Raw genomic sequence first — 57,671 nt, 5'->3', positions numbered from 1 at the left:
TTATAATTTTGAAGAAAATAGAGCTAATGATGCTTTGCTAAATTTATTAAAATCTAATTTTAATCTTGATGATTCGTTTGTCTTGGAGATGAAATCATTGATTAATGATCAGGATCCGGAAAAACAGGATATTCGCAAAGTTGCCAGAAAGCTAGGAGAGCATATAAAAATTGATACAATTGCCCTAGAAGATTTGCCTGAGCTTGTTTCGGGAGAGAAATTAAGAAGTCATTTAAAATCACCTTCATTAAAGTTACTTCCCGCAATTGCTTTGGGTATTGTCGAGAAATCAAAATCCAGCAGAGATGTTTTACATGAAATCGATGAGATAAAGGAAAGACATTTATTTAATGATACACTTAGAAGTTTCTTTTCCAGAAGAAAAGTAGAAGTTGATAAAGAAACCAATTCGAAAGAAGCTGTATATGTACCTTCTAATCTTAGTGAGTCACAATTAGATATTATTCAGGCCGTAAAATCAAATGATGTTACTGTAGTAATTGGTCCTCCAGGAACTGGTAAATCGTACACCATTGCTTCATTAGCTCTAGATCAAGTATATCATAATAAAAGTGTATTGATCTGTTCTAAATCCGATCAAGCAATAGATGTACTCCAAGATAAAATAATACAAGATTTAGGAGTAAAAGGTCTTTCTATTAGAGCAGGTTCTGGTAGAAGTCACCGTGCTACCTTAAGAAAGAAAATAGAATCAATTACTAGGTTTAGAAAATCTGGAGGAGATTTTTTTATTCCTAAAAAGCAAGCTGAAATTGATTATGCTAAAAATAAAATAAAGGAGATAAGCGAAGAAATACAAGAAAGAGAGGGTAGAGAAATTAAAAATGCTGAGCTGTTTTTGGATCACAAGCCTTCTTTTTTTAAAAGATTGAAGCGAAAATATGTTTCTAAAAAAGTATTAGAAGAATATCCTTTTTGGCAGCTAATAGAATTGTTGGATCATTATATTCACCAGAGAAATAAGCTGATTAAAGAAATCATTTCTTTAAAATACCAGGATAAGATTTCTAATTTATTACAAAAAGATCGAACTTTTTCTCAACTATTGAAGCTTGTAAAAACTAAGGATATTGTAGAAAGAGATCGCTTATTTCAGGATATTAATTTTATATCAGTATTACAATGCTTACCTATTTGGATTACAAAGTCAACAGATGTTAGTGATGTGTTTCCTTTAGAAAATGATATTTTTGATGTAGCCATTATAGATGAAGCTTCTCAATGTGATATTACGACAATGATTCCTGTATTGGCCAGAGCTAAAAAAGTGGTAGTCGTTGGTGATCCAAAACAACTAAGACATGTTTCTTTTTTATCTAGACAGGTAATGGAAAATACTGCCAATAATTACGGTCTAATAAAGGGAGAGGATGTAATGAATTACAGGGAAACGAGTTTCTTAGATTATGCCATGGAACGACTTCCTTCTAACAATAATATTCATTTTCTTGATGAACATTATCGCAGTGTCCCAAGTATTATCCGATATAGTAATCAGAAGTTCTATTTTGATAAACTAAAGGTAATGTCGGACTTACAAATACATCATAAATCTTCTGCCGTACATTGGGTGTTTTGTGAAGGAGAAAAACTAAAGGATGGTACTAACCTTAAAGAAGCAGAAAAGATATTAGAAGATGTACAAGAAGTAATTGATAATGAAATTAATGTTGCTGCAGGTGTAGCAACGACAATAGGTATTCTTTCTCCTTTTAGAGATCAGGTAAACCACTTAAAGGATAAGATAGAAGAATATGATCTTGCTGCAATAAAAAAGCATAAAATTGCTGTAGGAACTCCTTTCGAGTTTCAAGGAGAGGAACGGGATCAGATGTATATTACATTTACTATTGATAACAATATTAGTAGTTCAGTTTTTCAATATTTGGATAGGGAAGATGTATTTAATGTAAGTATAACTCGTGCTAAACAAAAACAGTTTTTGTATTATTCTTTTGATGCTAAGAATTTTAAGAATAAACATTTACTCATTGATTATTTATCAGAAACGAGAATACATCACCAGCATAATAAGACAGAAGAATATATTGATAATTTTGCCACAGAAGTACACGAAGAATTAATTCAATTAGGGATTGATGAACAAGATATTATGGTAAATTATTCATTGGCAGGATATATAATGGATATTTTAGTAACTTTTAATCAAAAAACCATCTGTATTGATTTAGTTGGATATCCTGGCACATTGGAAAAAACATTTTCTATAGAACAGTATAAAACACTCTTTAGGACGAAAATTCCAATTATTACAATACCTTATGCGTATTGGTTGCATAATAAAAACGAATGTCTTAATCATATTGCAAAGAAAGTTAGGATTAAAAAATGATCATAAAAAGGTATTTATTTAATTTCGAAAAGCCCGAAGAATTTAAGAGTATTTAAGATTGAAAAATTAAAAAGTGAAGATAATTAAATCATTATTTATCGGTGTCTTAATGATATTTATTACTACTGGATGCAATATAACTTCATTTAAAAAAGTAAATAAAATGACTTATTTTGAAAAGGCTCAAGTAATTAAGCAAAAGATTGAAAGAGGTGATTTGTTAATTGGATTGCTGCAGACTGAAGATATAGATTTAATGCTGAACTTATATGCTAAATCTGGAGAGTCAGGAAACCCAGCAGGATGGTATGAACTAGGAATGAGTTATTATTTAGGAGTAGGTGTAGAACAAAATGCTAAAAAAGCTTTATCTTATTTTAGATTGGCGGGAGAATCAGGATATGGGATTGATGCTTGGATTAAATATTTGAGAGTCGCATATTTTGCTAATGTTGAATCAATTCCTGCTGAAAAAATCATAAATCTGGTTGAGAAATTAAAGGAAGAAGATCCTAGTGGAGAAGTATATTTGTTAAAAGGATATATGTTGTATAGAGGATATGCATATACAGAAAATTTAAAATCTTCTTTAAATGCCCATTATGAATCTGCTAAAAAAGGTAATGCAAATGCTATGTTCGAGTTATGTGTTTATTTTGCTCAGGGAATCGGAGTAAAAGAAGATATAAAAAAATCGTTAGATTGGTGTGTCAAGGCTGCAGAAAAGGAAAATATAAGAGCAATTTATAACCTAGCCACCTATTATGCGGCGGGATATGAACATATTTCAAAGAATACAGATAAAGCAATTGAATATTACACGAAAGCAGCAAATCTGGGACATGGTAAAGCAGCAGCACAATTATCAGCAATGTACACTATTGGTGATGAAGTAGATAAAAATGAAGAATTGGCTAAGAAGTTTTATGAATTAGCTTTTGAACTTGATTTTCAGGTAGACATTTTTTTCGAAGATTTAGGTTTGGATGAAATAAAAATCGAAGATTAAGCAAAGAACGAAATGATCACAGAAAAAAACATATCTAAATCTTTAGGACGATCTATTAAATCACCTATTCGAGTTGGCAGTGTTGCTGATTTAAGAATAGATGTAAGTTCTTTTTTGCATTTTTTCAGACCATTTTTTTCTCAATTACAAGATGATGTATATTTGGTAAGAGGTAAACAAATTGCATTTTTAAAAACTACTTTTTCTTCAGATTCCGAAGCCATAGAAAAACTTCATAAACCTTACTTTGAAGGTACAAAGTCAATAGATGTTTTAGCATATTGGATACAGCAACTCGACGAGGATCAAAAACAAGAATTCGATCGGTTATCTACTATCACAAGACAGCGTAATATAGCTACTTTTTTAATTGAAATTTGGGATGATCAGTATTTTGTAGAAAGAATAGTGGAACAAGGTTTTGAACAAGATGTTGATGATTTTAGAGTATGGAAACGTGTTTTTAAACAGGCGGATAGGGATACGGTAGAAAACAAATTCTTTTTTGAATTACTAAAAAAAATGGCAGGTTTGGTGAAAAGGATACATCCAGAAACTAGGAAGATCCAAATTACCAGTCACTTTATGCGAACGATTTCTAAGGAAAAAATAAAAGGGGAAAACTCCCCAGAAGGTGTGCACGAGGATGGCGCGCAATATATCATGTCTGCTTTAGTAGTTAATAGACAAAATATAGTAGGAGCTGAGAGTCAGATTTATGAAAAAACAACTACAAAAGACAATGAGCTTATTTATAATAAGGTATTAGAACCTGGAGAATTTATTTTTCAAGCTGATACAGGTGAGGAGTTTACTTTTGGAAACGACCTCTGGCATTATGTAACGCCAATTGAACCAGAAGATATTTCAAAACCTGGCATACGCGATATCATTGGATTTGATATGGATATTTTAGAGTAATGTTTCTCCTGTTGTTTCAGTCAATTTTTTAGAAGCTAATTCAATTTGCTTTTTAATCAATTTAAAACTAGTTTTTTTATACAATCTACGTAATTCATCTTTTCCTTCTACATCAAATTTATATGCAAGTGTTTGAATACAGACAATACCTAAAGATCTAGATGTAGCACCATAATTAGTGCCTAATGTTACACCAAAAGATCGTTCTAGGATGGTTGTAATGAATTGGATGCATTTTAGATTTTTTCTATTACCCGCAATGGATACTAAACCTTTGATTATATCAATATTCTCTATATATACTTGTTCATAAGTACCATATATATCATCCTTAGAGTTATGCACTTTACTTCGTAATGTAACGCTTCTTAGTTTTAGATAAGCAGATTTACGAATGATATTATATAGAAAAACATCAAATTTATTTTCGTCTGTATTATCAATACATGTATTGATTTGTTGTAGTGTATTTTGATCAATTGTATGGCAAAGAATTTTTAGAATTTTAGAAAAATTATGTTGATACTTTTCATTCATGCCAGAAAGTAGTTTGTTTACATGTGTTCCGAATGAATCTGGTAATAATTGAAAAACATATGCAGTAGGAACTAAGCTTATTTTACTATTTTCTAGAATTATCCTATGAACAGTACTTTTAGCTTCCATATACTCTTTGATAGGTAAGTATTGTATGGATTTAGAACGTAAAAAAGAATGTAAACAAGTATTAAGTTCTGGACTTATTTTATGATCTGAAGAATATTTTTGTAGTTGACGTAATAAAGGACGTAAAGGATAATAGTAGGGATAAGTATTTTTCCATAGTTGAAAGAAATGTGTGAAATCTGTATTGTTCAATCTCATTTTGGAATTAAGAACAAGTTGACTGAGAGCGCGTTTAAAATTTTCGGGAATCTCTGATCTAGTTTCTATAAATCTTATGCGTTTTGATCGATCTTTTTGGGATATCTCTGGTGTGATAAAATAGAAAAACTGCTTTTTAATTTCTGGGTGTGACGTGATTAATTTTTTATAATGTTCTAATGAATTAAAACCTATTTTATAAAGATCATTATCCTCATAATTAGAGGTCATTTTAGCTTCTTCATAGATGTCAAACAATAATTCTTCAATTTGAGATATATCTGTGTTAATACTATCCAAATCTATAATTTCTACAATTCTTTTTTCGTCAGTTAGTGTGTCAGAGTTAATGTGTACTAGTTCTTCTTCTGTTATTTTTAAAGATTTTTTTAATCCAAAGAATGATAGTATTTTCTTGATTTTATTAGACATTAGTTGTAGCAAAACTGTTTTATATTAGACCTACTCCATTATGTTCTTCTAACATTTTTGAGTATTCTAATATTTCTTTCTTAATACCTTTATATGTAGTTTCTTGATATAGTCTTTTTAGTTCATCCTTCCCTTTTTGATCATATTGAAAAGCTAAGGTGTATATGCATAGTTTTCCCAAAGATTGAGAGGTTTCTCCTAACCTGAGAGCATTGGCATTGGAAAAAGAACGGGTTGTAATTTTCAGAAGGTGGGGGATTGCATTTTTTTTATTATTAAAAGTTGCGATTGATAAAATCATACTTTTTAAAATACTTATATTTTCTTTTTTTATGTATTGACAATTATATCGAATTTCTCTTCCGGTATTGTATGTTACTTTTTCAACTCTAAGATTGCTCATTTTAGGCTTGAAAATTGAGGCTTTTTTTATAAAGTTTATCACTTGTTTCTTATAGGTATCTTTTCCAATGATATCAATATATTTTTCAACTAAAACAAGTAACTTAAATGGGTTATAAAATTCTTTATTAGTCTCGAAAGTTTTGAATATTATACAATATGCATCTTGCTCTTTTTGATTACTATTTTTTAAAAATTTATTTATGTAATCAGCAAAAGGATCTGAGACTAACAAAAATAAAGGGTGGTTTTCGTCTTTATCAGTGGTATATGTATGTAATATTTTCTGTATTGTATTTCTAGCAGTTTTGTAATAAGAATAGAAGTGATTGTTAAACCTTGGACTTTTTAGAAATATTTTTAGATAATTATAAAACTCTTCACTGATATCATCCTTTTTAGATTTTGCTCGTAACCTAGAGGTTATAGAACCTATTGTAACATAAGTAGGATATTCTACCCAAAGGTTCATAAAATATTTAAAATCTTTTTCCTTAAAATGCAAGTTTGATCTTAATAAGAGGTTTAATATTTCATTTAGATATTGACTTTTTAATTTATGGACAGAGGCTTCAGGAGTTGTTTCTAACTTAATAATTTCATTAGATATCCAATAAAGAAAATCCCTTTTAAAAGAAACCTGCTGTTCCGATAAAAATTTATAAGATTTTAAGCTTGTAAATTTTGGTGCCCAATAGTTATATCTATTGATTTTAAATTTTTCTGTAGCTTCTTTAAAAATAGTATCTGATAAAGCAGAAAAGCTATCTTTAAAGAAAGGAGTAGTATCTACGTTAATAGTATTTTCTTCTTGCTTACTTTTTTTATTACTAGAGTTATTAGTTATATCTTCTAATTCTTTTTTAGTAATCTCAAACTTAGATTCCTTAATCCCAAAAAGAAAAGAAAGAATTTTACCCATAATTATTATTTAAACTATTCAATAAAGTTTGGATAAATTTTATGATAATACACAACTAATATCATCCAAAGAAGAACCATAATCAAAACTAAAATCTATATGGACCAAATCTCCTGCTTTTACTTCTTGAGTATTGGTGGTTTTTAATACCGTTGGAGGCATTAAACTATCAGTTCCTGTAAAATTAGAACCTTCCGTTACTTCTACATATGATTCTAAGTACAACGCATTTATAGTTCCGGAGAATAAAACTGGAACAGAAAAACTAAGTTTTACACCTTGTTTTTTTTCTTTTAATAATTCAATTTCGTTAACCAAAAACTGCTGAGTTAAAAACATAGGTTGATGTCTAGTAAAGTTAACCGGGTAATGATGCACATCCGAGTCGATCTCAGCTTCGCATAACCTTGCAAAATTTACAATTCGATTCGGAAACAATTTTCCTCCAGGTTTTAAGAAATCTCGCATATGCTGAAAAATCTGTACCTGAAATTCATTAGCACAGTAAATACTCATTAACTCACCAACAACAAAATCTACTTTTTCAGGTAAATCTACAGTTAGCGCATCAGCATAGATTACTTCTACTTTATCCGCCCAAGGATATTTGGCAATTTCTTTATTGATAAAAGGAATCAGATCAGGATTGTTTTCAATTAGATATGCTTTTTTTACAAAAGGCATGTATAGTTTAGTAAGTGGTAATGTTCCTACACCTATCTCGCAAACTATAGCGTCTTTAAAATTATTATTAAGCTGAAAAGCTTTATGAAAAGCATCTACTCGCTGTTTGTCAGTTTCCATAATCTTATAATAGATTTCTGGAAAACCAAAATGAGATTCATCAAAAGTTTGCGCTTTTAGTAAGCTATATTTTAACGCATCGTAATTATCAATTACCTCCTCAAATAATTTGTCTTTCATTCCTTTAATGATTGTTTTTAGTAAATATAGTAATTAGTGATCTAAAGATATGAATAGCTGGAAAACATAAAAATGAAAAAACTTTAAAAAAACTAAAAAATAGGGGTAGGGTGTTCTTCTATAGATTCGTTCTATTAATATGATCGAATTACTTAACGTAAAATTCATAATTCCGAATGCAAATAGAATACATTTATTGGGAATGAATATTTGTTTATAAACTGATCACCAATTAATAAATTTTGATTTAGATGAAAAGGGGACGTTTTTTCTAAAAAAATATATTGGTGATCAGTATTCGGATATTATATAGTTGATAGTAAAATAATGTTACTAACCGAATAAGAAAAATCATGCAAAGCTCATTGTACAATTTGTGTTAGGCTATTTTATTTGGGAAATAGTCTTCAATGAGCTGGAGCATGATATAAAAATGACGATTGCGTGAAATGTTCAGTGTTGTTTTTTAAAAAATGATAAAAATAAATTTTCTATTCACAGCCAAGATCTATTCTTGACACCACATCATTATTAGGAGAACAATTTCCGGAGTTTATTGTATCTGGTACATATCTAATTAGGTTTGGATCTCTAAGTCCATTCTCTATAAATAAAACCAAGTTATTTATTTGATTTTCTCTTAAACTCTGAACATTTGTAAATAATCTGTGTAGCCTCTCTTCAGGTACTTCAATGTTTTCTGGAACTCCCTTAAGCTTATACTCTACAATATCCCTAACGGAAGTAAAAGTTCCTCCATGGCCAAAAACGCCATTGTCTATGAGGTTGTATAGCGTAGGAGTTTTGAACTTATAATAATCTCTTGGTTTATTTGTAAACCCTCCTCTTCCTCTTTTTACATTAGGAAAATTAGTATCATCCTGTACCAAAGCACTATCAGTATCATCAAAATCCCCCATGCCAAGTGCATAAAAGTTTTTGTCATTTAGCGCTGGTCCGTTATGACATTTAAAACATTTTGCTTTTCCAAAGAACATTTTTGCACCTCTTTTTTCTTTATTTGTTAACGCGTTGTAATCTCCTTTAAGCCATTTTTGCCAAGGAGATTGATTAGGAAGTACGGTTCTTTCATATGCTGCAATAGCTAATCCAGCTGTTTCTCTTGTATAGCGTTCTTCTTTTAGGATTTCCGGAAATGCTTTGTTAAACATCTTTTTGTAATTGAAGTCTTTGGCAAATTTTTTATTCACTAACAATCTATGAACATCCTGTCCTTTTAAAGCTTGTACTTCTACACCTTGAAACCCCAAAGCATTCTCTGGTATACCGGTCCAATTAGCTTCGGTTCCTTCATTTGTTCCTGTCCCGCCAAACTGCCCATTCCAGAGCATTACATCTTGATAGGCTACATTTAGTATGGTAGGAGAACGTATGGGTTGTATATCGATATCATTGGTGGGAATAATCGAATTAAAGCTTCGATTTTCGCCCTTTGATCCAAATCCTACTCCTCCTTCTCCAATACCTTGTCTAACGCCCGCACTAAAACCTGCAGCAGCATGATGGCATGAAGCACAGGAATACGTGAATAAATTCGATGCTGTTTTTGGATTTCCACCTGTGGCAGTTTCATGAAATAGAAGTTTTCCTAAAGCGACCTTTTCCGAAGTAATAGGGTTTAAAGGGTCTTGTGGGATGTTTTCGTAATTGTCACTATCAGGGAGGATAAAAAAAGAAACTCCTTCGCCATCTGTTACACTATCTAGTTTAGTTAAAAGTTTTATATCTAGTTCAGAAGGACTGGTTGTTGTTTTAATGATAGATTCATTTATTGGGAAGTATTCATCTTTTTCACAAGAAAAGAAAATGAGGACAATTATAAAAAAAACTATTTTTTTCATTTGCAATGAGTTCAAATTATATTGTTAGTGATAAACGGATAATTATTAAGGATAATCATGATAAGCTCATTGATGTATGTTTTAAGCAATCTATTCGGGGAAATAGTTATCAATGAGCTGTAGCATGATGTAAAATAATATTATGTTTTGGTATTTAATTTTTTAAAGAAAATTTTCTAATCGCATCCAAGATCTACTCTCGAAGCTAAATCATTATTAGGGAAACAATTTCCAGAATTTATAGATTGAGGTACATATCTCGTAAGATTGGGATCTCTTAAGCTATTTTCAATGAATGATACGAGATTATCTATTTCAGTTTTATTTAGTTTGATATCACCAAATTGTGTTGCAAGATTCTCTGATGGGACTTCATTGCTTTGAGGGACACCATCAATTTTATACTCAACAACTTCCTTTATAGAGGTAAAAGTTCCTCCATGTCCGTAAATACCATTATCCGTTAGATTATATAAAGTAGGGGTTTTAAACTTATAGTTATCCGCAGCAACTTTTGTAAAACCACCTCTTCCTTTTTTAACATCTTCGAAATTTACATTTGCGAGAACAAACGCATCACTTGTATTATCAAAATCTCCCATACCAAAGGCATAGAAATTTTTATCATTTAGTGCTGGCCCAGTATGACATTGATAACATTTTCCATCACCAAAGAATGCCTTTGCACCTTTTTTCTCATCATTAGATAAAGCACTGTAGTTTCCTTTAAGCCACTCTTGCCAAGGAGATTGATTCGGTAATACGGTTCTTTCGTATGCGGCGATAGCCAGTGCTGCATTTGTAGTAGTATATCTTTCATTTACTGGAGAACCAGGGAAGGCATCATCAAACATTTGTTGATATCCAAAATTAGAAACAAAATTATCGTCTACTAATAATCGATGTACTCCTTGTCCTTTTATGGCTTGAACCTCAACACCTTCAAAACCAATAAAATTTTCAGGAATATTTGTCCAATTTGCTTCGGTACCAAGATTTGTTCCAGAACCTCCGAATTGCCCATTCCATAACATGATATCTTGATATGCAACATTTAATACAGTTGGTGACTTAATAGGTTGAATATCGGAATCACTTACTGCAATATTAGGATCAAAAGTTCTTCCTTCTCCACTAGTTCCAAAACCTATTCCTGCTTCTCCAATCCCTTGTCTAATACCAGCAGCAAAACCTGCGGCAGCATGATGACAAGATGCGCATGAATATGTAAATAAATTAGAAGCAGTTGTAGGATTTCCTCCAGTGGCGGTTTCATGAAATAGAAGCTTTCCTAAAGCTACTTTTTCAGGAGTTATTGGGTTTAATGGGTCTTGAGGAATATTATTAAATTGATTACTATCAGGAAGTATAAAATAAGCTGCTCCAATCCCACCAGAAATGATTTCTAATTGATCTAAGACTTGTTTGTCTAATCCAGTTGGCCCTAAAGGTGCTTTCGAAAATGATGTTTGATCTACTTCTTTGTCTAGTAATATATAATCATCCTTTTCACAGGAAAATAGTCCCAAAATAAGGATAAGTAAGTATATCTTTTTCATGAAAATAAGTTTAAATTAAAATGTTATATTTTTTCGTTTTATATCTTGAATAATCATTTTGAGAAATAATTTTCTAGTTGCAATAAAAATTTATTCTTGATATAAGAGCTTTAGTCAAGAAAGAGTATTTATTTTTTTATGGAGTAGAGATATCAATTGATACATTGATATCTCTTAAGCTATTTCCTTTAAATGGTACAAGATTGATTATTTCAGTTTTAGTTGGTTCTATATAATTAAAACGTTCTTCAAGATTTTCTGCTAGCATTTCAGTATTTTGAGATACATTATCAGTTTTGTACTCAATTATTTCTTTTTCTAGTAATATAAAATCATCTTTTTCACAAGAAATCAAGGTCATAAGGGCAATAAGTAGGGGTATTTTTTTCACGGGGTAAATTTTTATTAATAGGTTATTTTAAGATAAATTAATTGTATATGGGTTTACTCTGCTTTGTATACTAATCCTAGAGAGAAACCTGAAGCTCGATCGTAGTTTTTTCCACTCATATTAGTTGTGTATCCAGAAGATATCCCTATACTTTGTTTATATATTGGGACATAGAGGTTAAGATAAAAATTAGTGTAATCTACTTCTGTTTCTGGTAATGCAGCAGCTCCACCAGCAGCAGCAAACTCGGGCGTTCCTATATCTAATCCATCTAATGAATTCTGAGTTCCAACTTTTGCATGTGCATAAAACCATTTGTTATAGTATCCAAGTTTAGCACTAAAAAGAGTAGCGTTTGGAATTTCAAAATCTGAATTATTTCTTAAACTATATGCAGCCTGTAATTCGACAAAAAGATTGGAAGGGGTACTAAGTTGAATAAAACCACAACCATCTACAGCAGTCGCACCATTGCCTAAAGAAAGTATCCCAGCCTCTTCATACCCTCCTACAGGAACAGAAACGCCAGCAGCGCCTCCAATTGCTACTTTTGCAGCATCCAGATTTTTTTCTAGAACTTTTGCTTTTAAGAAAAGACTTAAATCTTGTATTCCATTTACCTCATCGGTTTGGGACACAGGATCTAAAACTCCTGTTTCATTTTGAGTAGAAATATAAGGTAGCGTTACCGTAGTAGATAACCAATTAAGTATGCCATATTCACCATATACACTTATAACAGTTGATGAGATTTCTCCCATATTCATCGGGTTTGAGTTGGTTTGATCACTACCACGAAAAAAATTGTCATAACTTTTATAGGAATAAGAGGAAGCTAAAGTAAAATCGTTTTTTTGTGGAAAAAATCCATTTATAATAGTTTGTGCAGATACCGATGAAAAAAACATTAAACAACATATTACTGTTGTCATTTTAAGGTTGGTAATGTTAATCATAATTAGGTGTATTTAGGTTTTAAAAGTGATTACATATTTGGTATAAAGTGATAGTATCTAAAACTCTTATCTTGTTCTAAAGATGAGTAAGTTGGATACTACCTAAAGTACTATATGAATATTGTTTTTGGCTAAAAAGGATAAAAATTTGATAAATTAAAGAGGCTAATTGTTGCTTGTTATTGGAGTCTTTTTGTCATTTTTATTAAGGCTCCAATCATAGGTAACATACTTTTTAGTTATTTGCTTATCAATAGTAATGGTTGAATATTCATTTATAAAATCAATTACATCCATATGATTACTGGCAAAATCATCTTCGTACCATTCGAATAATTGAGAGATTCTAACTGTTTTAGAATTAATTTGATTTCTCTGTGGATCATTGATAAATTCTCGGGTTCTTTCCTCTAAGGCATAATCTATATTACTACTAGTGTATGCTCTATTCCATAACCTTGGCGAAGACATAGATCCACAATTAAGTAAAAAATGAATTCTAGGATCTCCAAATTTTCTTAAGATACTATGTTCAATGTCATCTAAACTATATCGAACATCTTTTGATTTAAATGCTTTACGTTTCCATGGATTTTCTATTTGATTTATGGATGCTATAGGATATTCATCAATAATCATTTTCATAACAGTAGCATTGTACACATTGAGCCAGTAGGCTAATTTTTCTTCTTTACTCCAATGATCTTCTGGAGAAATGTTTTGTAGATATCTAAAGTATTTATAAAATACTAATACGTCATTTGTAACACCATCATAGTCAACCAAACCTTCGTCGGTCACGTTAAGAACCAGAATCTGATCCCATGCATTATGATCTACAATTTCTTGTGAATTAATGTTGAAAAATGACAATAAAATTAAAAAAAATAAAGGGGTTTTAAGAGCTTTCATCTTGAAGTTATTTTAGGGGTTTTTTTGTTAGTAGTTAGATAAGTTACCTAAAAATTGGGCTAAAAACAGGTTTTTAGTGTGAAAATTCGATGAAATACACGTAATTTCTTACAATTTATTGTAAGGTTGTAACTACATTACTGTAAAACCATTAACATAACTTTATAAAAATTTAACAATTTGTGTTTTTTTGAATTTTCCCCGGACATAATTTAGCCTTAATTTTGACTTATACACCAGTCCAAAATTTTAGCTATGTTTCTGGCATCATCAATTCCTCTATGATGGGTTCCTTCTAAAGAGATATTTAAGATCTCTAATGCTCCATTCATTCCAACTTTTTTTCGAAGGCCTCTAGTTTTAGTAAAAAGCTCTTTTACATTGATATGATTTTGAGATAATGGATATTCTATTTCTCTAAAACTACATTGTTTTTTCATCATATTTAAATCATATTGACCATAACTTGCCCAAGTATGTTGGTGTCCCTGATATTTATTTCTTACAATTTCACAAGCCTCAATAAATGATATACCTTCTTTATTTAATAGGTCCTGCGTAATCGTAGTTAATTCTGTGCAGAAAGGACTTACTTCGGATCGTTCTGGTTTGATGAGTATTCCATCATTTTTAGAAATCTCTCCAGTTTCTGTATTCAATAAACAGATACCTATCTCTATGATCTCAGGTACTTGTCCTTTTGGTATTGGGCCATTCCAGCATGTCGCTTCCAGGTCAATGATTATGATTGTATTTATTGTTTTCATTTTAGTCTTTATAATTATGGACCTCACAATCTGCTGTTACAGATGTAAGGTCCTGTTGTTTTTAATTTTTCGGAATTGTTACTAATTCTTCTCTATCTAAAGGGTCAATGTTTTGATCCAATAGTTTGATTGCTGATTGTACTGCCCAGCATTTGTCACTAGAATGAATATTAGAATATAGCCCAAGTAGATAAGAAGGTTCCACAATACTCCATCCTTTTGCCATACGATTAGGAATATTAGATTTTACAAAAAAGTCAATTGTGACTCTCACGGATTTTTCATCTTCTGTAAGTATAGTTTTTTCGTATCTTCTAAAATTCTCATCACTTGGTAATTGATCATATCGCGTCCATACCTTTTGGAAATTATTTTCCAGTAATATGTTCATTACCTCGGCAACATTTTTTGGATCAACAAAAAGATCAATATCCTTATGATCGTGTGCATGTTTATATTCTGTGTGGTCTAATGGCGATAGAAAATGCCAGGCCCAACCTCCAGATAATATCACTACATCTTTGAGAGATACTAATATTTCTAATGCATATTGGATTCTATAGCTAGGCCATAGTTCTCCATATCTTTTTTTGTTATGTGGAGCTCCCATATTTCTTTTTTATTTTTTGTCATCACGCTGTAGCCCAGGATCCATTGTTATTTGATAAGGTAATTCCTTATTTGGATTCCAACCTACTCGCGAATGACAGATGATTATTATTTCTTTTTCTTCTTCGCTTTTTTAGAAGATGTATTGGTCTTTTTACCTTTTTTTTTCTTCTTTTTGGGCATTTTGTCTTTTATCCTTTTTTCTTCACCTTCGATATCACTCATGAAATAATTGTTATAGGTATATTCTTTGGCAATTTCAAGAGAGACAAGTGCTTCTTTGTACATTTCTTGCTGTTCAAAAAGAATTCCTTTTTTAAGGTATAGAAGTGCCTTGTCTGTACCTTTTAAGGTTACCGCAAAGTCAATTAATTTTTCTGCTTCATTATAATCTTCATTCCAAAGCAATACATTGATATATTTAGGATATACATCTAATGCATACATATCTTCTGCCAGTGCTTGTTGGTAATACTCTTTTGCGGTTTCATAATTTTTAAGGTTTTCAGCATAAATCTGCCCCATTAAACAAAGCGCCATTGGATTTTTTTCATCATATGACAACGCATAGTTCAATGATTCTACAGCTTCTTCTAAGTTATATGGATATGCATCCAATGCCTGAAATAGATATTTGTCTAGTAAATTCCCCATGATCTTAATTTTTTAGTTCGTTGCGCAAATCTTTTTTTAATTGTTGTCGATTCGACGCATACGATTGTTTCTTATGTTTTTTCTTAAAATCAGTACCCTTAAATATTCTAATTGGGTTACCCCGCTGTATATTCAAGTGATTTTCCCATTGGTCGCTTAGCGACTGTTGTAATTTGGAAAGCTGACTTTGATGTACTTTTTCTTTTAATCGTTCTATAGCGGTTTTTTTATTTTGATGTTGCGATCTGCTATCCATGACTACTACTTGATCTCCTGTAGGATGATAGGTAGCACGTACTGCAGAATTTACTTTGTTTACATTTTGGCCGCCAGGACCTGAACTGCGCATTGCCTGAAAAGAAATGTCTTTTTCTTTAATAGCTATGGTTTGTTCCTGTTTTACTTCATACATCCCGATAAACCAATTTTTCCTTTTATGATGCTTCCGGAATTTAGAGGTCCCAATCCATTGAATGGTTCCTATCCACGACGCTATAAAAAGGTCTAGTTCTTTTCCTTTTACTTGTATTGTTGCAGATTGTAAGGTTCCATTTTCAAAACCTTTTTCTCTTTGTAGTATGCTGTATGTATATCCGTTATTTTTAATGTCTTCAAGAAATAGTTTTAATACTTGCGCTACTACCCAGCAACATTCTACGGGTCCTCGTCCAGCGGTTATTTGAATTATTTTAGTTTTCATTTTTATATTCTTTTTTAAGCATTGAGGAGTTTTTGATTCATTAAACTCCTCAATATCTTACTTATCCATTCGCACGATTTTTGGTGTAAATGTTCCAACTACCTCAACCAACTCTTGTTGATTCGCCATTACTTTAGTAATATCCTTGTACGCCATAGGTGCTTCATCAATTCCTCCACCAATTAATGTAACATCATTTGCTTTCAATTCTTTTTTGATATCACTCTTGGTAAATCTCTCTTTACACTTTCTTCTAGAATGTAATCTTCCAGCACCGTGTGATGCAGATTGCAAACTTTCTGGGTTCCCTAATCCTCTCACTATAAATCCTGGAGCTGTCATAGATCCCGGAATAATTCCTAGCTCACCTTTTGCAGCAGGAGTAGCTCCTTTTCTATGCACGATGCACTCCTCGCCATTTACTTCTTGTTTCCAAGCAAAATTGTGATGATTTTCAATTTTTGCAACAGGTCGTGATCCTAATAATTTTCCGATTCTGGCATGAATATCATCGTGACATGCTTGCGCATAATCTCCAGCAAGATTCATTGCTAACCAATATTCCTGACCATCATGCGTATTTAGATCTAGCCAAGCTAATTGTTGTACGTGTTTTGGCAATGGACATTGTTTGGTTGCTAAATAAGTATAGTGTTTTGCAATATTGGCTCCCAATCCTCTGGAACCACTATGTGATAGCACACCTATATATGTACCTACATCCAATCCCCATTCATTTTCTGTATCTGTAATAGCTACAGTTCCAAATTCTACAAAATGATTACCACCACCAGATGTTCCCAATTGTTTATATGCTTTGTCTTTCAATCTTTTTACTAGAGGTATGTTCTTAAACTCTTCTCTTTCAAAGATCTCATGATCATGCTTTATTTTATGGGTTTCATACATCCCGAATTTGGTATGCTCAGACAATATGTTTTCCAATTGATGCTTTTTCCCTTTTAAATAGGAGATAGCAATCGGATAAATTGTTAGACACATTCTACATCCGATATCTACTCCAACACCGTATGGAATCACGGCATTTTTTGTGGCAAGCACTCCGCCAATAGGCAAACCATATCCGCTATGTGCATCTGGCATTAAAGCTCCCGCAACTGCTACTGGTAACTTGAGTGCATCATACAATTGGTATTTTGCTTGCTCATCGATTTCATTTTCGCCATAAATCTGAAATGGTGATCTGGTAGTTTTTAAAGCGTGCTTTTTTACTTCCACTGGCTTTAGTAAACTCTCAGCAATCTTGCCCCATACGCCATCACCTTGATAGGCTTCTGGATTTAATAATACCTTTTTAGCTTCTATTAATATGTGTTCTTTTTTTACTCTTTTTTGATATCGATTAATCTGACCCAACGTCACATTAATACTATTGTTTTTTGGAAAGCCTAATTTGATTAAGTCTTTTCCGCTTAATTTCTTTCCCATGATATTTCTTCTTTTATAATTTCTTGGATCTTATGTTTTTTAAGACCCCTTAATTTGCTATTCGTTTTGAGCTTTTCTTTTCTTCCTTTTGAAATCTGCCAATAATCTTTCCAGTTGTATTGTTTTTGTACCTCCTCGAAGTATCCATTTTTTAACAACCTTTGGTCTAGTAATGCATCTTCACTTTCCAGTTTTGGATCTATTCGTTTGCTATGTGTTACATAAGCTTTCGTAAATTTGATCCTATATGTACCTTTCGGTAGATTGACATAAAACCGAAGTTTTAATCTCTTTTCCTTAGTATAATACCTGAAGGGAACACACATTCTTTGTGCACCATCACTAAGCTTATTAAAGGACCTACGACTTATGGTTGGCAATTCTTTGTTAATTAAATATTTTGAAGTTTCCTGAAGCCATTTTTTATCAGCTTCTTCTTTGGTTCTTCCCCAAAATGATTTTTCTAACTTTTTGTGTAATTCTTCAATGTATTTTTGATTTTTATATTTTTCTACATTTTTGGTAATTACAGATTCTTTAAACCAACCATGACGAATAGGTTTTTCTAATTTTATATACCCTAGATTTCGTTGTTCTTCCCAGATTTTACGCTGCCTTTTTTGAATACGACGAATCTCTTTTTGTCTTTGGCTTTTAATATGTGCCGGTTTCATTAGACATTTTTATTTAATTCATAATTGTCTTAATAATGATTCCAGCATACCTTTTGATATCTGAAATCCTAACTATTTTGGTTATAAAATTTCATTTGATTATTGTTTAGGTTAATGTTTGTTTATTTTGTTTTTCGGAAAGAATTATTCATAACAACACTTCAGTGGTACTGTATTAAACTCGTTGAAAGAGTCCAATCCAAGAATTGAATATGTTTTAAGTTATTGAAAGTAAAAAGTCCGAAACTTTTTCAGGCTTCGGACTTTAAATCAAACTGATAGGATCAGTTTATGAATTATAGAAATCTCGAAGCATACGCATAAAAGAACCTGGTTCTCTTAGTGTATATGTATATATGTTTTTAAATGTCATATTACTTCGGTTATTAATAGTTATTATTTTTGTTGCTGTATTGCGGTGCAAATATGAAATCTATTTTTTAAGTATGCAAATTATTTTTCAATTTAATTTATTGACTATCAGTAATTTGTGTTTATTTTTAGGCAAAAGTATTCCTGTTCGTTTAGTAACGAATATTGATCTATTTGCTAATTAACTGTAGTTCTTATGAGTATCGCTCAAACAACATTTTATTGAATGTTCATAGTTTCTAAAAAATAATACATAAAAAAAGCGTCCATTTTTTTTGGACGCCCTTTAGAATATATATTTCTCTAGTTTTTTATCTATGCTTTCGATTCGAAAACAGCTTTACAGCGTCCTTTTTTATGTGTACAAAATAGATTCATAGATATTTTAAACTTGTTTTTTTGTTCTTATTTATATTGCAAATATCAGTTTATTCTTAAATAAGTTCCAAATTTTAGGAATAATTCATTTTGATTCTGAATAAGATAAGTAAGATTTCTAGAAACCATATTTAATCCCAATTTGTGCTCTCCATCTAGAGTTTTGTAAATCTATGTTCCAAGGTTGCTCATCTGGATCGACATTAAATTGATATTGCGGTTGTTCATTTTCTATTCCAACAAAATTGAGTAAACTAAAACTTGAATTAACTACATTAGGTACAAATACTAAACGTCCCCAATCACGATTGATAAAGTTAAATACATTTAACATATCTAAAGATACTGTGATACTATGTCCATTTTTTAGTTGTTTTCCATATTGCAACTTCATATCTAATTCGTGATTCCAAGGAGTTTTGGCTCCATTTCTTTCTACATAATTACCTCTTCTGCTTCTTAAATAAGAATTGTTCTCGATATAGTTGTTTAATTGTTGCCATTGTTCATTTGCTGAGCTCGTAACAATGCCATTATTATCTACAATATCTACTAGTTGTATTTCTGATTGGTCTCTAGGTACATATATGAGATCATTTCTAGAGGAACCATCTCGATTAGGATCTCCTTGGTATACAAAGGAATAAGGGCTTCCAGAACGACCATTATATAAAAATGAAATAGATGCAGTATTGGTTTTTCCAAAATTAATATCGTAAGAATGTGTGGATACTATCTTATGTCTTAGATCAAAATTAGAAAAAGAAATAGCAGGTTCATTCCCGAAAATAGCCTGATTCCACTCGAAGTTGGCTGCAGGAGAACTTCTTACAGTACTTGAGATATCTTTACTTTTACCGTAGGTATATCCAACAGTTCCTCTATAATTTCCAATTCTTTTAGAAACATTAGCGGTTATATTGTAACGGTATCCTTTATCTGTATTGGTTAATAGGAATACATTGGTAAAATTTTGATTAATTTTTATATCCTCACCTGTTTGCAGAAAATAAGGACGATTGTCTGCACCAGCAAAATTCCCAAGTTCATTTCTGCGATTGATGGATTGAAAAAATAATCCATTTAATACTTCGGTATACGTTCCTTCGAGATTTACATTCCATTGATGAGGTAATTTTGCTTCAAAAGCTACATTAGTTTTCCATTCTCTAGGTAATGTAAAATCATTATCAATTAAATTAATTTCGGTAAGATTAGGTTGTACACTGCGCAAATCTGCCAGGTTCTCCGTAAGTGGAGTAGCATCTGTGGGACGTAAGTCGATGTTAAAATATTCTGTTCCAGATATATATTCTACATAAGCAAACCATAAATATGGGATTCTACCGGAAAATAGTCCAGTACCTCCACGTAATCTATATCTATTATTAGTATCTAATGAATAATTGAATCCTAATCGAGGATTAAATTGCGGTGCATTGGAAATTTTGTTATCAAACTGACTGAACTCTGGTGTGTTCAATACTTCTTGACTTATCGGTAAGTCACTTGGTAAGAATTGAGCGTCGAGTCGAATACCTGCGGTAACAGAAAATCGGTTAGAAATTCTGAATTGATCTTGTAGATAAAGCGCTGTTTCTATAACCGAAACGGTTGCGGATGGTCGGCTAGTTACAAAATCAAAATCATTATTGTTAATATTGTAGACGCCACGCACTCGACTAGGGCTATCATCTAAAAAATCTTGTACAGATCGGTACTCCCAACGCCCGTTCCAAGCAGATAAAAACCCATAATCTACATCATGAAACTGCGCTAATCCGCCTGCGGTAATTGTATGTTTTTGTGAAGTGTACGATATTTTATCGGCTAATTGCAGTGTAGAGAAATCAGTGCTATACACGGAAGCTTCTCTATAGGTTCCGGCAAATATGCGATTACTAGAATTAGAAGCTATCTGGATATGTGGAAATACACGTCCATCAAAATCTCTGTCTTCTTTTACCGTATTGTATCCTAATGTAAGTTGATTCGTAATTCCATTAGTAAGATTGGATTTTAACTCCAATGCTAAGCTATTGGCAATACTGTTATGTCGATATCCTTGATTCCCAAAGTTAAATATAGAAGAGCTCCATTCTAAATTATCAGCAAAACTGTTTACATAGTTATTACGTACTGTAATTTTATGCTGACCTGATAGATTATAATCTAATCGAGCAAATATTTTGGTACTTGCAGTTTTAATAGAAGCGTTGGTAAAAGAACCTGGATCATAATTGTATTCAGAAATTAGACGGTCAGCAATTAATTGTACATCTTCTGAAGAAATATTAGAGGTTGCACTACCAGGAGCATTTAATACAGGATTGTCAGAAAGTGCCTGTTCCACATTTACATAATAAAATAATTTATCTTTTATAATCGGTCCTCCGATTCCACCTCCAAACTGAACATCATAGAAGTTAGCACTTTCTTGCTTGATACCATCTGCATAGTTACCTAATAAAAGCTGATTGTTTCCGTATCCATATACTACTGCTTTTGTGGTATTTGTCCCATTTTTAGTTACTAAATTAATGCTAGCACCGCTAAAATTTCCGATACTTACATCAAACGGAGCTAGTTTTACGGAAAGTTCTTTTACTGCACCTAATCCAATTGGTTGGGTTCTAGAGAGACTTCCTGGGGTTCCGTTGGCAGAGGATCCTGCCGCTCCACTTGCAGGTTCCTGAAAACCGATCACATCATTATTGGCAATACCATCGATATTAAGATTGTTAAAACGATTACTAGCACCACCAAAAGAATTAAGGTTATTTTCTGTTAGATTTTTAGTAAGATCCTGAATACTTCTGTTGATAGTTGGAGTGGTTCTAAGTTCTCGTTTTCCTAGTAAGGTTTTATTACCGTTTTTTTGACTTTTAGAAGAACCTGTTACTACAACAGTTTCTAAGGATACACTATCCTCAGACATCACAAAGTTTTTAATAGTGGTATTTCCCAATTGAATCCTAACATTTTCTTCTATGACGGTCTGAAAGCCAACATATGAAATTTGTAACTTATAAGTGTTAGATGGAGATAGGTTGGTGATATTATAAAAACCATTTTCTTCTGAAATAGTTCCGTATTTGTAATTGGTAGAAACATCAATACATTGAATAGTTGCAAATGGTATTGGGTTATTTTCGGTATCGGTAAGTGTTCCCTGAAGTGTTCCTGTGGTTTCTTGAGAAATGATTAGATAAGGTGTAAAAAAAATAAAAATGACTTTAAGAAAGAGTTTCATGTATTATAATATAATTGAGCGTATCATTAACCACATAGTAAGACGTTTATCGAAACGTTTAAGATTACTTAGACGCATCAATACACGATATCATCCATAGGTTGATTAGTGTTTTTTTAATAAAATAAGAGGATATGATGTCTAAAAAAACATCTTTTTTACATATTAGTAGATAAGATGCGGAGACCCTTTATTATAATATATTTTTAATGAAATATGTAATAGGAGTATTTGTCCGGAAGAAGTTGTTTTTTCCCTTTTTTGAAATATTCTTTGTAATACACTTCGTAATTTTTTTAACAGAAATGGAAGTGTTTTATATATGTTTGTAATATCGGAAAAATGATCCAGATCATATAGAAAATCTAATTGAGAAAAAGACCTATTATAAGACTGTAGATATGCATAAAGTTCATTTCTTACATTAGAAGTGTTCCAAGAAAATTGAGCAAATTCTTTTTTATGAAAAGTCTCTTTATGAATTCCTAAAAGATAGAAACCTCCATCATAAGAAGGACCAATCGCAGAGTGTCCTTTTTGTATAGCCTCAACTGCTTTTAGAAGATGGGTCTTACTAAGATTAGGTGTGTCATTTCCCAATGTAATTACCGCATGATACCCTTTTTTATAAATATCACTGATTGCATTCGAAAAGCGTTCTCCAAAACCAGTACCGGATTGTTGTTGTTCGTTATATACAAAATAATCTAATCCTGTTTTTTTGACTAAAGTAATCGTTCTAGAAGTAAGATCTGATTGTAATGAACTATTCTTTAGAAAAGGTTTTCTTTTAATTTCCTCTTCTTGCGAAAGTGCAAAAACTAGAATTGCAATATTTTTTTTATTACAGATCAAAAAGGTGCTTTAAGGTATTAATTGTCATACTCAGTCAAGATAAAGAAATAAAACTTACAAAAGAATGTGGATTATTTTTTTAATGTATTTCTTTTATGAGTTACCTAAATCGTAAAAGTAATTCCCTAAATGAAAAGGTCATCTCACTCGATATGTATTGAGAATCGTCATTCAACTAGATACTTTTGAAAAAAAACAATCATGAAGGTATACTCAATTATTTTATCCGTTTTTAGTATTTGTATTCTATTTTTTGGTTTCAAAAAGGGCGAAGTTTCTGATGACCAGAAGATTACTGATGATCCAAGTAATGAACAGATTACAGAAGAAATTAAAATTAAGGAAGGAATACGTTTTCAGAATCTTACGTTATTTATGATTACAGGTGAAGAAAAAATATCTGGTGATATTTATAAAACCTTATCTGAAGGAATGAATACAAGGGAAGTGACGGTAAAAGAAACAGGAAATGTAAATCAATTGCTATTGGATAATAATAGCGATGATTATATATTTATTCATTCTGGAGATATTGTAAAAGGAGGAAAACAGGATAGAACAATAAGTTATGATGTAATTATTCCTCCAAAAGCGAAGAATGTAGAATTACAAAGTTTTTGTGTAGAACAAGGTAGATGGAGACAACGTGGTAATGAAACTCTTTCTTCTTTTGCGTCTAATACCAAAATGTTATCATCTAGAGAATTAAAACTTGCTGCAAGACACGAAAAAAATCAGAGTAAGGTTTGGGGAAAAGTAGCGGAACAGAAGGATCGTTTAAATGATAATCTTTCCAGAAAAAATGGAAAAATGGTAAATGTAGCCAATAACGCATCCAATACGAGCTTGCAATTAGCGCTAGAGAGTGACGAATTGGATAGTGCAAAAAAAGAATATTACAATAAGTTTAAGGATTTACTAACAACGGACAATACGATTGGATATGCATACGCAATCAACGGTAAAGTTTATGCAGTAGAGATCTATAATAATCAACGTCTTTTTAAGAATTTGTGGGATAAAATATTAGAATCGATTATTGTCGAAGCTATTAGCGAACAAAATGATAAGGATTATGAGGCTTGTACAGTAAAAGATGTAACGAAGTTTATGGATGAAATTAAAACTGAAAATAAAGGTGAGGTTAAAAACGTTAATAAAACAACCAATTTCAGAACCGTTCAGAATAACAAAGGGAATATAATTTTTACTACGGAAGATACTGATAAGAAAAGGTGGATCCATAAAAGTTATATGAAAAATGAAAAGACAAATGCTGTTCAATCTAAAGAAGATTTTCCTTACAGAAGAATACAACAGCGCAATCGTTAGGTGTTTAGTTGTATTGAAGTTTGGATTGAAAAATAGCAATAGCTTTTATAAAAATTTTGTATAATTCACCGCAACCATTAGGTAAGAGTTTCATCTATGAAATAACATATAACTTTAATCATGAAAAATATACTTGTCCTTCTTTTAATCGGAGTTACAATTTTGAGCTGTTCGAATGATGATGATGTTGCAAACCCAACTAATTGTGATTTTACAACTTTGGTAGATGCTTCAGAATATGCGGATGCGCCTTCAGATCAAGTAACCATTAATAGTGTAGCAATAGCTGATAATTGTTTAAAAGTCAATTTTGGTGCATCGGGTTGTGATGGAAATACTTGGGAACTAAAATTAATTGATTCCGAGAGTGTATTTGAATCCAATCCGCCACAAAGAAATTTAAGATTGTCATTGAAAAATGAAGAAGCTTGTCAAGCTTTTATTACCCAAGAATTGGATTTCGATATTTCGAATCTACAAGTTGAAGGGAATCAAGTCTTGCTAAATATTACAAATTCTGACCAAACTGTTTTATACGAATACTAGAAGATTTTAAAGCAATTTTAGCATTAGTTGATACTAATATTCACTTTGTGTCATTTGCAATCGGTTATGGTAATTGTATAACTACTGTCATGCGTTTTTCCTTCATCGAGTTTTTGGATCCCTTCTTTTTCTTCGATGTTTTGGGTGGTATCTTCTACGTCAGCATATCCTAACCAAGGTTCTATACAGACATAAGGAGCTTTGGGTTTTGCCCATATACCAAGATCGGGAAAATCCTTTAAATTCATAGAAAGTACTGCCCCTTTTTCTTTATGAACAAGAGTGGCCTTTTCTGCTTTGATGTTCTTAAAAATAAGTGCGTCATTATCAAAAAGAGAATCGGTAAGCCAGATTTTGTGATCTTCTATGACAGATATAGTTTGATTACTAATCAATCCATTTGATGTAAGTACATAACAATCAGTATTGTTCATTTTTTCTAATAAAATATAATAATCTTCATAGTTTTCTGACGAGTGTATAGGACAATTGAAAGCTGGATGTCCTCCAACTGAAAAAAACATGGGTTGCGAACCGTTATTATTTATACTATGCGAAATTATGATTTGATCGTTGACAAGTTCAAAACTCATGACGAAATCAAATGTAAACGGATAACTATTCAGTGTTTCTTCTGAAGTAGATAGCGAAAATGAAACTTTAGTAGGATTGTTTTGCGTTCCTATTACATTTTTGTTGTGTCGGATAAATCCGTGTTTTGGTAAAGAATAACTTTTCTTTTTATAAGTATATGTTCCATTTTTTAATCCTCCAACGATAGGAAACAGCACAGGAGCCCGACTTGCCCATATAGTAGGATCACCTTGCCATAAAAATTCTTTATTATCTTTTTTGGTTTTGATACTTGTTAATTCTGCTCCAATACTATCAATACTAACAATTAGGTGGTCGTTTTCTATAGTGTGAATCATATAGGTATTATGTTGGTTAATGGTTATTACAAAAGTAAAGAAAGAAGTTACTTCGATATATGAATCTATAGAAAAGGTTCTAAAAAACCTATTAATTTTGTTCCATCCGAACTCCATCGGATTCCATGACCGCTTGGTACTCTAATCTCATATACATATTCGTGTTGATAATGATAAAAGATATTCCACCAAGTTTTATTTTCTATAATTTCTAGAATACGTTTTCTTACTTTTTCTTCTTTCTGAGTAGGGTTACCTTTTATCTCTCCCCAAAAATTATCAGTAGATCTTCCGATATGTTTTTCCCAAGCTCTGGGAGCTATACAGATTTGATGATTAAAAGGAGTAAAACAACTGGCTAGTAATGTTTCTTTTAATGGCGGAATCGCCTCTTCATTCTGTAACGTGGCTGAGGTACATCGTTGACCAATAAGCAATAAAAGATGCTCAAAAGGTGTGTTTTCAATAATCGCTGCCCAATCTTTTGGAGTTGTGTTGTTTTCAGCAAGAATTGTTTTAAAATTCTTGAACGCTTCGGATAGTGAAGATGTTATTTCTTCATCAAAATGGGGGAGTGGATGTTTATCTGGAATTCCAAACTCATGATAATGTTCCAGATTTTTGGAGAAAACCTGTAGATGTTCTTCTTGTAAAAAATCAGCATAGCGTTCCTTCCAGGAATCTGAAAGGAACTGTTTGCTGTTTTGTAAAATTGAAAATAAATTCATTTTTGTTTCTAAATTCTTTTAGGCTTCCCACCAAAGTGTTTTTTTATATAATGGAAATTCTATGTTTTCTCCTTCTACTTTTCTACGAAGAATTGTTTTACATTGGTTACGATATTTTCCACGTAAATATCGACGATATTCCCAAGAATTACTTTTCCACCAGATTTTGGCACTTTTGGTTCTCTTTTTCCTTTTATGACTTGTTTTGTAATTATAAAATTTCTTGTTGTCATAAGATTTCATCTGTATTAATTTTTAAATTAAAAACTTAATACAGGGTTCCTTTTTTAATTTGCATTTTTATTTTTTAATCAATTGTTATATTTACTTATTTCTATTTCTTCTCTTTACTCTCCAAGGAGCATTGATACTAAAATCTCCCGCCATAATAGAACCATATGGCATCACTTCGTCTATTACTGCACCCAATCCAAATTCCTCCATTTGATTTCGTACAGCTTTGGCATTTTTATAAGCACTTGGCAATTCAGAAATATCGATTTCTTTAGAGAAAAAACGTACATCTAAACCTTCTGTTTCAATGGCAAAGATTTCTTCATTAGTCTGTCCTTCTTTGTTTCTTTTATGTTGTGTTCTACTTAAGTTTCTACCAGCTCCGTGAGGTGCAAATCCAAGATTATTCTCAGTGGTTGCTCCTTCGACAATTAATATAGGTTCTGCCATATTTAGCGGAATTAATCTTGGACCTGTGATATCTGGCATAAACTTTTTATCTAATGGTGTTGCTCCTTTTGCATGATAGAATAAGTCACCTTCTTTAAAGACAAAGTTATGTTCGTTCCAATATCTATCTTCTGCTTCTAGATCTAACGCTTTCAAAGTTGCATCATGAATCACTTCATGATTTAATTTTGTCCATTTTCTGATCGTTTGCAATGCGGACCAATAGGTTTTTCCTTCTTCGGTATCAAAAGGAATCCAAGCATTTTGCTTTAAGGTATCCGGAGATAAATCTCTTCTGAACTTATCGGCGATATGCATTCCTTTTTTATACAATCTGGCTCCAATACCTCTGGATCCGTGATGTGTGATCATCATGGTATTTCCAGTTTTGGTAGAAGTTCCTACAAACAGAAAATGATTTCCATCTCCTTGCGTTCCTAGATGTTCCCTAGCCATACTAATATCTTTATCTTCTCTAAGAAAGAAGTTAGATTTAAATTCTGCTAACAATTCATCGGTCAGCTGATATTGATGTCCTCTTGGCCTTCCGCCAGGTCCAAAATGAGTACTAGCATGTGCAGCATCTAATACTTTTTTAGGATCCATTTTACCAAAATCAGTTAACATCACAGAACAGCAGATATCTGCGCTATGCATTCCTGGATGAATTGCATTTTTAGCAACGACAACACCACCCACAGGGATAGTGCCTTTTGGGCCAGATGGACATGCATCCGGCATCACGGCACCGTTTATAATGGTAGGAGTTTTCATCAATTCCTTCATGGAGTCCGTTACTTTGGTAACATTATCTTGCTCTAACTCGTTCTCTGCTTTAATATTAATTTTAAAGCCTATAGCAGTTTTATGTAACTCCTGGATAGGAGGCATTTTATATTGTTCTAAATAGGTATGCATTGCTTCATCAGCTAATTGATGGGTGTTGATATGTTCAATAGCTTCTGGGAACCATTTACCAGATCTAAATCCTAAATCAATCAATGTCTTTCCGGTAATGTTAATTTTATTTTTCATTTTATTTCTAATTAATGAAGCAAAGATGAGGTTGTATTACGCAATAGTTTTGCGTAGTGTAATTAATAATCAAAAAAAATCCTCAAAAGAAATATAACCAATTGAGGATTTAGATACTATTAAACTAGATATTTTTTACTGCCTAACAAAAACCTTTAAATCATCACTTTTTTTCATCGCATAAGAAAGTGATTTGTCACTAAATGATTTTTCGGGTTTGTAATTGCTTAGTGATAACACATTAGGTAGTTTCATACCCCAAGATCCAGATTTTTTGCTTTCTCCTGGAACAACCACAACAACATGACCATATGTTTCTGAAGTGTCAATGATTAGTGCTAAACCACCTCTATTGGTATGCTCTAATGCTTGGTCTATAGTCTGCTGAGTTACAGTTCCTAATTGTAACCAATTCTTAGATCGCTCTGCAATAGGACGAATACTGTCATATATAACATATCCCGATTTTTGATCCTTAAATTCTGTTACTTCAAAAACTTCGGTAATCGTTTTGGAGATACTATTTCTGCAATCATTTCGTTCCGTAGCTGCTTTTTTGCACATGATAAAATTCTCTACTTCTTTGTCCAGATCAATATTAGCTGGTTTAACTACCGAAGATGTTTGATAATTATTATTTTTCTTTTCTGCTTCTTTTTCTTGATTATCATCAGTGGATTCTATTTTATTCTCAGTATCCAAAGTTTTTTCTTTTTGCTCGTCTTTACAGGCGAATAGACAAATAACGAGAAGTAATAGAGGGATTATTTTTTTCATGTTGTTTAATTTTAGTGATGTAATGATAGGTGATTTTTTATTAGGTTCAAAGTTATTTTTATGCTCAATATCCGGTTGTGTAACATTAAATAATAATTTTAAATATTAAAATGTAGGGTTTTTCTGGAGTTGACTGTTTATAGTATAAAAAATGGCTATAAGGAAGAATATGAGTTAATTCTCGTTTTTTCATAAGCGACAAGTCAGTCGTCAGTGATTACTTTTTTAATGCAGAAAACCAGGATCCCGGCCTGGTTTTCTTTTTTTTAGCTATTCTTAAATTTCTTAGCTATATCTGTTTAAAGTAAATAACTTTTGCAATTAGCTATGCGGTAATTCTAAGTTCACGATATAATGGATCTTTTTCGATCATCGTTAACAATTGTTTTTTGACATCAAATTTCTTTTTTCGAGTATATCCCTCAGTATACCCAGTGATTTTAGAAATTTCTTTGGCAGATTTTCCTTCAAAATAAAGAAGCATTAAATTCTTATTATCACTACTTAATTTCTGAAAATGTTTTCGGTATAAATGCTCACGTTCTTGGTTTTCGATATCCTTGATTACGGATTCGGTTACATATTCTGCACTTATAAATTTTGTCTCATCATGAACTACCTTATGTTTATTGCGCAATCGAGTTCTCCAAGTGTTTTTGCAAATCCCATAAAAATAGGTTGTTAATGGAACGTTTATTTCTAAAGTTCCAGATTTTAGTTTTTGATACAATACTACTAACGCGTCCTGAAAAACATCTTCTACATCCTGCATATTACCATCATTTCGTAAAATATACCCTTGGATATATCTTACATTATCTCGATAGAAAACTTTTAATGTCCGTTGATCTCCCTTAATGATTCCGGATATTATTGCCTGATCTGTATTCATTTTTCCCATTACTTTTTTTGTTTATACCGTTCGATTTTGATTAGAATACTTAAATAGAATTTTACTTTTTTTTGATGGTACAAACATAAATTTACTGGAGCGGAAGTCCTTACAGATTTCCGTAATCAGAGGGAATTTTTTTAAAAAAAATGAAAGAAATATTTCTCGATGATCTTATTTGAATTTTGTTTTCGAAGTATAGTAAGTAATTCCAGTTTTCATTGGAATGAAAAGTTCTTTTGTAGTACTTTTTGATTTGTCATTCTGGCGAAAGCCAGAATCCAAAGTATAAGAAAAGGTTATAAATTAAATAAGGTTGAAGAACACTATAATAACCCCAAATCTTTTACAATTGCAACTAGATGTGTGGTGTTTTTTGCTTTAAAATCATCAAAGAGTTTACTCACTCTTTTGTCAATAGTACTTTCGCTGTTTGGTGATATTTTTTCTTTTTTTAATTTCTGTACAATTTCTTTTTTAGTAAAACCGAGTGCAAGTTCTTCTAATAACATAATATCGAAATCATCTAAGTTGATAATATTATCAGTATTAGCATCCGTTACTTCAGACGGAAGAACAGTCTCACCCTTATATACACCTTGTATACAGTTTACTAAATCTTTTATTGCATGTTGGCCTTTGCACACATAGCCATTGATATCTAGTTTTTGGAATAGCATATTTATCTTATCAGGTCTGCTTTCTTGTGAGTATACGATTACATTAATGGTAGGGTCTATTTTTCGAATATCTTGTATGAGTTCTATACCAGAAGTTCTGGTTTGTACTTTGTGATCTTCTTTAAAAGAAAGATCAGTTATCAGTAACTCAAAAGGAGTATTTTCTTGGTGCGCTTTTCTAAATTTGATATACGCATCATCGCAATACTTTGCTTCTTCGATATCTGGGATACCTACTTGGTCATTGAGTACTTTTACGATACCTTGATTGGCAATTTCATAATCTTCTGCTACCAATACTTTTGTAAACATATTTGATCCTTTTTAACACGGGATTTTAATCTCAGCTTTAAAGCTTTTGTTTTTTTCTATGTCAAAGATAATAGTTCCGTTTATAGTTTGATTACGTTTTTCCGTATTGTAGGCTATTCTCGTGTGATTTTATCAGAAAATGGATTCTGGTCTGCACCAGAATGAGAATGGAAATATTTAGATAAGGTGTTTGTCATTTTATTATACATAAAAATCTATAGTATATTGATAATGTGATGCTTATTCCTTAGTTAGGAATAACAATTTCCGCTTTAAAGCCTTTGCTTTTTTCTGAGTCAAAGACAATAGTTCCGTTGATAGCCAGCATTCGCTTTTCTGTATTACGGAGTCCATTTTTTGATTTTATATCCTCTTTTTGGATACCAACTCCATTATCAGAGTACTTAATAAGCAGTTTGTTTTTTTCGTTTTTAAAAACAATAGCGACTAAATCCGCTTGACTATGTTTTTGCATATTGGTCATCAACTCTTGTAAAACTCGATATATAGTAATTTTTAAATTTTTATCTACAGTATCCCAACTAATTTTATCAATACCCCTTAGAACAAGTTTAATATTATTTTTGGTGTAATTGGTTAACATATCGGTTAACTCCTCTAAGTAGGTTTCATTTACCTCGAATTCGCTATTTTCTCTAGAGATGTCTCTGGCTTTGGTATAGGCGGTATTGAGTTTTTTGGTGATCTGTGGATCGTGTGGATCGTTTTGATATTGCATCATTACCTGAAAAATATCATTACCTATTTCATCGTGTAACCGTTTAGAAATACGGGTTTCGGTTTCATAAGCTGCTTGGAACTCTACAATTTTGTTTTGTTGTGCTAAATATTTGGTTCGCTGCCGCGAGAAATAGATGATAAATCCAATGAATGTAGCAAGTAGTAAAATCCCAAGAAGATAAACAGTGTTTTGGTTTTGTACTTCCTGAATTTCTTCACTTTTCTGTTGGTTTTCTTTTTCTAAATTTTCACTTTCGAATCGGATTCTGGCGAATTTATCTCTAAAAAGATTGTCTCTTTTGGTGAGACTATCATTTAGTTTGATATACTCCATCGCGTATTTTCTTCCTTGTTCTGGTGGAGAAACTTGCGCTAATAAATTATAAGCTTGTAGGAGTTCTGTATTTTCATTAACTAATAGAGAAGCATCTTTTACCTTTGATCCATAAAGTATAGCAAGACTATCATTGTTATTGGATTTGTAGTATTCCGCATAATGTAAGTTATTTGTAATAATTCCCTTAATATCATTAACGCTATTTCTGATTTTATATGCTTTATTTAACAGATATAGTGCACTATCACTTTGTTTGCCTGAAAGGAACTTTACATATCCAAGGTTATCTAATAGTAAAGAGTGTGTGTTTGGATTTTTTTTTAAGAAATCTGAGTATTCCAGGCCTTTGTTAAAGGATTCTTCTGCTTCCTTATATTTTCTATTATTTTTATGAACAACACCTATGTTATTATAAGACTGTACAACATAAAACGTTTCTTTTTTTGTTCTTCTAGAATATTCAACTGCTTTTTCATAATAATTAATCGCGTCTTTGTATTGACTCAATTGTTTTGCTATTATTCCCAAATTATTATAGGATAGAGGTAAATAAGATTCATTTTTTGAAAGCAAAAATTTTTTGATTGCTCTAATAGTAAGATCTTCGCTTTGGCTATAATCTTTCACTTTTTTAGATAATTTAGCTAAATCGATTAGGATTTTTCCATGAGCAAAAGCATATGACTCAGGATTTCTTTTATTTACTTTATCAAAATTTCTATAAATCCTGTCAGCTTCTAAAAAGTTCTTATACGAACTATCAAGTGATATTGTTCTGAAATAGATACCAATATTACCGTAAGATTTTGCCATCGTTAAGGAATCTGATAATTTTTTAGAAATTCGAAGTGCTTTATAATTAATTTGTTTATAGTCCTCATATTCTTTAAAAGAATAATATGAATAAGAAATTTTATGTAATAATTTAATTTTTTCATTATTGTCAGGTAGCTTATTGGTTAGTTCGAATGCTTCCTGGAGATAATATTTTTTTTCTTCTAATGACTTTGATGTGTTTTCTGAATCTTTAATTAGATTATGAACAATATCGTTATTCAATGATTCTTTATCTTTAAAAGTTTCTTCATTTTTGTTACAGTTTATAAAAACGGTTACAAAGCAAATTAGTAAAGATGTTAACTTCAAAAGTCTCATACTAGTACAAATAGGAGAACGAATTTAAATATTTTATTTGATTATAATCTATAACGAAATAGGGTTTGTTAAAGACAAACCCTATTGAGAAAGCTTTTTGCAATTATAAAACTACAAATCACCTGGTTTTACGTCTTCTTCCTCACCGTCCTCAGTAAAAGAAGTTTTCTCTACTTGCTCAACTCCAACTTCTTCATTGATAGAAGGAGGGTCGCAAGAAACGAAGTTTAGACCTAATAATACGGCTAATAGTAAAAATCTTAAAGTTTTCATGTTGTTAGTTGTTTGATATTCCAATTGTTGGGGTACGCCCATAGGTTGCAACCCCAGTTGGTATGTGCCCACATACCTAGTACCTATGGGAAATGATCAATAAGGTGGGAAAGTGATCCTAGTGCAGTTGCGATACCTTACTTTCCCCTTTTCAGGTAGTGGCAAACTGCAGTTTGGATGGGTTTTGTCTTCGATGGAGTTTGTCTAAATACTTAGACATCTTTTCGGCTACGATTAGACTGATTGTTTAGCTCAGACTGATGTAGATCGGTAGACAAAACGAGTTTTGTAACCTTTTTTTAATAAGCGTCATAGAAATGTATACCTGGATACGTTCGATATATGAATGTTGTTATCTAACAATAAGTGTCTGATATCATCTGCCTTGTGGGTCTATTAGTTTGTCGATTAGCCATTAGCTTATCGTGAGTACTATGTGAACACTTTAAGATTTTGATACCTTTTTTGATTTGTCAATGAAGACAAATCTGCTTATCGAGAGCTTACAACATCTAAACTATATGCGAAGTAAAGCTGTCTGTTACTAGCACCTCACGAATGTGCATACTAGTTAAATTGAACTCTTTTTCCAGTACTGTTGTACCGTTTGCATTTGGCATTTTTACTGGAGTAGCATTAACAACCGAAGTGTGTAACCCTAATCCGTCGAAGCCTGCAAATGCATCGGCTAACAGATAATTTCTGATCTCCTGCTCCTTTTTAGAAAATTGATTAAACTTCATTGTTTTATTTTTTTGTTGTTAATTAATTGAAACTCTTTTTTTCGAATATACCCTGCATTATTACAGGATTTTACTTCTAAAGTTTCTTATTGTTTTGTTATTTATAGTACAAATGTCTGTGAGTAGTACGCATTCTTTTTGCGTAGTAAAAAATATTTATTATTTTTTCTAAAATATTTTTACATGGCTTCTAATAAAAATGCTTTAATACGATATAAAACGATTGATCAATGTTTGCGCAATACCTTTAGGAGGTGGGTGTTGGATGATCTTATCGAGGCATGTTCTGATGCATTATATGAATATGAAGGAAAAGATGTGTATGTAAGTAAGCGTACGGTGCAATTAGATATACAGATGATGCGTAGTGATAAATTAGGATATAATGCTCCTATAGAAGTGTATCAACGCAAATTTTACCGATATGCAGAAGAGGATTATAGTATTATGAATATCCCGGTGACAGATCATGATATTAAAATAATGAACGAGTCCATCCAGATATTACGTCAGTTTAAAGATTTTTCGCTGTTTAAGGAGATGAATGGAGTTATCGAACGGTTAGAAGATTCTGTATATGCAAATGAAAAAGACAACATACCTATTATTCATCTCGAAAAGAATGATCAGCTTAAAGGGTTAGAACATATCGATAGATTGTATCATGCAATACAGAATAAGCAGGTTCTAAAAATGGTGTATAAATCCTTTAAGGCTAGAAATGAAAGTGAAATTCTTATTCATCCACAATTATTAAAGGAATTTAATAATCGATGGTTTTTATTAGCGTTGGGCAATAAAGGAAAGCTCTTGACTACTTTTGCATTGGATAGGATTGTTAGTATTCATAATTCTGAAGAAGACATTGTTTATATAGATCAACATATTGATGGTGATGTATATTATAAGGATGTAATAGGAGTGACGGTTTCAGAAAATGTAGTGCCAGAGCTTGTAAAGTTTAAGATAGACAATAGAAATGCTCCTTATGTAATTACCAAACCATTTCATACATCTCAGGAAACAATATCAAAAGATGAACTAGGTACGACTTTTACGATTAAGGTTCAGATTAATTTTGAGTTAGAACGTGTGATATTGGGTTTTGGTGATACGATAGAGGTGTTAGCACCAGATCGATTACGTACCAGAATTCATGGAAAGCTAAAAAGAGCTTTGGACAGGTATGAATAATAATTAATAATTATTGATATAACTTTTTTACCAGTTTTCCGATACTAAGTCCTTGTACGAGTATTGAAAAGAATACAACTACATAGGTGATATATAGTATCACTTCTGAAGAAGGGTTGTCTGTTAAACTTAGCGCCAAAGCTAGCGAAATGCCACCTCGTAATCCTCCCCAAGTTAGTATAGAAACAGTTTTTATGGGGCTCATCTCAGTATGCTTTAGTAATGAATAAGGAAGTAATACAGAAATAAATCTTGAAAAAAGCACTATAAAAATTGCGATAATTCCTAAGGTTAGATGTCCTACATCAAATTTTAATAGGTGTATGGCTAAACCGATCAGAACAAACAGGATGCCATTAAAAACATCATCGAGTACTTCCCATATATCATTGATCAGTTTTCTTGTTGGACCTTGATTGGATGCCACATTTAATTTGTTACCAATTAACATTCCTGCAACTACCATAGCTAATGGTCCTGATACATGGATCAAAGATGCTAATGCATATCCACCCATTACAGTTGCCAGACTGATCATGACTGATAATTGTGGATTTTCTTTTACGGATTTTATACTCTGATATCCTATAAATCCTAAAAGAGCTCCATAGACGATTCCACCAATAGCTTCTTCTACAAATAATTCACCAATTTCTGCGGTTACAGAACCTTCTCCATGATGTTCTCCCATTCCAGTGAGAATTAATATTCCAGAAAATACAACTACACCGATACCATCATTAAACAAGGATTCTCCTTCAATTTTTATTCCTAAGCTTTTGGCAATATTTGCTTTTTTAAGAATGGCCATCACAGCAATTGGATCGGTAGGCGATATCAATGCGCCAAATAGCAAAGCATCTAAAAAAGGTAATTGAATATTAATTAATTGCGCAGCACCAAAAGTCAACCCACCTACCAAAAATGTAGAAATCAAAACTCCCAACGTTGCAAATAAGATGATGGGCCATTTTTCTTTTTTTAGTTCCTCAATATTTACGTGTAAGGCTCCTGCAAACAAAAGGAAGCTTAAAATCCCATCTAATAACAAACTCCTAAAATCAGAATTAGCAACAATATCACAAAAGAACTGATAGAAGTCAGGAACAATATTTTTACTTAATGTAATGATTACAACAGTTACTAAACTCAATAGCATCAGAGCAATTGTAGCAGGCATTTTTAACCATTTGTAGTTTATAAAACTAAAAAAAGCAGCAATCGAAAAAATAATACTGAAGGATTGTAACATGGTTCTTAAGATTATAATTTACGTATAAGTTTTTAAACATAGTGATTCTATAAAACCTTCTGTATTGCATAACAGAAGGGCTTTGGGATTTTTCAAGCAGATGCTAAATAAGTTTCACATCCGTTATGATTTCTAAAAGAGCTGGACCATTATGATCTCTTAGTTTTTCTAATGCGGGAATTAGTTCTTCTTTTTTAGTCACTTTGATACCCAAAGCACCGCAATTTTCAGCATATTTAGCAAAACTTACATTATGTAATGAAGTTTGCCAGACATCTAATTCGGCGGCTTTTTGTTCTTTAGAAATTTTTCCTAATTCGGAGTTGTTGAGCAATACATGTTTGATATTCATATTGTATTTCACCAACGTCATCATTTCTGCTAAATATTGACCAAAACCACCATCTCCAGAAACTGACCAAATGGGTCTTTCTTTTCCTTTGGCAGCCCAAGCTCCCATAGCAGCAGGTAACGAAAATCCAATGGAACCTAGATATCCGGACATTAATATAGATTGATTTTTAGGTTCGAAATAACGTCCGAATGAGTAGGTGTTGTTTCCAACATCTACAGCAATTACTGCATTTTCTGGAGTGACTTTATTCATTGCCTCGAATACTGCAATAGAACTTATTCCATTATCACCTTGATCTTTTAATCGATTCGCTTTTTCTTCTTTCCAAATATCCCAACGTTCAGCAATTTCTGATCTTCTATCGATAGTATCAATGTTGTTTTCTGTTTGTTCCTCTATGAGAGATAGTGTTTCCGAAATTTCTCCCCAAAGCGCAGCATCTATTTTATGAAACTTACTTAATGCTGTTGGATCATAATCTACCTGAATAATTGGTTTCTTAGGAGTGATTCCTGTATGATTAGAGAATGAAGCTCCAAATACAATCAATAAATCACTTTCGTTCATAAACCAGGAAGCAATAGGAGTTCCACTACGACCTAATACTCCGCAACCCAATTCATGATCATCAGGAATAAGTCCTTTCCCTTTAAAGGTTGTAATTACTGGACATTTTAGCTTATCCGCAAAAGTTGTAATGGCTTTCATATGAAACCTTGCTCCATGACCAACAATAATAGCAGGCTTTTTTGATTCTGAAATCATCGAAACTGCTTTTGCAACCATTTGCTTTGGAGGTGAAATATTCATCGGAGTTATTCTTCCTTCAGGAGTTTGTGCTTCTTCGCCTATAGTTTTTGGCATAAAAGCCACTTCATCTGGGAAAGTAATATGTGATACATTTCTATTGAGTATTGCACTTTTTATGGCTAAACTCATTAATTCACTATGTTTAGAATTCTGTTGGACAGAATGATTAAAATCAGCAACAGTTTGGAATGCCTTGACCAAATCTACTTCCTGAAAAGCACCGGTACCCATCACTTGGGTATTTACTTGTCCGGAAAATGCTAATAAAGGGGCTCTATCTACCTTAGCATCCCACATACCTGTAAACATATTAGTGGAACCAGGTCCTGCAATACCAAAACATACAGCTGGTTTGCCCATTAATTTTCCATAAGCCGAAGCAGCAAAGGCGGCAGCGCCTTCATGACGAATACCAAAATATTGTAACTTTCCTTGTTTTTCTAATCGCATCATAGCATCTGCAACTCCAAGGTTAGAATGACCTACCATTCCAAAAACGGTATCAACATTCCAGTTAACCATAGTTTGTATCATAACATCAGAAATAGTATCCTGATGTTTAGGTTCTTCTGGAATACCAACTAAGATTGCATTCCCATCTTCTTTTACCTCAAAAGTGGTAACTCCATCATCATAACCTCCTGGAGGCAGTCCTGTACAAGGGTCAAAATCCCAACCGTGCCAAGGACATCGTAACAAACCATTCTCTATAGAGCCTTCTCCTAGAGGACCTCCTTGATGTGGACATTTATTATCTAAAGCAGAAAATTTACCATTATAATGAGTGAGACAAACACCTTGGTGACCAGCGGTAACAGTTTGTACCCTTCCTTCTGGGAGTCTATCTTTATTATCTAGTACTTTATACCAAACAGTTTCTTTTTTTGAAGTCATGATTGCTTTTTAAGATGTTAGAATTTGTTGTGATATTGATCTTGTCTTATTTTTACAGCCCTAAATGAGTATATAATTAAGGCTATTAAACCTAACAGGGCGCTGGTAATTCCGGCAATAGTAATATAAATGGTAGCATTGAAATCGGTATCAATACTCTTATAAATTCCTGAAACTAATGCAGAAATCACAAAACTTGCAACAGCAATATATAAGAAAACCATAGCGCTATTTAGTAGCTTAAGTTGTCTTAACTTTCGCTCAATCAATTGTTCTTTTATTATATCTTCTGTAATCAATGTTTTAATCTCTGTACTGAGATTAACCAAAAGATTAGAGGTAGATAATATCAATAGTCCAATCCCAGGAATAATAGTAGCAGGTAGATACCAATGTTCCATAGGTTCTAATTTTTATAAGTAGAAATAGCTTCTTTGAAGAAAGTAACTCCTTTTTCTTCATCAATGCCAGAAATTGGTAAAACCGCTCCTTTAAAACCTTCATTTTTCCATTCACCTAATGATAAAGGTCCAAACGTAGCGGTATCTAAACTATCGTGACCTTTATACCCACTGATATAGAAATAATAGTTATTATGGGTGCTATCAGGAATTGCCATTCCTAATCCAATAGCAACACCAGCTTTATCTTCTAATTGAGCAAATGCTCCCGAATCGAAATGATGTGGCCATATCCGAATATCAGATTCGAGTGACGAAGTATTTAATGTTTTTTCTAGTACTTTATGTGCTAAGGTTCGATTTTGTAATAGCTCCTGAAGTATACTATCAGAAGGTTTTTCGAAAACGTAGTCATCCGTTAATGTATCGTAAGGAAGTTCATAGTGTAGTTTGTAAGTATAAGGGGTTTTGATTCCTAACGAAGTAGTTAATGATTCTAACCAGTTAAGAATTTCTCTATGTGTTTTTTTATCTAATAAAAGGCTTAGTCTAACCGTATTATTAGCAACCCAATGGAGCGCAAAATTTAGATAATCAAAAGTTATCTTACATCCTCTATCGTTTAAAGGCCAGGTTTCTAGATATCCTTTTTCTTTATTAAACCCTAAGTTCGTATGACTGTCATCGTCTTTTTTTGGTAAAAAGCTTATACTTGCTGTAGCTAAATATTGAGCTGCTAGATGTATTTGATTAGACATAATTATTTTATTTTTTTTAAAGTATTATGATTTATAATACTCCGGCGTAGTTAATTCCAGTTAATTTATGCATATCCCGATCAAAAGTTGATAAATCATCATGATTGAATTTTGAAACATCATCGTACCCACAAGCTCTAGCAACAACTTTAATTAAGTTATTAGTTGCATCAAAATAGTTATGTAATTGCTTTGCCGAAGATTCTATAATCAATCTGCTTCTTAAAGATTCTTTTTGCGTTGCGATACCTACTGGACAGTTGTTACTTCCGCATGCACGCATCCCTAAACAACCGATAGCTTGTAATGCTGAATTAGATACTGCGATAGCATCAGCGCCAAGCATCATTGCTTTTGCAAAATCCTCTGCGATTCTTAATCCTCCAGTAATAATCAGAGTAACATCTGCAGCACCAACTTTATCAAGATATTTTCTTGCTCTTGCTAAAGCTGGAATTGTAGGTACATTAATATTATCACGTAAAATTGTAGGAGCAGATCCTGTCCCACCACCGCGACCATCTAGGATGATGTAATCTACACCAACGTCCAAAGCAAACTGTATGTCTTTTTCGATATGACTGGCAGCAATTTTAAAACCAATTGGAATTCCACCAGTTCGATCTCGTACTTTTTCTGCAAAAGCTTTGAAATCTTTGACTCCATGAAAATCTGGGAATGTTGCTGGAGAGATAGCAGTTTCTCCTTCATTTAGACCTCTAACACTTGCTATTTCTTTACTCACTTTACTGCCTGGTAAGTGGCCACCTGTACCCGTTTTTGCTCCTTGTCCTCCTTTAAAATGAAATGCTTGTACATTATCTAATTTATCCCAGGAAAAACCAAACTGAGCAGAAGCTAACTCATAAAAATATTTGGTATTGTTTTCTTGTTCCTGTGGTAACATTCCACCTTCTCCAGAACATATTCCTGTGCCTGCCATTTCTGCTCCTCGGGATAAAGCAATTTTGGCTTCTCTAGATAAGGCCCCAAAACTCATATCACTTACAAACAAAGGAATATCAAGTTCTAAAGGCTTTTTTGCTTTGGCTCCAATAACCACTTTAGTAGCTACTTCTTCGTTATCTAATAATGGTCTAGTTGCTAGCTGAGCTGGTAAAAACTGGATGTCACTCCATTTGGGTAATGTATTTCTATCAACTCCCATAGAAGCAGAAAATCCGTGATGTCCAAGATTTTTTAATCCATTTTTAGCAAGCTCTTTAATGTATCCAGTGTATGGTTCTGTATCTTCTGGATGTGTATCTGCATAAGCACCTAAATATTCATCTCTATTAAATGGTTGCGGTTGATCAAGAAGGTAATCATTAATTTCAGATTCATCTACATATAAAGTATCTCCATCAATTTTAGTGCTAAATTTATGTAAAACCTCCTTGTTATTGTATTCAGAAACGCCAGTGTCATATCGGTAATCCCATCCATGGACACCACATATTAAGTTATGGCCATCTACATGTCCATCGGACATCAATGCACCTCTATGTAGGCATCTTCCATAAAGTACAGAAATTTCTTCATCAAACTTGACAATAACAAGATCTAATCCATTTACTAAAGCGTGAGTAGGCTGTTTGTTTTCTAAATTACTGATCTGGGCAATTGCTACAGGTTTTTTCATAAGTGTATGTTAATTTTGAATTGTGTGTTGCTTTGTCGTGTTAAGTATAGAAATAGATTGTGTGTTATAATCTATAATACCTTCTTTGCGTAAAATGCTTAAAGTGTTACTAACTGTTTGTCTAGAAGTATTGGTTAAATTGGCAATGTCTTTATGCGTTAACAGGTTTTTTGCTATTATATTTTTTTCTGTTTGTTCTCCAAACTCTTTGATATAATCTATTACAAACTCTTTGATTCGAGTTGTACTATCTTTATATAATAAATCTTGTAATCGTCTCTCTAGTTTTTTGATTCGTAAACCATATATCTTTAGAACACCGTTTTTAAGAGATTTATGTTTCTCCATAATTTGTTTCATTCTAAAAGATTCTATATAACAGACAATACAATCCTCGAGCGCAATTGCTTGCTCTTCTATATTATCATGTTCATCGTAGAGTGATAACTCGCCAAAGATGTGTCCCTTTTTAACAATGTATTTAACACTATCTGTAGTAGTATCGATAATCTTAACGGTTCCTTTTTTTAGAAAAAAGATACTTTTATGATCATTATTAATTAGTTCAACAGTTGATCCTTTATCGATGTTTTTCATCTCAAGAATTTCACACATTCGCATCATGGTAATTCTACCAAGTTTATTAAATAAATTAAAACCTTCTAGAAACCAATATTTGGTATATGTGTTCAATGAAGTGTGAGTTTAGTTAGTATTGTTAAATGTAAGGATTTTTAATAGTACTCATAATTAATAAATTATGAGAAGTTACTTTAGACGACAATTATAGATTTTTCTTACAGTTTATAAGTAGTTATCGGTTTACCGGAATAGATCGTAAAAGTTTATGAGAATATACTGAAATTAGTACTCCACATTTTTAAATCTTCTCATGACTTTGGATAATCCGATATTATTTCTTCTATCCTCTCTAGGCGTTTTTAAAATTTCTTTTATTACAATCCTTTTTCTTTATATCGCTACTATTTTTAGTAATCGATTAATATCATACCAGTGGCATAACTCCGAAGGAGACGCTTTAATAATACGTTTTTAGAACTGATAGCGAGTAGTTTTTAAAATGAATTGTTAATAGATATGAAGATAAATTAATCTAGAGAAACCAATCTCTAGATTAATTTAATAATGGTATTCCAAATAAATTTATTTATTTCCCAGCATCAGGAATTCGTTACAAACTACTTCGGTAATATACCTTTTGTTTCCTTCGTTATCATCGTAACTGCGAGATGTAAGTTTTCCTTCTATAGCTACTTCTTGTCCCTTATTCACATATTTCTCAATGATTTCTGCGGTTTTACCCCAAGCTACAATATTGTGCCATTGAGTATCGGTAATTTTATCACCAGCTTTATTATAGTAATAGTCGTTAGTAGCGATAGAGAATTTTGCAAGTTTCTTCCCTGAATCAAGATTAACGATTTCTGGTTCTTGTCCTAAGTTTCCTATTAACTGTACTTTGTTTTTTAACGTGTTCATGTTTTTTAATTTTAGTTCCTGTTTTTTTACAGGTAGATGAAACAATTTTTTTGGTATCGATTTTTCTTTTATTTCGACAAGGCAAACATAGATGCAGGTCCAAATAAGATTCGGTTAGGAAGTGTTTATTTTCGGTTGTAAACGTTTGTAGTCGTTTGTTTTTGACTAAAAGATGGTTTTATCGTATTGTGAAATATGATTTTAAAAAGCTATTTTTAAATAATAATTCTAAAACTAATAATGTATCACTGGTTTACTAAATAATAGTCAATGAGAACAAAACAGATAGCAAATCGATTTAGAGAAGTGATATTAAACGGTGTTTGGATAGCTAATACCAATTATAAAGATCAATTATCAAATATAACTTGGGAACAAGCCACTACTAGAGTAGAATCATTAAATACAATTGCATTGCTTACTTTTCATATTAATTATTATATAGAAGGAGTTTTGAATGTGTTAAAGGGGGGAGCTTTGGAAATAAGAGATAAATATAGTTTTGATGCTCCTAAAATAACCTCCGAGGAAGATTGGAAAATATTATTGAACAGCTTATTGGATAATGCAGAAGAATTTGCAAGCCTGATCGATACTATGTCAGACGAAGAATTGGATAATTATTTTGTAGATGAAAAATATGGTACTTATCAGAGAAATATTGAAGCGATGATAGAGCATAGTTATTATCACTTAGGTCAAATTACGTTAATTAAAAAAATGTTGTCTAATGAATGATTCAATCATAGAAATATTAAAAACTATATTCGATAGAGATTTAACAAAATTAAAAACGGAAATAGAATCTTATACTAAAGAAGAACATATATGGATTGAAACACCAGATATAAGTAATTCGGCAGGGAATCTTTGCTTACATCTTGTCGGGAATCTCAATACCTATATTGGTGCAGAATTCGGTAAAACCGGATATATAAGACAAAGAGAACAGGAATTTTCTTTAAAAAATGTTTCTAGAATAGAACTACTATCTATGATAGATGATACGATGAAGATTGTAATGGATTCATTAAATATGATAACTAAAGAAGATTTACAAAAAGAATACCCTAGAATACTTATGGATAAGAACCCTAGTACCCATAGATTTCTGGTGCACTTGGCAACTCATTTAACGTATCATTTAGGTCAAATAAATTATCATAGAAGAATATTAGATGTTTAAATTGATAATAATCTGATACCTGATCTAACTAGAAATGTTAAAAAAGCTATTGAAAATAATACTTATATTGATAATCTTTTTAGGGATTGGTGCTGGGTATCTTTATTTTAGATTACATAATAATATAGATAATATTTTAGAAGCTAAAGATGATTGGAGAAGCGAGGTATTAGAATTTCCATTGATATTTGCTGGAGATTTAGAGTACAATGGAGAAGAACATATACGATTTGCACCAGGTTGGGGAGATACCAATAGTGAAGATTATTTTTCATATGTTTTTTTATGGGTTTTAGAAGAAGATCCAAAATTGAATGCTACGGAACTAGAAAACATTATGGATGTCTATTTTGACGGACTTATGAATACAGGTGCCATCACCAATTTTAGTTTTTTTAAAAATATTCCAGAAACCCAGTCTTCAATACGGCAATTAAATAATCATATGTATAGAGGTTCTATAAAAATGTATGATGAGTTTTTTGCTAAAGATATGACTACCTTAAATGCTGATATCCATTATGAATATTGTACTACTAGAAAACAACATTTTGTATGGTTTTATTTATCACCAAAAGATATGGATCATCTAATTTGGAAACAACTTAAAGAAGTTCAATTAAATATTAAGTGTAGATAACAATTAGTTTGTATTAAGATGCATTTTCGCAAAAACATAATAATTACAAATACGTGAATTCAGAAAAAGAGTTAAAAAAATATTATGAATCATATATCGAAACATTTCCTGACTTAAACTCAGAAGAATTAGAGTTTTTAGAATCATACCTTACAATAGAAACGTATGAAAAGAAAGAATTTCTTTTTAAAAGCGGAGAAGTTCAAAAAGAAGTTGGATTTGTGTGCAAAGGTCTTTTAAGACGTTATTATATTAACGAAAAAGGAAATAAGATAACTACTGGTTTCGTAAGTGAAAATAATTATGCAACAGATTATCCTGCTTTTATTAGGCAAATACCGTCTAAGTATTTTATTGAATGCCTTGAACCATCAGTAATTATAAAGTTACCATATAATAAAATTCAAGAAGGGTATAAAAAGTATAAGACAAGTGAAATGTATGGAAGGCTAATCGCAGAATATGTATTGACCTTTCAGACAGATAGAGTAGAAAGCTTTTTATTCAAAAATGCTGAAGAAAGATATTTAGATTTTATAGAACACAATAAAGATATTATCAATAGGATAAGCTTATCTCATTTATCTACCTATTTGGGAATTGAACGTCAATCATTGAGTAGGATTAGAAGTAAAATTGCGAAAAGATAGTTTTTGTCACATATGTGTCAGGTACATCATTTAATTATATCTCATTTTTACATTATAATCTTAAACACAGTAAAAATGATTTGTTACAAAGCAGTATTGAATACAACATTCCTTATAGTATTTCTTTTTTGTGGATTGGTAGCTTTTGGACAAGAAATATCAATAGCATCTTCTATACATACAGATATACAACAACGAACAGATGATATTTTTGATAGTCTTGTGAAAATTCGTAGAGACTTTCATATGAATCCAGAAATCTCGGAACAAGAAAAAAGAACAGCGCAGAAAATCAAAGAATATTTACTTTCTATAGGATTAGAAGTTGAAACTAATGTTGGAGGAAATGGTGTAGTTGGTGTTTTAAAGGGAGCTAAAGAAGGAAAGAAAATAGCTTGGAGAGCTGATATTGATGCAATGCCTTCAGAAATACCTGATGTGGTAGATTTTAAATCTAAGACAGAAGGTGTACGCCATATATGTGGGCATGATGTACACACTACAATTGCATTAGGAATTGCTAACGTATTAGCAAGCCAAAAAGAACAATTAGAAGGAACAGTTTATTTTATTTTTCAACCCTCAGAAGAGAATTATAAAGGAGCTCAAGCAATGATAAAAGATGGTTTGTTTGATCTGATCAAACCAGATGAGATATATGGAGCGCATATTGCACCATTGCCGGCAACAATGATTTCCACTAAGCCAGAATGGTTATTTGCTGATTATAAAATGATAGAAGTGGTGTATATGAACTCAACTGATGATGATGCAATGATTGAGTATACCAAAACATTGCTTAAAAGTTTTCAGAATATTAAATCAGGTAGTGAATTTTTTGATCCGCAAAGTTTATTAAGCCCAACTATCGGCTTAGCAAATCCCAATACTATTTTTAAAGATTATACAACGGTAAGTGATAATTTCAGTGTTAAAGAAATAGGTGATTTAATATCAATTAAAACGTATGTGGGCTCTAGTATTTTTAATGAATTAGATAAGATTTTACCTCTAGTGCAGCAGAAAATCAAGTCATCAAAATATAAAACGAAGTTGATAAATGTATCGTATTCTGGAGACCGTGCAAACCTAATGAATGATAAAAAGTTAACTAATGAGGTTATGAATTCTATTTCTAAACTTTATGGCAAACAAAATGTAATTCGATTATATGGAGAAATGCCAGATGGAAGAGGTGATGATTTTGCGTATTTTCAAGAACGAGTACCTGGAGTATATTTTTTCTTAGGAGGGTCTAATTTTGAAAAAGGAATTATCTCGATGCCTCATGCTCCAAATTTTGCAATTGATGAGAGCTGTATTAAAACAGGAGTAAATTATTTTTCATCAATGATTGTAGAAAGACTATATGATTAATTTGTTAGAATTAAGTGAAGGTTTTTTGCTATTATGAATAAAACCTAAAAAAAAAACAATTAAACTACCTCAATGATACGACCCTATAAATTGAAGGATAAAAAAGAATTAATTGATGTTTTTAAGCAAAATATACCAACATATTTTGACCTCAAAGAGGTAAAAGATTTTCAAGATTACTTACAAAAGTATAGTGCCTATTATTATACAATCTTTTATAAAAAGAAAATAGTAGGAGGAGTAGGATGTTATTTAGAGGGTAAAAATAGAATAGGTAGAATAACATGGATATTTTTTCATCCAAAATATACTGGATTGGGATTAGGAAAAAAAGCAATAGAGCATTCATTATCTATCTTGAAATTAAGTTCGGAATTAGAAAAAGTAGTAGTAACTACATCTCAACTCGCGTATAAATTTTTTGAGAAGTTTGGATTTGTATTGGATAAAATAGAGAAAGATTATTGGGGACTAGGATTGGATCTGTATCTAATGGAACTATCGTTTAACAATAATTCTTAAGTGATTAAAAGTATCAAAATTTATAATTGATTCTTTGTGGGATTGCAGGGCAGATACAGTATCTTTATCATAAGGTTTTAAAAATAGATGTCCAAGAAAATTTTTTTTCATTCACACAATGATAGATAAACTCTTAGAAGCTGAATTTTCTTTTAATCAGCCCGAAGTTAAAACGTTGAATGGCTACGATAACGTCAATTATATAGTCAAGAATAATTCCACGAAATATATTTTTAAAACATATTCTTATGATAAAGAATTGTTTTCTATTCTTCAAGCAGAAAATGAATTACTTCTTCATCTTAAGGGTAAAGATGTAGATATGTTTCCTGACCCTATTCCGTTTACGGATGGTACTTTTATAAAAGAAATAGAGGTTGATGGGGTTAAAACTATTTGCCGGATGCTTTCGTTTTTAGATGGAAAGTTTTTAGGTGATGTTGAAGCTACAGAAGAACTATTTTATAGTTTAGGAAATTTTCTTGCTGAAATGAATCTTAAGTTTCAAAAATTTGATAGTTATGTCCTAAAAGCTAGACAATGGGAGTGGGATATTCAGTATGCGCACTTGAACAAGAAATATCTAAATGATATCGTTGATCCGCATAATCGAAATGTAGTTCGTTATTTTTTTCAACAATTTGAAGAAAACGTAATTCCGTTACTACCAGAATTAAGAAAGCAGGTAATACATAATGATGCAAATGAATGGAATATCCTAACGGAAAAAGGAAAAGTTTCAGCAGTTATTGATTTTGGTGATTTGGCATATTCACAACTAATAAATGAATTGGCAATTGCAATTACTTATGCGTGTTATGATAAAGAAAACCCTTTGGATTGGATACCTTTTATTTTAAAGGGATATCATAGCGTTTTTCCTTTAAAAGATAAAGAAATAAAAGCGCTGTATTATCTTATTGCTACTAGACTTTGTACTAGTGTATGTAACTCTGCGCATTCCCGAAAAATAAATCCAGAGAATATATATGCTACTGTAAGCGAAAAGTATGCTTGGCAAATGTTATATAAATGGATAAGAATTAATCCTATTAAGGCGGAGAATGTTTTTAGAAAAGCAATAGGTCTTTTACCTATTGAAAAACCCTTAACCACAGAAGAACAAGTAAAAAGAAGGTATGCCAATATAAGTCCTATCGTCAGTTTAAGTTATGAAGAACCTATCTCGATGAGTCGTTCCGCTTTTCAGTATATGTATGATACCGATGGGAATACCTTTTTGGATGCTTATAATAATATTCCGCATGTAGGACATTCACACCCAAGCGTAGTGCAAGCGGGGCAGAAACAAATGGCGAGATTGAATACCAATACGAGGTATTTATATGATTTGCTACCTACTTATGCCGAAAAGTTATTGTCAAAATTTCCGGATTCACTTACTAAAGTATTTTTTGTAAACTCAGGAAGTGCAGCTAGTGATTTAGCAATGCGAATGGTATATGCTCATACGGGATATAAAAAAACAATGGTTATGGAACATGGGTATCACGGTAATACGCAGATTTCTATTGATATAAGTGATTATAAATTTAATAACCCAAAAGGTCAAGGACAGAAAGGAAATATTCTAAAAACTCCAATTCCTGATACGTATAGAGGGAAATATACTGAACGAAATGCAGGTGAGTTATATGCAGAAGATGCAGTGGAACAAATAGAAAATTCTAGTGCTCCGATTGGGGCTTTTATAACAGAACCAATTGTGGGGTGTGGAGGACAAGTACCTCTTGCTGCTGGATATCTAAAAAAAGTATATCCAGCAATTAGAAGACAAGGAGGAGTTTGTATTAGTGATGAGGTACAAACAGGTTTTGGTCGTTTAGGAGATTGTTTCTGGGGATATGAGTCACAGGATGTTGTTCCTGATATGGTGATTGTCGGTAAACCCATAGCTAATGGTCATCCAATGGGAGCGGTGATAACAACCAATGAAATAGCGGAATCTTTTAGCAAAGGAGTAGAGTTTTTTAGTTCTTTTGGGGGGAATCCTGTTTCTTGTGCAATTGGATTATCAGTCTTAGATGTTATAGAAGAAGAGAAATTACAGCATAATGCTAAACAAGTAGGAGATTACTATAAATTTCTACTATGCGAACTTCAAAATAAATATGATTGCATTGGAGATGTAAGAGGGTCAGGATTGTTTTTAGGTATAGAAATTATAAAAGCAGAAAATAGCGAAACGAATAAGACATTAGCACATCATATTAAGAACGAACTGCGAAATAAGTTTATACTAATTAGTACAGATGGACCAGATGATAGTGTCTTGAAAACGAAACCTCCTTTGTGTTTTACTAAAGAAAATGCAAAAGAAGTAGTAGATACTATCGATGAAATATTAGAAAGGTATTATGATAAAAATTAGAAAGTGCTAAAAACGATTTCTTTAAGATTACCAAAATTTAAACTTGAAATTTACAGTATCATTATTCTGATTACTGTTGGATGTAAAGAGCCCAAAAAGGAGACGATTACTATTGCTGCTGCGGCTAATATGCAATACGCAATTGAGGAAATTTCTAACGCATTTACAAAACAAACAGGAGTATCTTGTGAATTAGTAATTAGTTCTTCGGGAAAATTAACAGCACAAATTATAGAAGGCGCTCCCTATGATATTTTTGTTTCTGCAAATATGAAATACCCAAATGAAATTTATGAGAATAAATTAGCCATTGAAGCTCCCAAAGTTTATGCCCATGGACAATTAGTGTTATGGTCTATGGATAAAGAATTAGTACCTTCATTGGAAATATTAACTGATAGCCGTGTTGTTCACATTGCCATAGCAAACCCTAGAACAGCACCATATGGTCAATCCGCAGTAGAGGTGCTAAACAAAAATAACATATATGATGCTGTAGCAGACAAATTGGTTTATGGAGAAAGTATTTCTCAAACGAACCAATTTATTATTTCTAAATCTTCCGAAATTGGTTTTACCTCAATGTCAGTAGTGTTATCTAAAAAGATAAAAGATAAAGGTCGATGGATTCCTATTGATAAAAAAGAGTACACTCCAATCGAACAAGGAGTCGTTTTGATTAAAAGAGAAATTCAAGATTCTACAAACAGTAGAAAATTTTATGAGTTTCTTTTTTCTAAAGATGCTAGAGAAATACTAGAAGATTTCGGATATTTAGTAGCTGAATAATGAATGTTTTCTCGGGGCATATATCAGATATACAGGTAAGCAAAAATTTATCGATGGTTTCTATTGAAATAAATGAGCATACAAAGCTCAAAACTATTTTAGTTGAAACTCCTGATACTGCTTCTTATCTGAAGAAAGGGAACTCGGTAAAGTTATTGTTTAAAGAAACTGAAGTAATTATTAGTAAAGATGATTCATCCTTAATTAGTATTCAAAATAAAATTCCCGCGACAATAAAAAAGTGTGACAGTGGAGTTTTATTAAGTAAGATATTTTTACATACAGCAATAGGAGATATTGTCGCCATAATTACTACGGAAATTTTCAACGAACTTTCATTGAAAGAAAATGAAGGAGTAATTGTGATGATTAAGGCAAACGAAATAATGCTTTCTAAATGATAGATTGGGCACCAATCATACTAACTACTAAACTTGCATTAGTAACGACAGTTGTTTTGCTAGTAATTTCAATTCCATTGGCCTATTGGTTAGCATATTCTAAATCAAGGATTAAACCGATTGTAGAAACTCTAGTAAGTATGCCGTTGGTATTGCCGCCGACTGTATTAGGGTTTTATCTATTAATGGTATTTAGTCCGGGAAACAGTTTTGGTAGTTGGCTACAAGATGTTTTTGGAATTCGATTAATTTTTTCATTTTCAGGATTAGTGATAGGATCAGTTATTTATAGCCTTCCTTTTATGGTTGGGCCTATTCAATCTGGTTTATCTGGTTTACCTAGTTCTCTACAGGAGGCTTCCTATGTGTTAGGTAAATCTAAAATGAAAACACTTATTAGTGTTTTATTACCAAATATAAAACCTTCTATATTAACAGGGATTGTATTGGCTTTTGCTCATACTGTTGGTGAATTTGGGGTTGTTCTAATGATTGGGGGTAATATTCCTGATAAAACGAAAGTGGTTTCAATAGCAATATATGACGAAGTTGAAGCATTAAATTATAGCGGTGCAAATATGTATTCATTGCTATTGTTTATAGTAACCTTTGTGATTTTATTATTGGTGTATTTAATTAACGGAGGATATTTAAAACGGTTTTGGAAATGATAGAAGTTACCATTGATAAGAAGCTCCAAACAGCTGAAGGAAATATGAAGCTTGATATTCGATTGAGTATAGAGAAAGGGCAATTGGTTACTTTATATGGGGCTTCTGGAGCAGGAAAGACATCAATTCTTAGAGTCATCGCTGGGTTGCTTTCGGCAGATAGTGGACAGATTGTAGTAGACGGTACATATTGGTTAGATGATAATAGAAAGATCAGTTTTAGTCCTCAACAACGTAGAATTGGATATGTTTTTCAAGATTATGCCTTATTTCCAAATATGACAGTGCAAGAAAATCTAGAATTTGCCTTAGGAAAAGGTCAAGACAAAAGTGTTATTGAAGAATTGATTTCTATAGTAGCTTTGGATAAACTTAAGAATAGAAAACCAAATACGTTATCAGGAGGTCAACAGCAAAGAGTGGCATTGGCTCGGGCATTGGTTCGCAAACCAAAGGTTTTATTGTTGGATGAACCCTTGTCTGCGCTTGATATAAAAATGCGTAGCAAATTGCAGGATTATATACTAAAAGTACATCGAGAATATGAGCTAACCACAATTTTGGTAAGTCACGATATTGGAGAAATTATTAAGATGTCTGATAAAGTATATTGTCTTGAAGATGGTAAGATAACTAAAGTAGGAGATTCGTTATCCGTTTTTACGGATAATCAACTAAGTGGTAAATATCAGTTTACAGGAGAAGTGATTAACATAGAATCGGAAGATGTTGTATTTATAGTTACAGTTCTTATTGGTAATAATGTAGTTAAGGTCATCGCACAGGAATCGGAAATTAGTAGTCTAACTATTGGAGATAAAGTTGTTGTAGCTTCTAAAGCTTTTAATCCTGTACTTATAAAAATTTAAGAATCTATGAAAGTTGAAAAAGTAAGTTTACCTAAGACTTCATTACTACTTAAAAACAAGTATGATTATTCTGATAGTTTTAAAAGTGAGTTTACGGATAAAGAGGATGTCGTAGATATCTTAGTAATCACTAAATCCTTTTTTTCTACTTCTCCTAAATGGATTGAAAAACTATTTGTGTTAAGAAATCAGATAGTTGCAGTTTTTGGACTTAAAACTGGAGATAGCCTGGATAAGAGAAAAGAAACATTAAATAATTTTAAAGGAGAGATCGGAGATAAAATAGGGATTTTTAAAGTATTTGATAAATCGGAGAATGAAATTATTCTGGGAGAAGACGATACGCATCTTAATTTTAGAGTTTCTCTACTCTTAGATTCAAAACCTAATTCGAGTAAAAATCTTACTATTTCGACAATTGTAAATTTTAATAATTGGTTTGGGAAATTGTATTTTTTACCTGTAAAACCATTTCATAAACTCATTGTTCCAACCATGCTTAAAAGTACTATTAGAGGATCAATTGCTCCGAGTCAGTAATAGAACTACCTTTGTAAACTAGTTTCCATCCTAAGGAATTGGTAAGAATGTAAATCTTTTGTAGCTCACTAATTAAACGATTTTCTGCATTAGATTTTAGTGTAGAGGCTTCTATCTTTTTGTTAAGCTGTCGTGTAACTTCTTTCTGTATCAGGTTATGATCTTCTGGACTGAATTGATTAAAAAAATCTTCTTCTAGATCGTGATATTTTATGTTGGGATTGATGTTAATCTCAGCTTCAGGGATACTGGTAATTGTAAGTGTCTTATTAGTTTGATCGATTTGGTGTTTGATCTTGCTTAAGTCATAGGAAACGGTAACACCAGCATTTACCACAACAATAGCCTTTTTTTCAGCAGTTAAAATATCTAAGTAATATTTTTTGGCATCTTTATAGGTAATAACTTCGGAGAAATGCCCTTCGGTAACAACTAATTTCCCAACATTTTTTATCTGGTCAAGTATAAGATCAGAAGACTCTAATTCAGTTTTTTGGGATGTAGCTTGATTGATAAAATAACTAATGCCAACTGCTATGAATGCAGCAATTAAGGCACCAAGAAGAAAATTACGCATATTTTTATAAGTCAGGTTTTTTATAAAAATACATAAAAAAATAGCCTCTGCATGATAGAAAGGCTATTATGATATCAATAAGGATAAAATGATTATTTAAATTCTGGAGGGTATTTCTCTAGTATTGCAGATACAATTTGATTCATTTTTTCCTGTTTTTTGTCTACTTTTTCGGTTAAGGCTGCTGTTCCCATTCCTTGCCAAATTAATTCATTTTTTGAAGCATCAATAAGATCTATATATAATGTTCCTTCTGTCGTTCTAGATACAGTATTAAAACCGCTGTTCCAAAACCAAGGATTCCAGCCCCAGCCGTAACCAAATCCAAAATTATTTTGATAAATATTTACGTTTTCCTTTGTTTTTGTAAAGATGCTAACCAATACATCCGGGTTTTCAGATTTTGTAAAACCTTTAGCGGTCATATCAGATTCAATAGCTCTTAAAATGCGTTTTTTGTCTAGGTCACTGATTTCAGCTTTATCTATACCTGGTTTAAAAAAGGCATAGCTTTTGTAACCATTAAAATTAGTTTGCTTATCATAATCAGATGCTACTCTAACAGTAGAGCAAGAACCAAGTGTAATGATAAGGATCAGTGATAAAAGAGAGAAAAATTTCATAATCCTGTGTATTAAATGTTCAACAATATTTTTTTAAAAATATGCACAACAATCGTACCATGAGTAAGATAGAGTTACTCTTTAGTGTACTTATTTGTTTTTTTGTCATAGCCATAGGGACAATGCCTACAACCGCTCTCGCAACAATAACCTCTTTTTAAATGGTATTGTTCCGTAAAACATCGGTACCCTTCTGGAGTAAGATAATAGTCTCCTTCTTCGGGTTTTAGTATTCTTTTTGGATTGCTCATCGATACAAAAATACTATCTTGCGCTAAGATGCCAATTGTAGTTAACAAATATTTGATAGGTCGTCATTTTGTGGGAATCGCACTTTGGCCTTTTATTGTGGTTAAAAATCACCATTTAAAGGAAGATGCAGTTTTTATAAATCATGAGAAGATTCATCTAAAACAGCAGTTGGAGTTGTTGGTATTACCATTTTACTTCTTGTATCTAATAGAGTATATTGTCCGATTACTTCAGTATAAAAATTCTAGAGAAGCTTACCGTAATATTTCTTTTGAAAGAGAAGCGTATGAAATGGAAGCTGAGCTTTCTTATCTAAAAAACCGAAAACTCTGGAGTTTTACTAAATACTTATAATACCCTATGAATTTTTTTTCTTCGGTAGTAAGAGAATCAAAAAATGAAGAAATAGTGCACCCTATTTTAAAACAAGCAGGAGTGTCTATTCACATAAAAAGAGAAGATCTTATTCATGATCATATTTCGGGAAATAAATTCAGAAAACTTAAATACAATCTTTTAGAGGCTAAAAAAAAGGGTTTTAATAGGATACTTACGTTTGGTGGAGCTTATAGTAACCATATTTCTGCTACTGCAGCTGCAGGTAAATTAGTGGGGTTAGATACAGTTGGGGTTATTAGAGGAGAAGAATTAGCAAAAAATTTATCACATACGCTATCGCAGAATGATACCTTACGTTTAGCATCACATAATGGTATGCGACTAAAGTTTGTTAGCAGAAAAGATTACAAAGAAAAAACATCAGAACCATTTTTGGAAATGTTGAAAAAAGAATTTGGCTCTTTTTACTCTGTTCCAGAAGGAGGTACAAATGAGTTAGCAATAGAAGGGTGTAAAGAAATTTTAACTGGTAAGGATGAGATATTCGATTATGTATGTTGTGCGGTGGGAACCGGAGGAACTATCTCTGGGATTATCAATGCTAGCCTCGAGCATCAGAACATTATTGGATTTCCTGCGTTAAAAGGAGATTTCCTTTCTGATGAAATTAAAAAATACACTCATAAAACAAATTGGAGTTTAACAGAAGAGTATCATTTTGGGGGATATGGTAAAATAAATCTATCATTAATTGAGTTTATTAATAGATTTTACAAAGAACAAAATATTGCTTTGGATCCAATCTATACAGGAAAGATGATGTATGGCCTTTTTGATAAAATACAGAAAGGGTTTTTTACAAAAAATACTCGTATTTTAGCCATTCATACTGGAGGGTTGCAAGGTATTTCGGGTATGAATAAGAAGCTAGGTAAAAAGAAGCTTCCGCTTATTAGAATTTGATATGAACGTGAGGAGAATTATAACGTTGTTTTGTATAGCTACATTCATTGTTTCTTGTGGAGGTAGTAAAAAAGCAACTACTTCTAGAAGAACCAAAACTGCTTCTAGAAAAACTGAAGTAAAAAGAGAGGTAAAAGAGGTTAAAGAAGAGGTAGTTAAACCGAAAAAACCACTTACTACAGTTTCTTACAAAGAAAAAGTTCAGAATTATATATTTGAGTATGTAGGTATTGCCAAGCACGAGATGATTCAGTACGGTATTCCTGCAAGTATAACATTAGCTCAGGGAATTTTAGAATCAGGTGCTGGTTACGGAGATCTTACCAGTAAGGCAAAAAACCATTTTGGGATTAAATGCCATGATTGGACAGGTGATAGAGTGTATCACGATGATGATCGATCCCAAGAGTGTTTTAGAAAATATGATGAAGCAAGTCACTCTTTCAGAGATCATTCTTTGTTTTTAAAGAATAGAAAACGCTATGCAAAACTCTTCACCTACAAGCAAGATGATTATAAATCTTGGGCATATGGATTACGTGCTGCTGGTTATGCAACAGATAAGAAATATCCGGTTAAACTTATAAGTATTATAGAGCGGTATGAATTGGATAAATACGATGCAGAGGTTTTAGGAAAATTGTATACTGTAACAGAGAAGAAGAAACCTAATGTTAGAACAACTACTAAATCGAAAAATGGAGAATATGTCGTGCAAAAAGGAGATACATTATATTCCATATCGAGAAGGTACAATTTAAAAGTTACAGAGTTAAAAGCATATAATAATTTAAAAGATAATGCAATCGCCATAGGGCAAGTGCTTAAAGTACAAGAACCTGATGATGATTCTGAAGAATTTTAATTCAATATGATTTATAAAAGAAGTAGCGCTCTATTTAGAGAGGCTCAAAAAGTAATTCCGGGTGGAGTTAACTCTCCTGTTCGCGCATTTAAAGCAGTTGGGGGAGATCCAATTTTTGTAAAAGAAGCAAAAGGAGCTTATTTGTATGATGAAGATGGTAATCGATTAATAGATTATATCAATTCTTGGGGGCCAATGATTCTTGGTCACGCGCATCCGCCAGTTGTAGATGCTGTAGTCGAAAAAGCTAAGAAAGGAACCAGTTTTGGAATGCCAACAGAAATTGAAACTAAGATTGCTGAGTTGGCGGTATCGATGGTTCCTAATATAGATAAAATACGTTTTGTGAATTCAGGAACAGAAGCTTGTATGAGTGCTGTTCGATTAGCAAGAGGATTTACCAAAAAAGATAAAATAATCAAATTTGCAGGTTGCTATCATGGCCATAGTGATTCTTTTTTGATTCAGGCAGGTAGCGGTGCAGTTACTTTTGGAAGTCCAAACAGTCCTGGAGTTACTGAAGGTACAGCAAAAGATACATTGCTTGCTAGATATAATGATCTAGGTAATGTTGAAGAAATTATTAATTCTAATAAGAATGAAATAGCGTGCATCATTATAGAACCGGTAGCTGGTAATATGGGATGTATTCCTCCAGTCAAAGGTTTTTTAGAGGGGTTAAGATCCCTTTGTGATGCTCATAATATTTTGTTGATTTTTGATGAGGTGATGACTGGGTTTAGATTAGCAAAAGGAGGAGTACAAGAATTGTATGGAATCAAAGCTGATATTGTAACTTTTGG

At 32.1% G+C, this 57,671-nt stretch carries 58 protein-coding genes (2 of these 58 running past the window's edge); 22 read left to right on the top strand and 36 right to left on the bottom strand.

From position 1 onward, the window contains the following. From D1815_RS13045 to D1815_RS13035, 3 genes are all read left to right on the top strand, one after another. Positions 1–2,374: the 3' portion of a DEAD/DEAH box helicase gene (locus tag D1815_RS13045; RefSeq protein WP_118387470.1), read on the top strand. 344 nt of this gene lie to the left of the window's left edge; only the last 2,374 of its 2,718 coding nucleotides appear in the window; its start codon lies off the left edge, out of view; it ends in the stop codon at positions 2,372–2,374. 73 nt (positions 2,375–2,447) lie between these two features. Then, on the top strand, positions 2,448–3,383 hold the full coding sequence (locus D1815_RS13040) for a tetratricopeptide repeat protein (protein ID WP_147404209.1): 936 nt from the start codon (positions 2,448–2,450) through the stop codon (positions 3,381–3,383). A gap of 12 nt (positions 3,384–3,395) precedes the next feature. Beyond that, on the top strand, positions 3,396–4,304 hold the full coding sequence (locus D1815_RS13035; protein WP_118387466.1) for a 2OG-Fe dioxygenase family protein: 909 nt from the start codon (positions 3,396–3,398) through the stop codon (positions 4,302–4,304). Here D1815_RS13035 and D1815_RS13030 read toward each other — a convergent pair. From D1815_RS13030 to D1815_RS12955, 16 genes are all read right to left on the bottom strand, one after another. Further along, on the bottom strand, positions 4,296–5,600 hold the full coding sequence (locus tag D1815_RS13030; protein ID WP_118387464.1) for a hypothetical protein: 1,305 nt from the start codon (positions 5,598–5,600) through the stop codon (positions 4,296–4,298). The two genes, D1815_RS13035 and D1815_RS13030, sit on opposite strands and share 9 nt — an antisense overlap. A gap of 19 nt (positions 5,601–5,619) precedes the next feature. Then, a complete protein-coding gene (locus D1815_RS13025; protein ID WP_118387462.1) occupies positions 5,620–6,924 on the bottom strand; it encodes a hypothetical protein in 1,305 nt (434 codons plus the stop codon). Positions 6,925–6,963: 39 nt separating this feature from the next. Next, a complete protein-coding gene (locus tag D1815_RS13020; RefSeq protein ID WP_027395306.1) occupies positions 6,964–7,848 on the bottom strand; it encodes a methyltransferase domain-containing protein in 885 nt (294 codons plus the stop codon). 491 nt (positions 7,849–8,339) lie between these two features. Then, positions 8,340–9,710, bottom strand: coding sequence for a cytochrome-c peroxidase (locus D1815_RS13015; protein WP_118387460.1), 1,371 nt, complete (start codon positions 9,708–9,710; stop codon positions 8,340–8,342). Positions 9,711–9,886: 176 nt separating this feature from the next. Continuing rightward, a complete protein-coding gene (locus tag D1815_RS13010) occupies positions 9,887–11,269 on the bottom strand; it encodes a cytochrome-c peroxidase (protein WP_118387458.1) in 1,383 nt (460 codons plus the stop codon). A gap of 136 nt (positions 11,270–11,405) precedes the next feature. Further along, positions 11,406–11,660 carry a hypothetical protein gene (locus D1815_RS13005; RefSeq protein ID WP_155839768.1) on the bottom strand — a complete coding sequence of 85 codons (255 nt, stop codon included), beginning with the start codon at positions 11,658–11,660 and terminating at the stop codon, positions 11,406–11,408. Positions 11,661–11,713: 53 nt separating this feature from the next. Further along, positions 11,714–12,616 carry a hypothetical protein gene (locus D1815_RS13000; RefSeq protein WP_118387456.1) on the bottom strand — a complete coding sequence of 301 codons (903 nt, stop codon included), beginning with the start codon at positions 12,614–12,616 and terminating at the stop codon, positions 11,714–11,716. 165 nt (positions 12,617–12,781) lie between these two features. Then, the gene (locus D1815_RS12995; protein WP_051336317.1) at positions 12,782–13,528 is read right to left on the bottom strand and encodes a DUF547 domain-containing protein; all 747 of its coding nucleotides are present in this window, start codon (positions 13,526–13,528) and stop codon (positions 12,782–12,784) included. Between the two features lie 218 nt (positions 13,529–13,746). Further along, the gene (locus tag D1815_RS12990; RefSeq protein WP_118387454.1) at positions 13,747–14,295 is read right to left on the bottom strand and encodes a 3'-5' exonuclease; all 549 of its coding nucleotides are present in this window, start codon (positions 14,293–14,295) and stop codon (positions 13,747–13,749) included. A 61-nt stretch (positions 14,296–14,356) separates the two neighbouring features. Beyond that, positions 14,357–14,905, bottom strand: a complete 549-nt coding sequence (locus D1815_RS12985) for a hypothetical protein (RefSeq protein ID WP_118387452.1) — start codon at positions 14,903–14,905, stop codon at positions 14,357–14,359. A 107-nt stretch (positions 14,906–15,012) separates the two neighbouring features. Further along, a complete protein-coding gene (locus tag D1815_RS12980; protein ID WP_027395313.1) occupies positions 15,013–15,558 on the bottom strand; it encodes a hypothetical protein in 546 nt (181 codons plus the stop codon). Between the two features lie 4 nt (positions 15,559–15,562). After that, positions 15,563–16,258: a peptide chain release factor H gene (gene prfH / locus D1815_RS12975; protein ID WP_118387450.1), complete on the bottom strand. Its 696-nt coding sequence runs from the start codon at positions 16,256–16,258 to the stop codon at positions 15,563–15,565. 57 nt (positions 16,259–16,315) lie between these two features. Further along, the gene (locus D1815_RS12970; RefSeq protein ID WP_118387448.1) at positions 16,316–17,707 is read right to left on the bottom strand and encodes an RtcB family protein; all 1,392 of its coding nucleotides are present in this window, start codon (positions 17,705–17,707) and stop codon (positions 16,316–16,318) included. Further along, on the bottom strand, positions 17,692–18,381 hold the full coding sequence (locus tag D1815_RS12965) for a hypothetical protein (protein WP_027395316.1): 690 nt from the start codon (positions 18,379–18,381) through the stop codon (positions 17,692–17,694). Before D1815_RS12965 ends, D1815_RS12970 begins: the two co-directional genes overlap by 16 nt. An 868-nt stretch (positions 18,382–19,249) precedes the next feature. Further along, a complete protein-coding gene (locus D1815_RS12960) occupies positions 19,250–22,384 on the bottom strand; it encodes a TonB-dependent receptor (protein WP_118387446.1) in 3,135 nt (1,044 codons plus the stop codon). Between the two features lie 165 nt (positions 22,385–22,549). Further along, positions 22,550–23,239, bottom strand: a complete 690-nt coding sequence (locus tag D1815_RS12955; protein ID WP_118387444.1) for a DUF2064 domain-containing protein — start codon at positions 23,237–23,239, stop codon at positions 22,550–22,552. A gap of 201 nt (positions 23,240–23,440) precedes the next feature. Between D1815_RS12955 and D1815_RS12950 the strand changes: the two genes are divergently transcribed. Next, complete coding sequence (locus D1815_RS12950) at positions 23,441–24,571, top strand: ARPP-1 family domain-containing protein (protein WP_118387442.1); 1,131 nt, start codon at positions 23,441–23,443, stop codon at positions 24,569–24,571. Positions 24,572–24,691: 120 nt separating this feature from the next. Continuing rightward, complete coding sequence (locus D1815_RS12945; protein WP_118387440.1) at positions 24,692–25,117, top strand: hypothetical protein; 426 nt, start codon at positions 24,692–24,694, stop codon at positions 25,115–25,117. Positions 25,118–25,167: 50 nt separating this feature from the next. Here D1815_RS12945 and D1815_RS12940 read toward each other — a convergent pair whose 3' ends face one another. The 10 genes from D1815_RS12940 to D1815_RS12900 all read right to left on the bottom strand — a co-directional run bounded on the left by D1815_RS12940 (position 25,168) and on the right by D1815_RS12900 (position 34,406). Further along, positions 25,168–26,049 carry an aldose 1-epimerase family protein gene (locus D1815_RS12940; RefSeq protein WP_233557618.1) on the bottom strand — a complete coding sequence of 294 codons (882 nt, stop codon included), beginning with the start codon at positions 26,047–26,049 and terminating at the stop codon, positions 25,168–25,170. 65 nt (positions 26,050–26,114) lie between these two features. Next, positions 26,115–26,777: a hypothetical protein gene (locus D1815_RS12935; RefSeq protein WP_118387438.1), complete on the bottom strand. Its 663-nt coding sequence runs from the start codon at positions 26,775–26,777 to the stop codon at positions 26,115–26,117. An 18-nt stretch (positions 26,778–26,795) separates the two neighbouring features. Next, positions 26,796–27,020 (bottom strand): hypothetical protein, encoded by a 225-nt coding sequence (locus D1815_RS12930; RefSeq protein ID WP_027395323.1) that lies wholly within the window; start codon positions 27,018–27,020, stop codon positions 26,796–26,798. 81 nt (positions 27,021–27,101) lie between these two features. Further along, complete coding sequence (locus D1815_RS12925; RefSeq protein ID WP_199726754.1) at positions 27,102–28,496, bottom strand: RtcB family protein; 1,395 nt, start codon at positions 28,494–28,496, stop codon at positions 27,102–27,104. Positions 28,497–28,631: 135 nt separating this feature from the next. Next, on the bottom strand, positions 28,632–29,273 hold the full coding sequence (locus tag D1815_RS12920) for a hypothetical protein (protein WP_118387436.1): 642 nt from the start codon (positions 29,271–29,273) through the stop codon (positions 28,632–28,634). A gap of 325 nt (positions 29,274–29,598) precedes the next feature. After that, complete coding sequence (locus D1815_RS12915) at positions 29,599–30,174, bottom strand: RNA polymerase sigma factor (protein WP_118387434.1); 576 nt, start codon at positions 30,172–30,174, stop codon at positions 29,599–29,601. 317 nt (positions 30,175–30,491) lie between these two features. Beyond that, positions 30,492–31,157, bottom strand: a complete 666-nt coding sequence (locus D1815_RS12910) for a response regulator (RefSeq protein WP_118387432.1) — start codon at positions 31,155–31,157, stop codon at positions 30,492–30,494. 247 nt (positions 31,158–31,404) lie between these two features. Continuing rightward, positions 31,405–33,390, bottom strand: a complete 1,986-nt coding sequence (locus D1815_RS12905; protein WP_118387430.1) for a tetratricopeptide repeat-containing sensor histidine kinase — start codon at positions 33,388–33,390, stop codon at positions 31,405–31,407. Positions 33,391–33,501: 111 nt separating this feature from the next. Next, positions 33,502–33,663 carry a hypothetical protein gene (locus D1815_RS23660; protein WP_158594472.1) on the bottom strand — a complete coding sequence of 54 codons (162 nt, stop codon included), beginning with the start codon at positions 33,661–33,663 and terminating at the stop codon, positions 33,502–33,504. 512 nt (positions 33,664–34,175) lie between these two features. Further along, complete coding sequence (locus D1815_RS12900; RefSeq protein WP_118387428.1) at positions 34,176–34,406, bottom strand: hypothetical protein; 231 nt, start codon at positions 34,404–34,406, stop codon at positions 34,176–34,178. A gap of 183 nt (positions 34,407–34,589) precedes the next feature. Here D1815_RS12900 and D1815_RS12895 point away from each other — a divergent pair, with 183 nt between their 5' ends. Then, entirely contained in the window at positions 34,590–35,600 is a 1,011-nt protein-coding gene (locus D1815_RS12895) for a YafY family protein (RefSeq protein WP_118387426.1), read from the top strand. A 10-nt stretch (positions 35,601–35,610) separates the two neighbouring features. Here the strand turns inward: D1815_RS12895 and D1815_RS12890 are convergent, their stop codons facing one another. The 7 genes from D1815_RS12890 to D1815_RS12860 form a co-directional block, all read right to left on the bottom strand. Beyond that, positions 35,611–36,852, bottom strand: coding sequence for a sodium:proton antiporter (locus tag D1815_RS12890; RefSeq protein ID WP_118387424.1), 1,242 nt, complete (start codon positions 36,850–36,852; stop codon positions 35,611–35,613). A gap of 103 nt (positions 36,853–36,955) precedes the next feature. Continuing rightward, positions 36,956–38,911: a thiamine pyrophosphate-dependent enzyme gene (locus D1815_RS12885; RefSeq protein ID WP_118387422.1), complete on the bottom strand. Its 1,956-nt coding sequence runs from the start codon at positions 38,909–38,911 to the stop codon at positions 36,956–36,958. Between the two features lie 17 nt (positions 38,912–38,928). Continuing rightward, positions 38,929–39,312 (bottom strand): DUF2721 domain-containing protein, encoded by a 384-nt coding sequence (locus D1815_RS12880; protein WP_118387420.1) that lies wholly within the window; start codon positions 39,310–39,312, stop codon positions 38,929–38,931. Positions 39,313–39,317: 5 nt separating this feature from the next. Beyond that, positions 39,318–40,070 (bottom strand): hypothetical protein, encoded by a 753-nt coding sequence (locus D1815_RS12875; protein WP_118387418.1) that lies wholly within the window; start codon positions 40,068–40,070, stop codon positions 39,318–39,320. A 31-nt stretch (positions 40,071–40,101) separates the two neighbouring features. After that, entirely contained in the window at positions 40,102–41,712 is a 1,611-nt protein-coding gene (locus D1815_RS12870) for a glutamate synthase-related protein (protein WP_118387416.1), read from the bottom strand. A 9-nt stretch (positions 41,713–41,721) separates the two neighbouring features. Beyond that, positions 41,722–42,405: a Crp/Fnr family transcriptional regulator gene (locus D1815_RS12865; protein WP_118387414.1), complete on the bottom strand. Its 684-nt coding sequence runs from the start codon at positions 42,403–42,405 to the stop codon at positions 41,722–41,724. Positions 42,406–42,876: 471 nt separating this feature from the next. Beyond that, positions 42,877–43,212 (bottom strand): single-stranded DNA-binding protein, encoded by a 336-nt coding sequence (locus D1815_RS12860; protein ID WP_027395337.1) that lies wholly within the window; start codon positions 43,210–43,212, stop codon positions 42,877–42,879. A gap of 270 nt (positions 43,213–43,482) precedes the next feature. Between D1815_RS12860 and D1815_RS12855 the strand changes: the two genes are divergently transcribed. The 12 genes from D1815_RS12855 to D1815_RS12800 all read left to right on the top strand — a co-directional run bounded on the left by D1815_RS12855 (position 43,483) and on the right by D1815_RS12800 (position 53,249). Continuing rightward, the gene (locus D1815_RS12855) at positions 43,483–43,950 is read left to right on the top strand and encodes a DinB family protein (RefSeq protein WP_027395338.1); all 468 of its coding nucleotides are present in this window, start codon (positions 43,483–43,485) and stop codon (positions 43,948–43,950) included. Beyond that, on the top strand, positions 43,943–44,398 hold the full coding sequence (locus D1815_RS12850; protein WP_118387412.1) for a DinB family protein: 456 nt from the start codon (positions 43,943–43,945) through the stop codon (positions 44,396–44,398). The genes D1815_RS12855 and D1815_RS12850 overlap by 8 nt, the downstream gene beginning before the upstream one ends. Positions 44,399–44,447: 49 nt before the next feature. Next, complete coding sequence (locus D1815_RS12845; RefSeq protein WP_162897364.1) at positions 44,448–45,038, top strand: hypothetical protein; 591 nt, start codon at positions 44,448–44,450, stop codon at positions 45,036–45,038. A 53-nt stretch (positions 45,039–45,091) separates the two neighbouring features. Further along, the gene (locus D1815_RS12840) at positions 45,092–45,688 is read left to right on the top strand and encodes a Crp/Fnr family transcriptional regulator (protein ID WP_118387408.1); all 597 of its coding nucleotides are present in this window, start codon (positions 45,092–45,094) and stop codon (positions 45,686–45,688) included. Between the two features lie 75 nt (positions 45,689–45,763). Then, complete coding sequence (locus D1815_RS12835; protein ID WP_158594526.1) at positions 45,764–47,065, top strand: M20 family metallopeptidase; 1,302 nt, start codon at positions 45,764–45,766, stop codon at positions 47,063–47,065. Between the two features lie 72 nt (positions 47,066–47,137). Further along, positions 47,138–47,587, top strand: a complete 450-nt coding sequence (locus tag D1815_RS12830; protein ID WP_027395343.1) for a GNAT family N-acetyltransferase — start codon at positions 47,138–47,140, stop codon at positions 47,585–47,587. A gap of 118 nt (positions 47,588–47,705) precedes the next feature. Further along, positions 47,706–49,979, top strand: a complete 2,274-nt coding sequence (locus D1815_RS12825) for an aminotransferase class III-fold pyridoxal phosphate-dependent enzyme (RefSeq protein ID WP_118387404.1) — start codon at positions 47,706–47,708, stop codon at positions 49,977–49,979. A gap of 3 nt (positions 49,980–49,982) precedes the next feature. After that, positions 49,983–50,768, top strand: coding sequence for a molybdate ABC transporter substrate-binding protein (gene modA / locus D1815_RS12820; RefSeq protein WP_233557482.1), 786 nt, complete (start codon positions 49,983–49,985; stop codon positions 50,766–50,768). Continuing rightward, positions 50,768–51,169: a molybdopterin-binding protein gene (locus D1815_RS12815; protein WP_118387402.1), complete on the top strand. Its 402-nt coding sequence runs from the start codon at positions 50,768–50,770 to the stop codon at positions 51,167–51,169. Before modA ends, D1815_RS12815 begins: the two co-directional genes overlap by 1 nt. Beyond that, positions 51,166–51,840, top strand: coding sequence for a molybdate ABC transporter permease subunit (gene modB / locus D1815_RS12810; protein ID WP_027395347.1), 675 nt, complete (start codon positions 51,166–51,168; stop codon positions 51,838–51,840). The genes D1815_RS12815 and modB overlap by 4 nt, the downstream gene beginning before the upstream one ends. Further along, positions 51,837–52,709, top strand: a complete 873-nt coding sequence (locus tag D1815_RS12805) for a sulfate/molybdate ABC transporter ATP-binding protein (RefSeq protein WP_118387400.1) — start codon at positions 51,837–51,839, stop codon at positions 52,707–52,709. The genes modB and D1815_RS12805 overlap by 4 nt, the downstream gene beginning before the upstream one ends. 6 nt (positions 52,710–52,715) lie before the next feature. After that, positions 52,716–53,249: a DUF2867 domain-containing protein gene (locus tag D1815_RS12800; RefSeq protein ID WP_108805239.1), complete on the top strand. Its 534-nt coding sequence runs from the start codon at positions 52,716–52,718 to the stop codon at positions 53,247–53,249. Here the strand turns inward: D1815_RS12800 and D1815_RS12795 are convergent. The 3 genes from D1815_RS12795 to D1815_RS23655 form a co-directional block, all read right to left on the bottom strand. Next, the gene (locus D1815_RS12795) at positions 53,221–53,826 is read right to left on the bottom strand and encodes a DUF4230 domain-containing protein (RefSeq protein ID WP_118387398.1); all 606 of its coding nucleotides are present in this window, start codon (positions 53,824–53,826) and stop codon (positions 53,221–53,223) included. The genes D1815_RS12800 and D1815_RS12795 overlap by 29 nt on opposite strands. Positions 53,827–53,918: 92 nt before the next feature. Beyond that, positions 53,919–54,449, bottom strand: coding sequence for a DUF4136 domain-containing protein (locus tag D1815_RS12790; protein WP_027395351.1), 531 nt, complete (start codon positions 54,447–54,449; stop codon positions 53,919–53,921). Positions 54,450–54,523: 74 nt separating this feature from the next. Beyond that, positions 54,524–54,700 (bottom strand): DUF5522 domain-containing protein, encoded by a 177-nt coding sequence (locus D1815_RS23655; RefSeq protein WP_158594409.1) that lies wholly within the window; start codon positions 54,698–54,700, stop codon positions 54,524–54,526. Between the two features lie 28 nt (positions 54,701–54,728). Between D1815_RS23655 and D1815_RS12785 the strand changes: the two genes are divergently transcribed. The 4 genes in view from D1815_RS12785 to hemL are tightly spaced (at most 6 nt apart) and all read left to right on the top strand, a layout consistent with a single transcriptional unit that may run on beyond the window. Next, positions 54,729–55,055 carry a hypothetical protein gene (locus D1815_RS12785; RefSeq protein ID WP_027395352.1) on the top strand — a complete coding sequence of 109 codons (327 nt, stop codon included), beginning with the start codon at positions 54,729–54,731 and terminating at the stop codon, positions 55,053–55,055. Between the two features lie 6 nt (positions 55,056–55,061). Further along, positions 55,062–56,003 carry a 1-aminocyclopropane-1-carboxylate deaminase/D-cysteine desulfhydrase gene (locus D1815_RS12780; RefSeq protein ID WP_027395353.1) on the top strand — a complete coding sequence of 314 codons (942 nt, stop codon included), beginning with the start codon at positions 55,062–55,064 and terminating at the stop codon, positions 56,001–56,003. Position 56,004: 1 nt separating this feature from the next. Continuing rightward, positions 56,005–56,868: a glucosaminidase domain-containing protein gene (locus D1815_RS12775; RefSeq protein ID WP_027395354.1), complete on the top strand. Its 864-nt coding sequence runs from the start codon at positions 56,005–56,007 to the stop codon at positions 56,866–56,868. Positions 56,869–56,874: 6 nt separating this feature from the next. Further along, positions 56,875–57,671 carry the 5' portion of a glutamate-1-semialdehyde 2,1-aminomutase gene (hemL, locus tag D1815_RS12770; protein ID WP_027395355.1) on the top strand. The gene runs 490 nt beyond the window's last position, so 797 of the gene's 1,287 nt are visible here — the first part of the coding sequence; its start codon is at positions 56,875–56,877; its stop codon lies beyond the right edge, outside the window.

It is taken from the genome of Aquimarina sp. AD1, from assembly GCF_003443695.1.
GTDB lineage: Bacteria > Bacteroidota > Bacteroidia > Flavobacteriales > Flavobacteriaceae > Aquimarina > Aquimarina latercula.
This window is presented reverse-complemented; position numbering and strand designations above follow the sequence as displayed.

Bases quoted from the DNA above. Each gene is read 5' to 3' on its own strand.
- D1815_RS13035 (WP_118387466.1), top strand. From the start codon at position 3,396: ATGATCACAGAAAAAAACATATCTAAATCTTTAGGACGATCTATTAAA.
- D1815_RS13030 (WP_118387464.1), bottom strand. From the start codon at position 5,600: ATGTCTAATAAAATCAAGAAAATACTATCATTCTTTGGATTAAAAAAA.
- D1815_RS13025 (WP_118387462.1), bottom strand. From the start codon at position 6,924: ATGGGTAAAATTCTTTCTTTTCTTTTTGGGATTAAGGAATCTAAGTTT.
- D1815_RS13020 (WP_027395306.1), bottom strand. From the start codon at position 7,848: ATGAAAGACAAATTATTTGAGGAGGTAATTGATAATTACGATGCGTTA.
- D1815_RS13015 (WP_118387460.1), bottom strand. From the start codon at position 9,710: ATGAAAAAAATAGTTTTTTTTATAATTGTCCTCATTTTCTTTTCTTGT.
- D1815_RS13010 (WP_118387458.1), bottom strand. From the start codon at position 11,269: ATGAAAAAGATATACTTACTTATCCTTATTTTGGGACTATTTTCCTGT.
- D1815_RS13000 (WP_118387456.1), bottom strand. From the start codon at position 12,616: ATGATTAACATTACCAACCTTAAAATGACAACAGTAATATGTTGTTTA.
- D1815_RS12995 (WP_051336317.1), bottom strand. From the start codon at position 13,528: ATGAAAGCTCTTAAAACCCCTTTATTTTTTTTAATTTTATTGTCATTT.
- D1815_RS12990 (WP_118387454.1), bottom strand. From the start codon at position 14,295: ATGAAAACAATAAATACAATCATAATCATTGACCTGGAAGCGACATGC.
- D1815_RS12985 (WP_118387452.1), bottom strand. From the start codon at position 14,905: ATGGGAGCTCCACATAACAAAAAAAGATATGGAGAACTATGGCCTAGC.
- D1815_RS12980 (WP_027395313.1), bottom strand. From the start codon at position 15,558: ATGGGGAATTTACTAGACAAATATCTATTTCAGGCATTGGATGCATAT.
- prfH (WP_118387450.1), bottom strand. From the start codon at position 16,258: ATGAAAACTAAAATAATTCAAATAACCGCTGGACGAGGACCCGTAGAA.
- D1815_RS12970 (WP_118387448.1), bottom strand. From the start codon at position 17,707: ATGGGAAAGAAATTAAGCGGAAAAGACTTAATCAAATTAGGCTTTCCA.
- D1815_RS12965 (WP_027395316.1), bottom strand. From the start codon at position 18,381: ATGAAACCGGCACATATTAAAAGCCAAAGACAAAAAGAGATTCGTCGT.
- D1815_RS12960 (WP_118387446.1), bottom strand. From the start codon at position 22,384: ATGAAACTCTTTCTTAAAGTCATTTTTATTTTTTTTACACCTTATCTA.
- D1815_RS12950 (WP_118387442.1), top strand. From the start codon at position 23,441: ATGAAGGTATACTCAATTATTTTATCCGTTTTTAGTATTTGTATTCTA.
- D1815_RS12945 (WP_118387440.1), top strand. From the start codon at position 24,692: ATGAAAAATATACTTGTCCTTCTTTTAATCGGAGTTACAATTTTGAGC.
- D1815_RS12940 (WP_233557618.1), bottom strand. From the start codon at position 26,049: ATGATTCACACTATAGAAAACGACCACCTAATTGTTAGTATTGATAGT.
- D1815_RS12935 (WP_118387438.1), bottom strand. From the start codon at position 26,777: ATGAATTTATTTTCAATTTTACAAAACAGCAAACAGTTCCTTTCAGAT.
- D1815_RS12930 (WP_027395323.1), bottom strand. From the start codon at position 27,020: ATGAAATCTTATGACAACAAGAAATTTTATAATTACAAAACAAGTCAT.
- D1815_RS12925 (WP_199726754.1), bottom strand. From the start codon at position 28,496: ATGAAAAATAAAATTAACATTACCGGAAAGACATTGATTGATTTAGGA.
- D1815_RS12920 (WP_118387436.1), bottom strand. From the start codon at position 29,273: ATGAAAAAAATAATCCCTCTATTACTTCTCGTTATTTGTCTATTCGCC.
- D1815_RS12915 (WP_118387434.1), bottom strand. From the start codon at position 30,174: ATGGGAAAAATGAATACAGATCAGGCAATAATATCCGGAATCATTAAG.
- D1815_RS12910 (WP_118387432.1), bottom strand. From the start codon at position 31,157: ATGTTTACAAAAGTATTGGTAGCAGAAGATTATGAAATTGCCAATCAA.
- D1815_RS12905 (WP_118387430.1), bottom strand. From the start codon at position 33,390: ATGAGACTTTTGAAGTTAACATCTTTACTAATTTGCTTTGTAACCGTT.
- D1815_RS23660 (WP_158594472.1), bottom strand. From the start codon at position 33,663: ATGAAAACTTTAAGATTTTTACTATTAGCCGTATTATTAGGTCTAAAC.
- D1815_RS12900 (WP_118387428.1), bottom strand. From the start codon at position 34,406: ATGAAGTTTAATCAATTTTCTAAAAAGGAGCAGGAGATCAGAAATTAT.
- D1815_RS12895 (WP_118387426.1), top strand. From the start codon at position 34,590: ATGGCTTCTAATAAAAATGCTTTAATACGATATAAAACGATTGATCAA.
- D1815_RS12890 (WP_118387424.1), bottom strand. From the start codon at position 36,852: ATGTTACAATCCTTCAGTATTATTTTTTCGATTGCTGCTTTTTTTAGT.
- D1815_RS12885 (WP_118387422.1), bottom strand. From the start codon at position 38,911: ATGACTTCAAAAAAAGAAACTGTTTGGTATAAAGTACTAGATAATAAA.
- D1815_RS12880 (WP_118387420.1), bottom strand. From the start codon at position 39,312: ATGGAACATTGGTATCTACCTGCTACTATTATTCCTGGGATTGGACTA.
- D1815_RS12875 (WP_118387418.1), bottom strand. From the start codon at position 40,070: ATGTCTAATCAAATACATCTAGCAGCTCAATATTTAGCTACAGCAAGT.
- D1815_RS12870 (WP_118387416.1), bottom strand. From the start codon at position 41,712: ATGAAAAAACCTGTAGCAATTGCCCAGATCAGTAATTTAGAAAACAAA.
- D1815_RS12860 (WP_027395337.1), bottom strand. From the start codon at position 43,212: ATGAACACGTTAAAAAACAAAGTACAGTTAATAGGAAACTTAGGACAA.
- D1815_RS12855 (WP_027395338.1), top strand. From the start codon at position 43,483: ATGAGAACAAAACAGATAGCAAATCGATTTAGAGAAGTGATATTAAAC.
- D1815_RS12850 (WP_118387412.1), top strand. From the start codon at position 43,943: ATGAATGATTCAATCATAGAAATATTAAAAACTATATTCGATAGAGAT.
- D1815_RS12835 (WP_158594526.1), top strand. From the start codon at position 45,764: ATGATTTGTTACAAAGCAGTATTGAATACAACATTCCTTATAGTATTT.
- D1815_RS12830 (WP_027395343.1), top strand. From the start codon at position 47,138: ATGATACGACCCTATAAATTGAAGGATAAAAAAGAATTAATTGATGTT.
- D1815_RS12825 (WP_118387404.1), top strand. From the start codon at position 47,706: ATGATAGATAAACTCTTAGAAGCTGAATTTTCTTTTAATCAGCCCGAA.
- D1815_RS12815 (WP_118387402.1), top strand. From the start codon at position 50,768: ATGAATGTTTTCTCGGGGCATATATCAGATATACAGGTAAGCAAAAAT.
- modB (WP_027395347.1), top strand. From the start codon at position 51,166: ATGATAGATTGGGCACCAATCATACTAACTACTAAACTTGCATTAGTA.
- D1815_RS12805 (WP_118387400.1), top strand. From the start codon at position 51,837: ATGATAGAAGTTACCATTGATAAGAAGCTCCAAACAGCTGAAGGAAAT.
- D1815_RS12800 (WP_108805239.1), top strand. From the start codon at position 52,716: ATGAAAGTTGAAAAAGTAAGTTTACCTAAGACTTCATTACTACTTAAA.
- D1815_RS12795 (WP_118387398.1), bottom strand. From the start codon at position 53,826: ATGCGTAATTTTCTTCTTGGTGCCTTAATTGCTGCATTCATAGCAGTT.
- D1815_RS12790 (WP_027395351.1), bottom strand. From the start codon at position 54,449: ATGAAATTTTTCTCTCTTTTATCACTGATCCTTATCATTACACTTGGT.
- D1815_RS23655 (WP_158594409.1), bottom strand. From the start codon at position 54,700: ATGAGCAATCCAAAAAGAATACTAAAACCCGAAGAAGGAGACTATTAT.
- D1815_RS12785 (WP_027395352.1), top strand. From the start codon at position 54,729: ATGCCAATTGTAGTTAACAAATATTTGATAGGTCGTCATTTTGTGGGA.
- D1815_RS12780 (WP_027395353.1), top strand. From the start codon at position 55,062: ATGAATTTTTTTTCTTCGGTAGTAAGAGAATCAAAAAATGAAGAAATA.
- D1815_RS12775 (WP_027395354.1), top strand. From the start codon at position 56,005: ATGAACGTGAGGAGAATTATAACGTTGTTTTGTATAGCTACATTCATT.